This window comes from Caballeronia udeis (genome assembly GCF_001544555.2).
Classification (GTDB): Bacteria; Pseudomonadota; Gammaproteobacteria; order Burkholderiales; family Burkholderiaceae; genus Caballeronia; species Caballeronia udeis.
Window position 1 is genome coordinate 1 of sequence record NZ_FCOK02000001.1, and the last position, 55,105, is coordinate 55,105.

Genomic DNA, 55,105 nt, shown 5'->3' on the forward strand with positions numbered 1-55,105 from the left:
AGCCGAACCGTTGAAATGGAAGTACGCCAACCCCAAGCGCCGCATCCGGTGCGATTCATCCGGTTCAATGGACTAGTTCGGTGGCATGGGTGGCAAGGTGCTGATCTTCGCCGGCCGGTCGTGCCATGAGGGTTGATCGGTTTGACTCGGTACGGCAGTTTCTAGCGCTAACCAGAAGAATAACTCGGAGATCAAGCTGCTATGCCGCACCAACAAAACGACGCTAGCCTTTCGGTAACTGTCTCGTTCGCGATTGCAGTCCTGATCTATGCACTTATGCCCACTACAACAATGCGGGTAGTCGAATACAACTGCCCCGGTACATGGGATAGCTCGATGACTTGCTCCGTGAGGACCGTACGAAGTAGCGCTCTTCGCTTCATCGTTAATGACCATACCGGCGACGTAGCGTGGTACGTGGATCAGAACGCTGGGGATTGGTTCGTGAACGGTGGAATTTATAAGAAGTGCGCAGTCGTCGATGCCGACAATTGGAAGTGCGGGGAAGAAGGAAGGGAAGCTTCAGGCATGACAGAAGGCGAGTACTTCCGACGCTCTGACGGAGTCGGCGGCTACGCTATTGCCGGGTATACGGGCTGGCGGTATTACCGTGAACGCGTGCTCATGCTACTTAGCAGACTCTTCGGGTCGGCGAGAGCAACTGGATGAACGGTTGCAATGACATTGCAACCCGAGGATTCCCGCCTGGTGTGCAGAAAGTTCGACAGGACAAGCCGCGGACGTACAGCGAGAACATCCATCGTGAACCATCAATAAACCTCGTCGTTCGCTGCTGCTTGGTTCACAAATCGCCGCAGTTGCCAGTCGCGGATATGCACCAGCGCCTCGGCCCACTCCTTCGGTGACAGCGTGCGCCACTCGGGCTCCGGTTTCGGCCAGACGCGCTTCACCCGGAATGCGTCGATATCGTTCCAGGCCCGAGCAGTCGGATTGGCGGTAGCCGCTGGCGTGTACAGCGCGACGAAGGCGGGGATGTTCGCCATCCTCGCCAGCTCACGGATCACGCCAACGGGCTTCTCCTGCCCGATGTCCATCGCCACCTCAACCAGCGCGAGCGGCAGCTTCCCTGAGTGGCCGTATTCGACGAACAGAACGCTGTCGAGGTCGGCCATTGTCAAGGTTCGCGCCTGGCGATGATCGAGAAACCGACTGATCGATTTCTCTCGATGCCAGACGCCATAGGCCCGATCGCGGATTAGGTAGCGCTCGGGTGTCATCGAGTGTCTCCCTGCTCACGGATGATTCGGCTTATTTGCAAGATGTGGTACGCAATGTTGTCGAGCGCCTTATCTAGCTTCACGACCTTTTCCTCGGGAGTTTCCACGCGCTGCTCGCGCATCTTTCCCAGACGCTCGATCAGGCTTCGGACATCCGCCAGCGGGGCGTCAGGCAGCGGCCGCTCACGGCGCCGACCGGTCTTGCGCGGAGTGCCAATGAAGTGAACGTTAGACACGGTTCGCCTCGGCAAAGAAGGCGTCACCATCTTTTCCCGCAAGCTCACCCCGCATGTGCGCCAGATCGATGCCGATTTGAACGAGTGAGGTGACGCGCCTTTGATCGATGGTGCCGCATCCTTCGGTCTCCCCTCTAAGGATGCGAAGCAACTGCTCGATATCTAGAAACGCGTTGCTTGCCAGATACAAGGTGTCAGCTGCGCGTTCGCAAGCCGCCTTATGTTCGGCACCCAAACCCGCGGCGGTTTCCTCGGCATTGCTAAGGTACTGCTCCACTCCCTCATCGAAAGCGGCTTGCGCCTTTCCCAGCAACTCGCCGAAGGCATCGTCGTCCATTACACCGAGACTGCTCGGCATGACGCTGTTGATCCAATCCATAGAAACAGCATCGCAGTGGTTCTCGATCACCGCCCTTGTGATGAATGCGTCACGGCCGGCGGCACGCGCGGCGGCAAGTATGACGTCGACCGGCTGCTTGACCAGCGGCACCATTTCTGCCTTGATGGACTTACCCATGGCTCACCCCCCGCAGGGCAATAAGTTCGGCCTCGACTCTCCCGCACAGGTCACTCATCAGGCAGAGCATTGCGGATTGGTGATGATCGTGCAGTTCGTTAAGAGTCGCGGGGTCCGCGCTGAAATTCAACAGAAGCGCGTTCAACTGGTGAAGCGCTTGCATCGTTTCGTCCTTAACCATGATTAATCTCCTTCGCATACTGTTGCAGTTCGTCGCACAACGCGTCGCACATACGGCGCAATTCGGCTTTGCAGTTATCGGATAAGAGCGCCAACACACCCTTGCCGTCGACGAACATGAACGTGGTGAGCGCGCTGAATTGGCCTAGCGTCTCCTTGAAGTCTGCGGCCGTAGGAAAGGCTTCATCCATGATTCACCTCCGCCTTCGCAAGGTAAGCGACCGCAATCAGCGCAGCTCCGGTGATGTCGAGCGCTTCCATGTACGTCGGCGCCATTGAGGCACGTCGCAGGGCGTCACGGGTGATTTGATCGATAAGGTTGCCGGGTACAGCGCTGGCGACCTGCACAGCGGCGGCAGTTCTCATGATTTGCTCCTTTCGAAGGGTTGGTCTTACTCATAGGATAAATATAGCACCGTGCTTTATTGCGCGCAAGCACCGTGCTGCATTAATATTAGCCATGGCTAGAGACGACCCACAAATCAATTTACGAATCCCCTCTGATCTGAAAGATCGGCTTGACCGGGCGTCAGAGAAGCACAAGCGCTCGCTTACCGCCGAGGTAGTGGCGCGATTAGAGGAAACTTTTGCGCTCGGGGGTGACGGCACTGCGGCAGCGCCGATCGACACCAAAACGATGGATCTCTTCGCGGACAACGTAGCCGACAGGGTCGTCAAGGCTCTGGACGAGCGGGAAAAGAAGCGCGCGAAGCGCTAACAGCGAGGTGTCGTATGCAGCTTGACCGTACCTATCAACGTGAACTGTTGAATACGCTTGCCGCCGTCTATCCTGACCGACTGGATCACCGCGCTATGTTGCAGCGGTTATCTCCCGACGAGGTCAAGCGTTACTGCGCCAATATGGTTTATCTAGACGAGCACAGCCTCGTTGATAGCGCCCTCGAATACGGGGATAAGAGTCCGCGCGCAGCCCTTCCCCGAATTACGGGAAAAGGGATGGACTTTCTCGCCGATGACGGCGGTTTGTCATCAATTCTGGGAGTGGTGACCATCAAGCTCCACGAGGACACCCTGAAGGAACTGATCGGCCAACGGATCACAGAATCGGATCTTCCGGCATCCGAGAAAAGCAAGCTGCTCGATCAATTGAAATCACTGCCAGGAGAGGCAATCAAGCATCTCACGCTGAAGCTCGTCGACGCGGGCCTCGCGAACTGGCCAATCGCACTTCAAGCCATTGAGCACTTCGTTCATGCGCCGAAGTAGTGCTTAGCTGGCAGGCTCATGGCCGATAGCGCCTAACCGTCACGGGGCGAGCCGCGTGGGCAAACGCAGCGAGAGCGGCGAGGGATTGTTTCACAATGCGTTGGTCGCTGTTACGGCAGCGGCTATCGCATTGGATCACGACCAACGTTACGATGGCCCTCTCAGCGTCGATGCCCGACCCGCCCGTTAGAGGGCGGGATTTTTTGGCTTGGATGGCGGCTAAATGATGGGGAGTCTAACGTTGTGACTCCCTGGCCGCGCCGAGCGGTGCACTAAAGCAGAAGCAGGTTCCGCTACAGCACCAACCGTGGGAAAAGACGATCGTCTTTTGGTGGCGCCGATTAACCGCTTAGATTGGCAACGCCACTATGTTTTTGGGAGTGGAATTCGACTTTCTCAATCCCACCAATATCTGCTGCACGATGACGGATCCAAAGTTCGGTGGCTTCGGGGAGTAGATGCCCTTGGCTACCATGGTTTCTATGTCCTTCGCAAACTCCTCACGCGCCCTTCCGTAGTAAACATAGCTGTCTGCTTGCAGAAACGTATGCACTGCCGCAGAAGCCGGGAATATGCATGTTTTGTCGTATGGCACATTCGGGTTCGTGGGCACGGACGAGAAATTTACGATGCAGACGCAGGGCTGACTTCCGCGGTTGGGAAATTGGATGGGGTCGTTGAGAACCACATAGAGGTGGTTAAATTTGCTTGGGCCGGACGGTGCCAGAAAAGCGGCACCGGCATGGGCGGTCCACGCAGCCCCATTGGTCGTCGTCACGCAGAGGCGACAGGGAAGTTGGCGTTGATAGCCTCGATCTCTTCAAGCCGATCCAGCAAAGCCGCCGTAACGTCGTCCGGAAAGTCGAGCGCACGAAACAGCTTTTCGTGCGTAACCGACGATGGCATGGCATTGCTATCGGTCCACTCGGGACATTTCATGTGGATATGATCGGCGAGTGCGGACTCCGTCATTTTGCCAAACGTCGCCCAAACGAAATCTAACACCTCAATGTCAGCATTGCTCAGTCGCGTTGACCGGTCAAAGTACACTTCCGGAGACTCGGTGAATATCGGCGTTCTCACCTCAACCTCGCGATTTGCCAGGCTGTTGATGCGATTCTCCCAACCGAGCACATCGCCGCCCAACCGCTGATAGGTGCCGTACAGAACTGGGCTTGTTTCCAGAACAAGCAACTGATCGCCCGTCAACGGCTCGCCATGCTGCTTGAACGACTCCCGCTCGGCCAAATAAAGCAGACGATTCAGCTTCACCGCGCTCATTGCACCTTGGTTACGAACGAGCAGATACATTGCCGCATCTAGGGCTTTCCGTTCGTCGAACAAGTGGGAAAACATTGCGACGCCTCCGCGGTGGTTTTTCTCAACTCTCAACAGACTAAACGCGACATAAGAGGCTGTCCATAGGGATAACGGCTCCGATCTCGCTTAGTTGACCCCACGTGATCGCAATCCAACAAAATCTCAAGTAAACAACGGTTTAGCATATTTCGTGCCAGTTTGCTGCACCGCACCGATGGCACGTAATCTAGTCTCCCACGAACTCACAATTTACGTACGAACCCCAAATGCTGAGGTGTAGCGGAGCCTGTCTCTCCCCCTCAGACGGCCGCGGAACAAGAGCGGGACGCCGTCCCCTCTCTGCGAGCCCGCCATGCGGCCGCCAACTGGGCTAGATTCGCAGCGCGCTACACTTCACAATCTCCGTGACTGCGAGGCCTGTCGATGACCGCTGCCCAGCTTCTCTCAATCATCCTGACGTTCGTGGTCGCCGGCGGCGGTGCCTACTTCGGCTCTTACTTTCGAGAGAAAGGCAAAAACCGCGCGACCTCGGAAGACATCCGCGGCTTGACGCGAGCGGTGGAAGACATAAAGAGTGAGAGCGCCCGTCAATTGGCAGAGCTGGCTCACCAGAATAGCGTCCTCATCGAGCATTTGAAGTCAAGGCAGCAGTTGCGAATCGCGGCTCTCGATAAGCGGCTGCAGGCGCACCAAGAGGCATTCACACTTTGGCGTCGACTTATGGCTGCTGTACACAGCGATAACGTTGGGGAGATGGTGGCGGAGTGTCAGACCTGGTGGGAACGAAACTCGTTGTATCTCGAACCGGAAGTACGGGAAGCCTTCAATCGCGCCTATTTTGCCGCTGCTGGACATAAGGGGCTGCTTGAGGTCGGACGACGCAGTGACGCTAACCTCAAAGCGGTGCAAGATAATTGGCAACTGATTTTGTCGACCGGCAACGTGATCATGAACGCCGTCGAGTTGCCACCATTGAACGAGCAAGAGCAATCGACGACTCTGTAATCGCCGATAGGTCGGCAGACGGTAGGGCAAAGCCTACCGAAATATCACGGGCGCGAGCTCGCTCGGAGCTTTCGTGCGGTGGTCTTCCCAAATTCACCGGTCGTTGCATCGTCTACCCGCATGTCAGGCAAACATCGACGATTCGGGCAAACGCTTGAACGGCCGGCTCCAGCGTAGGTTGCTCGATGGAGTCCACGGCGACTCGCTATTTCTTGCCCGCGAGCGTGTCCTCTCGCTGCCCGACAACGAACCCGTGTGCCGTGGCTTCGTGCTCGATGCTGGAGGTTGATTGCGCCACTTGCTGCAAGCCGCTCAATCGTGCGTTTAACACTGTCCTGCCACTTCTCTCAACCGGATGCACGAAGTACGTCGTCTACCGAGTCAAGCGGTAGCTTCAGTGCTAATCTGAAGGTCGAATCCCCTAGCCGTTGGGAGACCGTAGTGTCATCAGACCCTACCGCAAACCCTACCGCAAACCCTGCCGCGCCATCCGCGACACCAGCAAAGCCGGTCCCTGCTTCGGCGCCACCGACCGCACCTCCTGGTCCGGACGCAGATAAAGACGAGCCGCACCGCGTGAACGCCCGCCAGTCCGGTCAGACGACAACTGACCTTCCGCTGCTTGTCGGGGTGGCGCTAGCCTGTTTGTGCCTCAGGCGACTGACCTAAAGGGAAATGCGTCCCGCCTCCTTTCGAATCAGGCCGTCAATAAAAAGCGCGAGCGCGCCGCCGACCTACTCTGCCGCTGCTTCGTGGCTACTGCCGGCGTATCGGGTATTCGAATGTCCGCTCAACGGACGTCTGGGCCGGCGTTTCAACGCTCCGTCGCTAAGTCATTGCTTTTTTGGCGATCCCTATTGACGACGCCCGTAGTAACAGCGGAGCACATACCTCGCTCGACCTCGCGCTGGTTTCTCCCGATCGAGCAAACCGCATCGAGTGCCGTTAACGCGTAGGTCTCCACTCGGGGATAAAAACAATACATCGAGGGAATCCATAATGAAGTTGTTGATCGCACTACTGCTTTGCGCGTCTGTCACCACTCCTGTTATTGCTGAAGCAAGCGGCGGTCACTACGCAGGCGGCCATGGCTCGTCTCATAAGGGAGGTCATTACAAGAACGCGCGTACGCACGACCATTACGAGAGTCGCAGATAAAAAGGCTGTCGCTCTGCAAATCCACGTGCCCGACACGCGCAAAAAAGCCCAGACAGCGACGCTGGGCAAGTCCACCGGGAGCAATCCCGTGGGAGGAGGTGCTATCCGATTTTGAAAGTCAAAAGCGCACAGGCTCGCTGCGCGCTGATGGGTATCACTTGGTAGTTTAATGCTTACCGTACATCGAACTCAGATCGTCGCCGAACGCTGAGTGGAGCGGAGCGCCGGACGCCGACGTGCCGTCATTTACACCGCCGTAACTTGTCGCAGCGCCATTTTGGGCAGCCACGCGTGCTTCTGCCGCTTGAATATCGGCCGGGTAAGTCGGGTCATCACGGCCAGGTTGATAGCCGGCCTTTTCAAGCTGAACCAGTTGCGCTTTCACTTCGGCGCGGGTAACAGGCGCGTTTGATTGAGCGAAAGACGAGACGGCCGGAACGGCGAGCACAGCGGCAACGATAAGCGATTGAACGAGTTTCATGACCTACCTCCGAATCTTTGTTTTGTCGCGAACAACCCTGTTCGCGTTTCAGTGCTTCCAGTGTAGGTAAGTGCACGCTTAAGATTAAGAGCAGAGTGCGCAAGTGATTATTGTCGAATTAGGTGTAAACCCTATAAAATACTGAAATTGCTCACCTATCAAATCTGCGCAGCGGTCAGCCACCGTCCGCCGGTGGCCTGGCCGCTCCGTCGGCATGTAATTTCGCGATACCAGTTTGTCTCGATCGACACATTGGAGCGCTAAAACGGTAACGCGTGGCACGCGAACTGCGCGCACACTTACCCCTATCGAGAGCTAGCCGATGAAAAAAATCGCCATGATCCTCGCCGTCGCTGTGGCGACGTTGTCCACAGCGGCCCCCGCCTTCGCCTATTACGACGATCACCATCACCATTGGCATCATTGCCATCGAGTTTGGCACCACCACCATTGGGAACGGTTTTGCCGGTAGGCCTACGAAACCGGCGGTGGACCGACCGACGCCCTCGCTTATGTGCCGTTGACACGCGAGCAAGCCGTCACGGCTGCTCGGGTCGCTAGCTCCCAATATGCAGCGATTCCGGTCGTTTCGCATTGGGGGAGCCGCGTGCGACAGCCTGGTCCGGCTTGCCGAGCCGCACGGCAGTGGCCTTGGCAAAACCCGATGGGTCGTTGAACGCACAATCGCTTGGCTGCATAACTTCAGGCGCCTGCGCGTCCGCTTCGAACGCCTCGCCCTCATTCACGAAGCGTTCATGAAGATCGCCACCTGCATCATTTGTTGGCGGCAACTTCAACCTTCATTGTGTTAGCGCTTCTTAGACATCGAGGGTGCCGCCCCGGGCGTCGTCGCACAACTGAATGCCCACATCGTGCCTGCCAATTCCTCGCCGCTACTGCAGTTCGCGGATATTGCCGCCTACGTTTGTAGCCACGCAATGAGCAAGGAGCCCGGCACGGATTTTTGGCGAGCAGAGCGCGATCGAATAAAGAACTGGTTCAAGGTTGGGTAGCGTGGCCAAGCACTCAGTCGAAACAGTTCGACTTTTTGTCGTCCGCAATACCGTTGCCAGCGCCACACCCATATGCTTGCGCCTGCAACGCCTCGAATGTGACCGACCATGACCGGGCACTCGTTCGCCGATCACGCCGGCTCGCTGCACGACGGAACTGGGCGAGCGTCCTGAACTGCCTGCGTCATGCCTATAACGTTCGCACCAATCAGTTGCGTCATTGGCATGGCTAACCCTGTGACACCCACTTGAGACTCGCACTGCTCGTTAGCTTTCGTACCGCAACAATATTTGCTAGGCTCCGCTGGGTTCAACAAAACTATAAGCTGCGAAGGGGAATTCATGAATACGTTGGTGCATCAAGCAAAAGAAATAAAATCTGCCTTTTCCCGATATTCCAAAGCCTTTAAAACACATCCACGATGGATTGGGTTCAAGCCGTACGTTCCCCTTGTCACCGGACTTTTTACTTGGGTAATGCTCGCGCGTCTTCTGTATCGCGTGCATGACGGTAGCCAGACACTTACGGTCGGTTCGGTTGTTGTTGCCGGCCTCCTGCTAGATGCATTTGCGATGTACGGCGCGTTTAAGTTGCTGGTCAAACGAAAATTCAAGTTTAAAGGGAAGCCCTTTTGGAGAGATCGAGCGACGCGCCTATTCACCCTTTTTATGATTCGGTTAGTGGCGCTAGCGCTTGCGGCGCTTGCTTGCACTACCGCACTGCATTGGGTCACCCCCGGGCAGTCAGCATGGGGGTTGATCATTTGGCGTTTCCTCGATGCCTTGGCAAGAATTCTGTGGCCGTTCGGATTGCAACGGCGGGTAGACAACGCAACGAAATACCTAAATCTGCGGCCTTGATCCAAGTTTCGAGCGCCCGTTCACGCACCGCCACTCTGTTCCGTATGTGCCGGGCACGCCTGAAGGTTCGCCAACCTGTTTAAGCTTTCCGTAGAACAGCCGATAACCCGAAGACCGCCAGCACAATCAAAAGGGAAAATATATGCGCTGTCTTTCACTGTTCGTTGTGGCCGCAATTTTGACAATACTTTCGGCCTGCGCGTCAGTCAGTGAAGTGACTCAGTTGGGCAAAGATACATACATGGTCGATGCGACAACCCGCGGTGGCTTCCAGTCTCATGGCGAAACTACTGCTCTCGCGGTGAATAAAGCGCGAGAATTCTGCAGCAGCAAGGGTAAGGAATTGATGACCGGCCCGGCAAGAACGTCGGGAGCGCGCGGCTGGACCCCGGTCGAGTCAACCCTGACGTTCCAGTGCCTGGACGCTAGCGATCCAGAGTATGTAAGGCCAAACTTGGTTGACATCGCTCCAAACGGGAAATCAGCACCGAACTAGGGTGCCATCGTCGATATCTACCGCACATTCCGGCGCCAGACGCTCGATGCTAATCACTTGCCCCTGCTTCAGGCCAGCGAATCTTCGCCAAAAGGTCGGCGGCTGAGAAATCAAAGAGCGATTTCTTGAGAGGCACGTAGTCATCATGTAGTTCGCGTTCCTCAGCATTAAGTTCGGCGTAACTACGACCCGTCCTGATCATGTTTCGAATCAGATCTGTCCGGGGGAAATTTATTCCGCCCGTATCGGGCTGGACGAGCCGCCCCTCCAACAAGCGAACCCGCTCTTTAAGTGCTACCGCCATTTCCCGCCTCCAATGCGGCAACGCGCCGCGCCAATTCGTCCGTCTCGAAAATCTTTGCCTGGCCCTGTATGACGCCCATCACGGAATTGGCTTGGTCCGTCGTAAGTTTGCCCACCGCCAGCGCGTCGAGCACGGCCTGTCCCTGATCCACAAGTGATCCGGCAGGCAGGCTAATGGAGATCGGGCCGTCAGTAGGCCGCAGGCTCGGGACAATCCTGTCCACGCACAGGCGCAGCATCGTGGTGTCGCCGGCCAAGGCAAGTTCGAGCACTTTCTTCACCAGATCCGGCGCCTTCTCAAGAAACAACGCCCGCGTGTCTGCCCGACGATCAGTGCGCTTATCGCTTCCTGTTCTCGGTCTCCCCTTGGGATTGCCAGATTGTCCCTTCTTGAAAGTCATTGTTTTGTCGCTTGTAAATATCAGATAACAGCGATTCGCCTACACTCCGAAAGCCCGTTTATACTGCTTTCCATGAGCGCACCAAAACCACCTAACGACACGTTTTCCGCTTGGGACGACATCAAATACGGCGTCGGCTTTGTGCTGTCTGTCGGCCTGTGGATAGGCGGCCTGGGATACGCTGTCATCTCGCTGCTGATGTAGGTTGGAACGAATTAGCAGCAGCATCTGCATACCTCTGCGCATCCTCCTGCACATCATCTGGTTCTCCCTGCATCGTCTTTCCGAGCGACAGCACCGCCTGTCTAGCCAATTCCGGGTTCTGGATTTTTGTCGCGCGCGCGAGCCAACTCACAAAGCGCGGGTTGGTCATCATGCGTGCGGTCAGATTCGCGCCGGCCGCCGAACTCAGTAGGCCTGCTGCAAGCTTGAAATTGCCGGTGCCGAGCGCCGTTCCTACCGACGTCACCAACCCCGTGGCTGCGATGACAGGACCGGAACCAGAGGGATTTGCGAGTACCTTGCTGCCTTGCTTGATCCGGTCGGCCGTTTGCGCGATCGAATCAAGCGACTTGCGCAGATTCCCGTCTGCACTGGCAAACATGACGCTCTTCGCCTGAGGCGACATCTTTCCCCAGTTCGTCAGGAAGGTCTGTGAGGAAAACTTGCCTCCTTCTGCACCCTGTTGGCCGGCGGACGCCGTACCCATGCGGCGAATGAAGGCGGATTTCACCACGTCACGTTCGTCGGGCTGAAGACTCTTCATGATGCTGCCGATCTTCGTTGCACCAGCTTCCATGTCAGCCGGGTTCACCGCCGATTTGAAGATTTTCTCGGGGATGTCCTGCTTGGCGACCTTGTCCAGCACGTCGTCGATCCGAGCATGCCCCGCGCGCGTGAACTGGTTCGCCCGGTCCATCGCCTTTACGGCGTCAGGATTGCCTGTCGCCTTGGCCGCGGCGTCGAGATCGCTCGACAACGCACCGTAGAGCGCCTTCCACTTGCTGCGCGGCACACTGCTCGACATGTTCGAATCGGATATCTCGTTGCCGACCAGCGTGCGAAGCTTCTTTAGCGCCTCATATGGAAGTTGGTTCGTTGGCGAGCCTCCGGGGATCGGGACGCGCTGGCCACCCGCATATGACGGAATAGCGCTTGTTCCGGGCTGTATGGAGACCGTCGGCGGAGTTCCAGCGGTGGACACCGGTTCGCGCGTCGCACCGGTGTATGGATTGCGTGTCGCGGAGATCTTCCCAGCCAGTGGCGCCTGTCCTTCCCGCACTTCGGGAGCCTGACGACGCAGCAAGCCGTGAGACGCCGCGGCGCGCTGCTCGGCTGTCGTGGCATTCGGCGGCACGATCAGGACACCCGCCTGAGTGCCAGCCGTGTCTGACTTTAGAGCCGACTCGATGTCCTGAATCTTCCCGTTCTTGAAAAATTTCGAGAGCGCTTCGGCGCCGTCGATATCTTCGTTCATCGAAGCCAGAGCCTTGGAGGTGTTGCTTACGGCGACCGGGGCCTGTGGCTTGATGTACTGGTCGAGCTTGGCATATAGCGCTTTCTGGCCTTGCTTGAATCTGTCGACGAAGCCGCCCGGACCCGTCAATCCCTTCTCGATCGCACGACCAGCCACCGACGGCGTAGCGTTCGGAGACAGACTGTCCGCAATCTTCTCGGCCTGCTGGCCTATTTCAGACGCTTGCGAGTCGGCTTTTTTCGCCATCACTCCGGCGCCGCCAGGATATTTTCCGAGCAGGCTTTCCGTGGCCTGTGCGACGCGGCCGCCAGTTGCCTGCCCGACGCTCGGCGAAGTGCCAGCCTTGCCGAACGTGTCGATCGCCTTTGCGATCGCTGGCGCATTGCTGTCGCCGCCGCGCAGCAGGTACTTGACCGGAGCGACCGCCGCGCTGGCTAGATCCTTAAGCGTACTGGGAGCGACCGGCAACACGTCAGGAAACGGTGTATCCGCGTTCGCGACCTTCTCGAATTCGGGATTCTTGCCGACGGCGGGCGCACCGAAGCCGCGGCGAATCGTATTCTCGATGGAGTTCGGGTCTTCATTCGGCAAGCGCAGCCGATCAAGGAACCCGGGCGCGGCCGCCGCAGGTGCGCCAGCGGGCTGCTGACCTTGGGGGGTGACTGGCACCGCCGAAGCAAGATCAAAGCCGCCCTGCGCCGGTTGCGGTGCGGCCGCGCTCGGGGGAACTGCTGTCGGTGCCGAGCCCGCCGGCGCAGCGACAGGAACAGCAACGGGAGTCGCTCCAGAAACTGGCGCCGCACCCTGGTTCGGATCGATCGGTACCGCGCTCGCAAGATCGAACTCCATCAATGCACCTCTTCGAACTGCCGACGGTCTGGAGAGACGTAGGCAAGGTTCCCGTCCTTGTCCCTGTGCAGTATCCATCCCTGCGCGTTCTTAGTCGGATTGTCCGAGTGGGTATCAGACGTCAGCGTCGGGCCCGGATTCGTCGTGCTCTGCGACTTGAACAGATTCTTGAATCCATTAACCGCTGCCATGACAGAGGAACACTTCGCCATGAGAATAATCCCTGGTACTGCCTTGAGCTTAGACATCTGCCCTTCTCCGTGAACTACGTGTCGCGTCAGAAAACTCCTCGCCGCAGTGTTCGGCGAGGGCTGCGTAATACGCTTTCTCGGCAGCTTCCGCCGTATCGAAGCGCCCTAAATAGATTTTCTTGCCCGCGAAACCGATGTCAGCCTCAACCTTTCTTTTATTTTCCGAAAACCGCGTAGCTCGCGGCAGATCTCGCTGGGCCAGCCGCTTGCGATAGGAGACCTGCGACTTCGTTCCCGCGTATAAATTTTCCTTGCGATTGTCGAGACCATCGCAGTTCGAGTGCGCCGTAATCAGGCCCGGCATCGGGACAAGAACCTCGTTATGCATATAAACTTGCTTGGGGGAGGCTTGCCCTTTCACTCGATAACCCCGCCCGGCGTACCAGTACTCTCGCTCACCGCTGCGATTCTTTACGCGCACGGCGTACCATTTAAACTGCGACAAGTACACGTAATCCTCGTCATCGACGATAGCGATCTTGCCTTGAGTAAGCGGGATCTCTTTCATAAGATTGGGAAATCACGGCACTCGGTGGATCGAGACATAGCTATACGGCGTCGCTGTCTGCAATGCGACCGCCGAACCGGTGCTTTGTAACGCCTGGATCACGAGCGTTTGACCGGAAGTCATTGATACATCGGCTGCAGCGCAGACTTGCTGACCCGCACTAGTCGTCGTCTGCCGTAGGTTTATCCCGTGGGCTATAGTGACGCTGTTTGCGGCGATCAGCACGTCAACGCTGGTGTTCGCAGCCCCTGTGTTCGCTGCGTAAAGCAGGCATGCAGACACGGCGTAGAACCCGGTTGCGGGGGCTGTGAACACGCCGGTGCTCGGCACGAAGTTCGTGTTGAGCCTATCAAACGTCTTAGTCCATCCCGTGACGACCGTAACCGTGCTGTTCGGGATGCTCTGGCCGCTCGTATTCGAGTAGGTCAACGCATCGTTTCCACTTGCGCCGAGCGTTGTGAATGCGCCCGTGGATGGCGTCGTCGCTCCCACGGTGACGCCATTGATCGTCCCACCGGTTGCGGCCAGCGCCGTAGTCGCCTGCGCGATCGTGGCATACGTTGAGGCAGCCGTTGAAACCGGCAAGTAGGCGCCGCTCGGGCCGGACACTACCCCGCCAGCGTTGATCGCTCCGCCAAGACCAAGACCGCCGCCAACTACCAGTGCACCGGTCGTTGTCGAGGTCGATGCCACTACGCCCGGAATCGATACCTCTGACGTGCCACCAACCAGATCCGCCAAGCGAAGATCGTTGGAACCGTCCAGATTTATGCCCCAGACGTTCGCGCCCGTTGAATCTGACAGGCGCAACTGGTCGCTTGATCCGTTGGCGATGCGCAGAGTTTCGTTGGCAACTTGGCCTTGGGCCATGAGCGACATCGATTGCGTTTGGCCGAGCGCTGACTGGTCGCCCGCTTGGCCGCCCGACCAGCCGTTCGAATAGCGGTAACGAAGTTGCGCGCCCGGTTCGATAGTCGGCAAAGGCATGCTGTTGCTGGCGTCAGCGTTTTCGATCACGTTACCGAACGTGCAAGATGTAGCGCCGTAAGGAAGGGTAAAGCCTGACACGCAAGCGGGCGTCGTCGTCTGACCACGCGCTATCGCTGCATGGTTGCCGCCCAATCCGATGAACGTATTGCTGCTAGACGCCATCGCGTTTCCGGCTACGTCCAGAGTGCTGAAGTCCACCGAAGGCGCAGAGCCGCCGAAGGAATTCACGCTCGTCATGATGAAGGTGTTGTTGTCAGCGCCGTTCAGCACTATGCCGGTTGCGTTACCGTTCACCCCGATCGAGAGATCTTTGAAGACGCTATAGCTGACATTCACTTCATTGGCTGTGCCGCCGCCGGCCCACCCGCCAAGGCGGATCGGCGTGCTCGCTGTAGACGCATAATCGGCAAACGACAAATTGGTGAATAAGTCGCCTTGATCGTCAGCCGCGCCGCCAGAGGCGAAATTACTACCGTTATAGTGGACGGTGCTGATGTCGAAAATATAGCCGCTCGAGAATCCCCAAAAACCGTCATCGCTAAACGTCGAACCCCACACCGAGTTGATTACGACGCCGTTCGCGGCCAGGCCCCCGTTACCGTTAAAATCAACGCCTTTCAGGAAAACCCCCTGCAGAGGCATGTTTGATGTAGATCCGCTCGGCGCAATGAAGCTCATCATCGTGCCAGCAGATGCACCGGTCCACTTCAACCAACAACCGGTAGTCGGCTGCACGCTAGGATTTATGACATATACATTCAGCCCACCACCGGGGCAGTAAAAGCCAACGTTGCTTGCGGTCACAGCAAGTGTCGACGAGATAGCGCACGTCTTGCCAGTCGGCAAATTGATGACGCCGCCACCTGCTGTTTGTGCTGCGGTTATAGCGCTCTGGATTGCCGTCGAATCATTTGTCGTACCGTCGCACTTAGCGCCATACGCCATGACCGAGTATTGCGGCAAGCCAAGGCCGCTCGACCAAGCTGGAGCCGTGGACGCGCCAGTCGATATGATCGAATCTCCTGGCAGTGAGCCAACCGGGTTAAGCAACTGGATCGGATTGAGAGTTGTCGCCAAGGCAGCGACAGACAATAGCGCGGCAACGACACCGACGAACAGACGTTTCATTTTGTTTTCCTAACTAGGAAGTGGTTACTGAGATGTCGGAGTGGTCGTCGGTTAACTGATTCGCTCGACGGTCATATAAAGGCTGAAGACTGGTGAACCTGTTATCCCAGATGCAGCGACTCCGAAATCGAACGTCACGTTTCCGGTATAGAAAACGATGCTTCCTTCGGAGTACCCACCAGCGGTCGCGTTCGCAGCACCACCCGAGACGGTTTTTGGTCCGCTGCCGTCGTTGAAGCTGAAGTTGGGTGTGAAAGTTCCTCCCGTCCCGGCCGTGGTAATGGTCAGGTAGAAGTTGATGCGGAACATTCCGGCTATAAGGGGAGCAATAAGCGGTGTAGTGGCGGGTATTTGCGCGGTCTGACCGGTCAATGCGACCCTGGTGACCGTCTGTGGCAAAGAGATGGTCAAATTTATCCAACACCCGACTCCACCAGCCGCGGCGATGATCGACGCGCCGTTGGCTTGGCTTTGTGGGGTGGATGCGCTGTAGTAGTAGAAGCCTCCGAAGCCATCGTTCACCGTTGTATCGCCCGTCGAAAAAGCACGGGTGTAGATAGACGGATCTAGCGCTGCCAATGCGGACACGGAGTCGACGCAGCGAACGAGAGCATTGCCCCAAGAAAGTTGAGCATCGCCCACAGAATCATTCGCAGGCGTGCCAAGAGTCAAAGACGTTCCACCTTTTACATAGACCTTGCCGATGCCGACAGGGATGGGTGAGATGAATGTGAGGGTGAACCCACTCAGTGTGAAATCGTGTTGTTCAATGCCGTCGAAGTCGACCCACAAATTCGCCGCGGTCCCGTAGGGATTCGTCAGCGTCAGCGATGTTGTCGTCCCAGGCGTGAAGTCAACACCGGCTGAGAATGTCTGGTTGGACATGTTGCCGACCGTGACCGACGAAGCAGCTTGGATGTTGTCCTGGGTCCAGATCGCGGCTGACGGGGGATCGGTATCAGTCGATGGCGCTAGAACAAACTTGTACGACTGCGTTGGGATCAGCCAAATAGAAGCTTCGCCGCGTTGGTTCAAGACGATCGGGTTGGTGTTTTGAGTATCGCCCGTGCTATCTGTATATGTCGCGAACTTGGTTGTCGTCCCAGCTTGGTACGTAAAAAGCAGGCCGCCGACAAGCGCATTCCCATTGGAATCGACGAACCGCTGCATGGGTGTCGGGCTGATGTTGACCATCGTCGTCATTCGCAAGGCCTCCCATTACGAGATGCGGCGATGCGTTCGTCGATCCAACTCTGAACGAGCTCGGACGGCCACGCAATAGACCGGCCGACGTGGACCGGCTTCGGAAACAGGCCTTTTGCTACGTCCTTGCGGATGGTTGAACCGGCGCGGCCGACGATTGCGGTGACCTCCGGCAAGCGCAGCAAGCGACGCTGGACTTCTGCCATGTTTTCTCCAGAGCGCTGCTAAGCGCTATCAATATGGCACGATCATCCGATTCATTTCCAAAACAAGCACTCCCAACTAATTCTAGAATTCGTTGGCACCGGCCGATGCCTTGAATGGAAGCTGCCGGCGCGCCGCGCTAACGGTTTCTTGCGGCGGCGCGAATGACGAACGCCTCCGAGACGCTCAAGAATTCCGACGCCCTATTTATTGCCTCGACGTCGTCGCCCCCCCATTTGGACACGGTCTCCATATAACCGGCGACCTTTTCGCGAAGCTCTCTGTAGCATTGGGCCGCCGTATTTCGGGAGACCCCAGCTTCCGCACGAGCCTGGTCGACCGCATCCTCATGACTCGCGCCGCTGTCCATGAGATCGGAAATTCGACGCGCGAGTTCTATTCGCCCACTTGACGTCAATCTCCGCTTTCCCGAAACGCTGCCCGGATTGCCTGCCTTCTTTCGCTTCAGCCCAAGGGCCTTCTCAATCTCGCTTTGTGTTCCATCAAGGTAGACCTCGAACACACCCGCAAGATAGTCCAAGACATCCTGACTAATTTGTTTACCGCCGCGCACCGTCAAGCAAAAGTATTTCAGAATCGCTTGGGCTTGATTCTTTTCCATCGTGCCCTCGCGTGCCCTTTCAGTGAATGCGACCATATCGAATTCAAGACGTGCCGACAGGCCCTGCACGAGTGGGACATTGTTTCGTTTTGCTTTCACAGCACTTCCTTTTGGTATTTGGAGAAACACGGCTATCCCGTAAACGAGCCATGATGTCGCTCCGCGGGGCCTCGCCGCGACAACCTACGACAGCTCGCTCTGTAGCATCGACCGGAGGATTGAAACCGGGACGGCACAAAGGTATGCACTGCAGCCAGCTTCGGCATTTGGGTCTTCGCGACAACCCTAAACAACCAACTTCGCGCCCTTCATAATCTGCATCCGCACACGCACCAGCCCGCGATCGCCCCACTCGTGGAGCGCGTCGGCCCAATCCGACCCAGTTATCCCATCCGGATAGGCGAGACCGCAGCGCATCTGATCCGCCGCGCGCTTACCGCACTCAATGCCTTTGTTCACACCGCCCGCCCGTTGCGTTTCCCAATCGTTGTCAGCGCAGACCACGGCGAGTCCGCGGACTTTCGCTTCCTTCGCAACGGCGACCAGGTTGTTCGCATCGAAACACACCACCACCGATGCAGTCGGAACAGCTTGGAACACCGCAAGGCCGGTTGCGAAGCCCTCCACGAAACAGGTGATCGCGCTTTTGTTCCTGGACATGACGAACGTTGCTCCGCTTACCGGACACCCCCGACGATATTTTTTGTCACCTTCCATCGTGATGTGCTGGAGGCTCACCAAGCCGCCGGCGCGATACATTGGAATCACCATGTCGTCACCGTCGACTCGCAAACCATTGCACCCAACGAGCGAGAGTCCTTTGCGCTCCAAATAGGGATGCCAGTCATAGAGCGGCGTAAGCGATGCCCAATGGGCGCGCATGGTGGCAATGGCCCGGATGCGATCCTGAGCTTCCTTAGCCCTCAGTGCACGGATGCGCTCATCCATCTGGCGCTGGTCAGAGAGACTGACCGGCATGTCTGATCGCCACTCGCAATATTCGCCATCAGTAGCAAAGTTCTTGAAGAAACCCCGTTGGCCGCCAATCCAAAGCAAATAGGCCCCATTGCGCTTCTTCGGCTTATCCGCGGTCGGGCAGCGATACCACTTGCCGTCTGCCTCAATGCGCCTGGGCAACAGTCCGTGATCGATTAGTGCGCGCTCGAACGTCATGCCGTCTTCCTCTGCTGCGCGCGGCGCTTGATCCAGTACTGCTTATCCAGGTTCTCGAGTCGCTTGCGCAGTTCGGGCGACACCGGTTTCGTCTCGGTCGACCAGAAGTCAGCCTTTGCCATCACGCCGGTGAGTTGCTTGTACATCGCATACGCCTTGCCCCGAGCGCGATTCGGGTCATTCGGATTCAAGGATCGCGCATAGCAGCAGACCTGCGGCCAGACGTCGGCTACCAGTTTTCGTTGGTTGCCACTGGCAAGCATTTCCTGGAGCGTCCCGGGGATATGCTCGACGGTCGCCCGGCGCGGATATTCAAACCCGCAGCTCGGGCAAGACGGCGTTGCCTTATGGAGCGTTTTGCAACTCGGGCACTTCACCATCACGTCTTCGGCCTTGGGCTTCTTCTTCGCAGCTTTGGGCTTCTTTGTGCCGTCGTCGAGTTCGGTTGCACCGGTTTCGAAAAACTCGTTCATCTCGTCCCAAAACCGCTCACAATTGCCGGAGTGGTCCAGTACGATGCACTCTGTCTTACCCGTCTCAGGGCTTGTGCGCAGCCCGCGGCCGAGCAACTGGAGGTGGTCCGACAATGATTTGCGCAGCGGCCGAGCCATGATGACCACGCCTACATCACTGACGTCAAAACCTTTCGATGCCTTGCTGACCGTGATCAGGCCGCGGATGTATGAATCCGGCTTCCTGAACTCCGTGACGATGTCCTCGCACTCCACAGCCTCTTCCGCCAATGTGAAAACTTCACACTGCACTCCAGCAGCGGTGAATTGGCGATGCAGTTCTTTGGCGTGATTGATCGTGATGGCGCTGCAGATAAATTTCTTACCTTCGCCGTGCTTCAAATACTCAGCAACGCAGTCGCCAACAAGCTGGAGCGCTCGACTCGTCGCTTCCTCCCCGTTCCATTCCCCTCCCGTCACCTTCACGCCTTTCATGTCAGGCTGCGACGGAGAGAAAATGCGATATGGCACGAGCGCGCCCTGCTCGATCAGTCGGTTCGTTGTCTCGACGTTTATCAACGCGTCGTAGGTCTGCCCGAGGCCCTTCGCGAACGGTGTCGCCGTCAATCCAAGACCACGCGTATCGCGTCGTTCGAGCCGCTGCTTGGTGATCTGGTAGCTGGTATGGCACTCGTCAACGACAATTAGGTCGGGCTCCGGGTCGCACGGCCAGCCGCGGCGCATGAGCGTCTGAACGCTCAGGATCTGGACGCGCTCGTACGGGCGAAAGCGCCAGTGCTTCTGCTTGACGATCCCGTGATCTAACCGAAACTCATCGAATCGTTCACTGGTCTGTTTCGTCAATGGGTCGCGATCGACAACGAAGTGTGAGCGCCGGCCCGCCGATCTCTCCAGGTGCAAGAGACATGCGGCGATTCGAGTCTTCCCCGCGGCCGTCGGCGCGCAGAGCAGCACGTTGTGCTTACCCTCCTCAAAGAGTTCGCGCACGCGCAGCACCGCGTTGCTCTGGTAGGTCCGCAACTTGAAGTAGTCGAACGCGGCCTGTTCCTCCTGCGTGGCGTCCCTCATTTCGCCACCTTGAGCTGGTTAACCGCCGTCACGACGTCACGGTCGTACTTCACGTTCAGCAGCTTGCGTAGATCCGCGAACCGGCTGCCGAACCACTTAAGTTGCTTCTCCTGCTGCTTCAGTTTTTCCGATGCGGCATGGTCGCGATTCTCAAGGTTGAGCACGAGCTGCGAGAGCCGATGGATTTCCGCGCCCCGGTCGGTTTCCTTCAACGAATCGATCTGTCGATTCAACGCGCTAACCCGGTCGCGCAGACTCGCATTCTCGGTCCAGACGTCATCGTCGCTTTGCGTATCCTCGCTGGCAGCCGCTGAGGAGTACTCATCTCTACTGACCCGCGAATTCGCGTAGGCAGCACCTGAGTCGATCTCAACCTGAGTGGAATGAGAGCCCACGCCCGCATTTTCGGATTTGACGCGCTGCTCTACGACCTGGGTAGTGGCGTCCGACTCCACGGAGGGCGGCGCGGGCTGAATTGCAGGACGCTTCCCGATGTTCGTCGTGTCCTGCAGGTAGGCCCTGCCGCCCCGCTCGACAGTCCTTGCGGGGGACGCATCTTCGGAAATTCCGAAGATAGCGGCGCGGCGCGTTGCGACCGTCTTGTCGCTGACGCCGACGTGCTTCGCGATGCGCTTGTCGCTCCAATCGGAGAAATCGGCAAGCATCCCATTGATGGCCTTCCGTTTGTCCTCGTTCGTGCGCCGTAACCCATGTGCTGCATTGGCGCCCAGGCTGTGCAGCAATGCTTCCCGCCGCGAGCCAGATCGGACATCGACCTCAACCTCGAAGCCACCGGCCAAGCGCGCCGCCGCAAGTCTGTGGAAACCGTCCGCGAGCCAATAGGTGGCCGTGTCAAAAAAAACGGTGAGCGCCGGTAGTTTTGCCCCTTCACTCAAGGCCTGGGCGTATTCCGCGACGATCGTTTCGTCAATTCGAACGCGAGACTGCAGCGCGGAGTCTGCGTTGATCTGGGCAAGTTTCAGAAGCTTATAAGGCATTGCTCACCTCCACATTTTCTCGTGGAGCGCGTGCCGTCAAAGGCGATGCGAACACCTGTGGAGATGGTATATCTAGAGGGTACACGCCCGGCGTGTTAGAGAGACCGTCGAAAATAGCCCCTATTGACACGATCGGCGTGTCAACGGATAGGGTCTCTAACACGGCCGGCGTGTCAATCAGGCGGCTAGTGACACGCCCGGCGTGATAAGCGATGCGTTTTTTAGCAGCAGTTTCGGCCGATCGGCAAACGCGAGATACGGGAACGATTGCAGCGACACATCGAAGTCGTCGTGCGGATCGATCGCAAAAAAAGTTAGCGCGTACCAGCTCGCACGGTTCGGCCGGCGCCCCTTCACAGTCTCGAACAAGAAGCCGGCCGTCATCAGTTCGGCCCGCGCCTTGTCCAGGGTATCGCGAGACTTCCAACCGCGCTTTTCGTGCATATGCGCCCACGTGCAAAGCATCCGGCCGTTGTCGTCCCCTCGATACTGTTCGAGCAGATCCAGCATCAACTTGATCGCGTGCGCGGACAGCGATATGAACGCGGCGCTTTGCAAGACGACCGCCGGCAGCGTATAGAACCGCCCGGACGGTCGCTTGTCCTTGGCGCCCTTGAACCGTCGCTTGGAGTTGCTCATACATTGCGCACTCCCATCTGCGCGGCACGCAGCAGGATGAGAAGTGTGGCCGTCAGATCTGCGACGCGAATCAGGAAAGGAGGCTTCGAATCTGCGTCGCCGCCTGGTGCACATGAACGCAGTGCGAGCACCTCAGAATCGTCAGTTGCGGTCAAAGTGAAGTGGATCATTGGGCGATCTCCCTTTTAATATGGTCGATACGCCGCTGAATGTCTGGTTCGGAGATGTGCTGTAACGTCATGCGACACCTCACGCGGCGGAAGACAACGCTTGGCGAAGATCGCCAACTCGCCATCTGGTTGTACCGCCGTGCTTTTCGGGTTTTGGGAGCAGTCCGGAGGCGGCGCGTCTCCAAATGGTTGGCACGCTGCAGCCGTAGAGTCCGGCCACCACCTTGACGTCGACGAGCGCCGACGCTGGCATAGAGTCAAAAGCAGCAAGTGCCTTGGGTATGGTGGGTTGAATGCCAGCGGAGGCCATGGCAGAACCGTCGTTCTTCATATCGAAATTCCCTTGAGGGAGCTGCACCGCACCGGGACGGCTTGATGCGCGTTGATTCCGATTGAGAATAATTTGGCAGGGTGGGTGTCCCGCAACGTGTCCACGTGCTCTATTTTTGAGATACGGCGAGAACTCCGATGGGCAAGGCTTTGCGGGGAGGTGTCCCGTAGAGGTGCCCCGTTGCGGGACACCTGTTGAGATCGCGCGAAGGCTTATCTTTTCTTGTACTTTTCCTTGTCTTCTACCGAGATCGAGTCGCTCTTGCTGGCCTCAACCCATGCCTTTTTAAACGTGGATTGCGTAAATCCCAGTTCCGCGTCTTTCATTTCTAGACACGCGCTTTCGACCTTCTTCTTTCCGCCGCGCTCTATCGACTTCAGATCGAATCCGAGAGCGGATGCCGCATTGACAATCGCTTTGATTCGGCGGTTCATGAGATCAGCGTCCGCGTCGGCTGACCCTGTCTTCACAGCTTCTGCATGAGGCTTGGAGGTATCAGGCCAAGGCACCGCGAAGTCTTTCGAGCGCGCCCACTGAGCGTAGTACGAAGGCGGGTTGCGGCCTGGATGCTCGCCGCTCTGCCAGAGCGACATCATTTCCCGATATCGCTGGCTGGTATCCCGGACCACCATGCGAACCTTGCGTGCCAAATCGCGCGGAGCAAAGCCCCTCTCGATCAGACTGGTCCAGATCTCGGCGTGAATGCAGCGCCCATCAAGATATTTGATCCTGGCGAACTCCAACAACGGTTTCAACCCGCCCACAAAGCGCGTCGATTCGCCGACCGACGACTCTTCCGGATCAATATTTAGAAGCAACATGAATGCTTCCTCGGGCGCCCATAGATCTCGTCGGAACCATTGTTCAATGACTATAGAGGCGTCGCGAGACACTTCGAGCTGGCGCTCCAGAAACTCGGCTAGCCGATCCGGCGGCAACGTATATACCGTGTCACCGATGACTGTGAAGTTAGGCTTCTCACTCTCGCCCATGTGCTCGACGCCCCTGTACGTGGGCCCTGAACGGGAGCCGTGCCAACGGGTCAGGGAACCCGGTTTCGCCCCGTCGGGCTAGGCGCGGCACACTAATTATGCCTTTCGTAGTAGCGTGGTGATCGAACCTTTGGGAAGCGGCTTGGCAATGAATTTCGCCCAGTCGGTCATAAGTCGCCGCCGGCGCTCCAGGACGTCGCTGCGCCAATAAGCAGCCTCGGTAGAGTCCGCTTTAACGTGCGCAAGTGCGACTTCAGCCAACTCGCGCGGATAGTTCGTGACCTCACCGGCCCAGTCTCGGAAGGTACTTCGGAAGCCATGAGGAACGGCGTCCACGTCCATACGACGGACGAGCATCAGTAAGGTCATATCCGACAACATCTTGCCCCGTGGGCTAGGAAATATCAGGTCGTTATCGTCGTTACAAGGCATCCGTTCGATCAAAGAAAACGCTGCTTGGGACAGCGGCACGCGATGTTCTTTTTTCGCTTTCATGCGCTCGCCTGGTACACGCCACACCTTGGTTTCCCGATCAATTTCATTGAAACGCGCGCCACGCGCCTCCCCAGACCGAGCTACCGTGAGAATCGCAAACTCCAGGCAACGGGCACCCACGGCATCGATCTTTCGAAGATCCGTCATGAAAGTTCCCATCTCAGTGAACGGCAGCGCAGGATGGTTACGGACCTTCTGCACCTTGGATGGCGTGGCAAGGAGGGTCTCAAGATTGCCGCGCCAGGCCGCCGGATTCTCTCCCGAACGATAGCCTTTCACCTTGCTCCAGTTAAGGATCGCCTCGATGCGCCCACGCAGGCGAGAAGCCGTTTCGTTCTTCGTAAGCCAGATCGGGTCGAGGATCTGCATCACATGATCGCGGCCGATGTGGCGCACGTAGAGACGTCCGATGAACGGGTATGCGTAGGTTTCCAGCGTATTGCGCCATTGGTCGCCGTGCTTCGGATTTTTCCATTCCGAAGACTTGACCTCCATGAACTTCTTGGCGGCAGCCTCGAACGTCAGTTCCAGATCCTGGCTTGCTTTAAGACGACTCGCAGCTTCACGGCGCTCAAGGATAGGGTCGACGCCACTTCGGATCTTGTCGCGCTCAAGTTGAGCTTTTATGCGCGCATCGGCAAGAGATATTGCTGGGAAGGCGCCGAGCCCGATCTCGCGCCGGTGGTCGCCGACTTTAACGCGCAAGATCCACGAGCGGGACTTCTCACCGGCCACCTGCAGGTACAGCCCGGCCACCTTGCCGACGGGGTGCATACCGACTTGTGTCAACCGCGAGACTGCCAGCGCTCCCAATTCCTTCGCCACCTTTGGCATACCAGCCTCAATCGAGTGAACCCATCATCGTACCCGCCATCTCTATTGCAATTAGATGATATTGGTTGAACTCGCGTAACACAACAATCTTTGTTGATCCCTTTAAACAAAGGATTCTGTGATTCTTCATGATATTGAGTGATATCGAAAAATGGCGGACACCGCTTCCGCCAAAAACAGCACCCCTGCTTGTCTGCAACCCTCTGTTCAAATTCCCCGCCACGCAAATAGTTCACACAGCCAGTTCGTCCGGCGAGTGGGTTTTCAGCCAATCGGCCAGAACCACGTCAATTCGCGTCTGCCATCCCTCGCCCGACGCGCGAAACGCCTCCACGACCTGCGGCGAAAGCCGAAGCGACAGCGGAATCTTCGTCGGCGCTTTCTGAGGACCGCGAACGCCCGTCTTCGCCCGCAACGATGCGGGTAGCGCAGCGGCACCGCGCTTGAACGTCTTGACGTCCGCAGCCGTCAGCTCGCGTACTTCGCCGCTCTCGTCAATCATGGGCTTACGTGCTGCCATAGCGATTCACCTCTCTCGGATTAGCTTTACGAAAACTGATCACGCGAATTCCATCATGGGTTTCAGTGAAGCAGAGAACATGCAAGCGTTCGTCGAGATACCCCAGCGCGACGTACCTTACTTCGCTGTAAAAACTTACTTCGCTGTAAAAACGCCGATCATCAGAGCCGCTCAACGCTGTCTCGAAATTGAATTCTGCGGCCCGTTCGAACGACAAACTTCGTTCAGCGATGTTGCGGGCGCTTTTATTCACATCGAAGGAGACTTGCATCGATCAGATTGTATATACAAAATTGACTCGGGGCCAGGCTTTTTGTATATACAAAGATCGAAGAGAGGTGCGTCACGCCCGCAATTGCACCCTCACCCCACGTCAGGCTCACCCTCTCCCGGTTTCTTTCCCGGTTTATCGCTTGGGGCCTGCTTGCGGTCCTCGTCGGCGCGCTCGGGCATCTTGCTTGCCTCGTTGTCGCTATGCTCAACGGGCTTCGGTTTCTTCAGGTCAGTGGAATCGTTGGTCATGGTCTTCTCCTTGCGCATCAAAATGCAGTGGATATGCAAAAAGGGTCAGCAAGACCCGGGCCCGCCGCGTATTGTTAAGCATGAGTGCAACGAATTCGTGGAGCCTCGCCCGTCATGACCTCCTGTCTGAAAATCGCACGTCTTGCGCTGACCTTATCGATCGCGACAACCATCGCCGCCTGCACGATCACCCCGCCGCCCAGCGCGCTCGAATCAAAGCCGGCCGCGGCCGTGAGCGGCGCGACGCTCGATCAGTACAAGGTGCGCGTGGCGCAACATATCTTCGAGCGCAATCCATCGCAGGTGCTCAAAGGCACGCCGCAAGCCATGCTGCGCTCGCTCGTCGTGGTCGCGTTCACCGTGGACCGCAACGGCCGTGTGATCCGGTCGTCTGTCTACCGGACCAATGGCGACGACGAAGCCGAAGCCACCGCCCTCGCGTCGCTGCGACGCGCGTCACCATTACCCATACCGCCCGCGCGCCTGCTCGACGGCAACGGCCAGCTCGATCTGTTCGAAGACTGGCTCTTCAACGACAACGGCCAGTTCCAGCTCCGCAGCGTCCATTCGCCGCAGGCGACGACTATCGATTAAATGGAACCTTCGGCGCATTCGTCAATACGGTTTCCTTGCCGGCCGCGGCGCACGGTCGTTATAATTTTCGATACCCGGCGCCGGCCATGCCGGCAAAGCCGTCGCCGTCGCCCATCCAGCGCTTGAGCCGGAACCTGACCGGTCGACTCCGCGACACAATCGCGCAGTCCAACGCCGTTCGTTTTTACCGCCGTACTCCGCCTCGAGCGCCCGACGCCCGTTGCACGTTGCGCATTCAATACAAAGTGTCCCGACGCGCGTTCCCGGACGCGTTCAAGGGGCGAACCGGAGACACCATGTCATCAGCCTCACCATCGGGCTCACCGTTGGGTTCGTTGCCCGCATCGTCCGCAAGCGACGCGAAGATGAGCAGTTCCCGCGTCATCTTCGCGAGTTTTATCGGCACGGCGATCGAGTTCTACGATTTCTATGTCTATGCCACGGCCGCAGCGCTGGTCATCGGCCCGGTCTTTTTCCCGCACAGTTCGCCCGCCGCGCAAGCGTTGTCGGCGTTCGTCACGTTTGGCATCGCGTTCATCGCGCGGCCGATCGGCTCGTTCATCTTCGGCCATTTCGGCGACCGTATCGGGCGGAAATCGACGCTCGTTGCGTCGCTGCTCGTCATGGGCGTGTCGACCACGCTGATCGGCTTCGTTCCCGGCTACGCGTCCATCGGCAGCCTCGCGCCGGTGCTGCTCTGCATCCTGCGCTTCGGCCAGGGCATCGGGCTTGGCGGCGAATGGGGCGGCGCAGCGCTCCTCGCGACCGAATACGCGCCGCAAAACAAGCGCGGCTGGTTCGGCATGTTCCCGCAACTCGGGCCGTCGGTGGGGTTCCTGGCATCGAATGGATTGTTCTTCGGGCTGGCGCTCTCGCTCACCGACGAACAATTCCGCAGTTGGGGCTGGCGTGTCCCGTTCATCGTCAGCGCGGTGCTGGTGGCGCTCGGACTTTATGTGCGCCTGAAAATCGCGGAAACGCCGGCGTTCCGAGAGGCTATCGAGAAAAAAGAACGCGTGCGCGTGCCTATCGCGACGCTGTTCGGCCAATACCTGAAACCCACGCTGCTCGGCGCGATCGCGATGATCGTCTGCTACACGCTGTTCTATATCTCGACAGTCTTCTCACTCTCTTACGGCGTCTCGACGCTGCATTTCACGCGCGAGAAATTCCTCGGCCTGCTGTGCTTCGCGGTGCTTTTCATGGCTATCGCGACACCGATTTCCGCATTGGCCAGCGATAAATTCGGCCGCCGGCCGGTGCTGATCGTGGGTTGTATCGCGGCTATCCTGTCCGGCTTCACCATGGCCCCGCTGCTCGGCAGCGGCAACACGTACGCGGTCGCGCTGTTTCTCACCATCGAACTGTTCCTGATGGGTGTGACTTTCGCCCCGATGGGCGCGCTGTTGCCCGAATTGTTCCCGACCAACGTCCGCTATACCGGTGCGGGTGTCGCATATAACGTGGGTGGCATTCTGGGGGCGTCAGTGGCGCCGTACATCGCCCAATTGCTGGCGAATCGCGGCGGTTTGGCGTGGGTCGGCGCGTACGTGTCGGTCGCCGCGGCAATCAGCCTGCTTGGCGTGCTGTGCATGCGGGAAACGCGGGACATCAAGCTTTCGTAAAGCGCGTAGAGCTATTGCGTGCGGGCGAGGTCTCAGGAGATCGCCTGCACGCGTTGCTTACGGGTTGTTCAAACGGGTTGTTCAAACTCACGCTCTCATCTGTCGCGCCGGTTGGTTGCATGCGCCGGCACTCCCTGGCGTTTCGGCAGCCGCGCCCGCTGCGCTTCCTTGCGGTCGCGCCAGAACGCCGCGAGCCCGATCAGGCTGCCGATCGCGATGGCGTCGCCGGTCAGCCCCGCCATCCACTGGTATTGCCCGAGCGATATGAGCCGCAAGGCGGTATCGATGACCAGCGACATGCAAGCGCCCGCAATGAAACACACCAGCCCCTGCTTGCCAATGTTGACCACGCTCGGCAAGCTCTTCGCCAGCGCCTTGATCCATCCGGCATGCACCGCCTGAGCAAACAGCCACGCGATCACCACAAAACTCACAATGCGCAGGCTGGCCAGGTTCTGCTTCATATATCCGGGCGGCGCCTGGGTCTCCAGGAACAGCTTCGCGAACGCGAAGGTCAGGAACACGACAATCGCCGCGCGCGTCATCCAGCGCGCTGTTTTCGAATCGTGGAATTCGGCGGGGATGGGCTGCACGCGCGCGAGGATGCCGAGCGCAAACATCAGTTGCCACGCGAACGGGTTGAACGACCACCCTTCCGCATAAGCCGACGGCAGCCACTGCGCGAGCGACGACGCGAAAAGCCATACGCCGAGACTGCCGAACAACACGACAACCGGCTTACGTTCGGCCAAAGGCACCACGAACGGTACGGCGAGCGCGTACATGGCGTACATGGGCAACACCGCCGACAAATACGGCTGATGCCGCAACGTCGCGACATCAAACGTCAGCCCCAGCGGCCGGGCCAGGAACGACGGCCATTCGGTGATCTGCATCATCGGGGTGTCGATTCGCAGCCACATCAGCAGCGCCCCGCCCAGCAGCATCATCACCGCCGTGAAGAGATATGCGCGATAGATCTCCCAGCTGCGCTTCAGGAAGCGCCGGCACGCGGCCCCGGGACTGCGGTTCGCTGCGAGCGTTGTATAAGCGGCCGCCGATGCATACCCACCCAGGAACACGAAAACCTCTGCGGAATCGCAGAACGCGTAACTATGGAGTGTAAATCTGGATAAGACGCTTCCCGAAATATGATCGACGGCAATCACCAGCAGCACGACTCCCCGGAAGAAATCCACTTCCAGAGAACGGCGATTCGGGGAATTCATAAATGCGGCTCCGTGGATAAAGCTTGCCCTGCACGGGAAAACACCAATTCGGGTTAGTACGGACAGCGCCCGGAAAATTCCCATCAGATCATTAGATAAATGCAACGACCGGGCCTTTGCGTATTTTTGTGCAAATTGCGTACCGGCACGTGCTGTCTATACTCAACAAACACTCAGCACAGACTGAACATTCGTGAGGCCGGCGTCATGCGCATTCATCTCCAAAGTGCTGATGTTGTTGCGATAATCGCCATCGCACTTTTTACCGCACTCATGCTGGCCGTGCGTTTCCGGACCACCAGCTGGCGCGGAATCGTGCTGCAGGCGCTGATTGCAAATGCCGGCGCCATTGCCGCCGTGGTTGCTTTCGAAGTAATGACAACCTGATCTTCAGTAAGCGCTTCACGTCCCGACTAATACAGTAATTGATAAAACTTTCAATTCCCCTGGACCCTCGCTGAAACGTTTGCGCGTCATTCAAAAACCTGAACAAAATATTACTTGTTAATTACGTCCTTCTCTCCGCTCTCGCCACCCCGACGAGAGTGTTTTCGGGGCGCCGGCTCATAGCTGCGCCCCGTTTTCTTTTTCAAAATGCATTACCCGGCACCAATCGGCTCGATTATTGAGACAGATCGGTATAATCACCGCTTTGCCGACAGCCGGTCGCATGGCTCACCGCACATGATTCGCGCGTTACGCTCTCTCCCCCGATTTACTTTTCGACGTGCGCGCAGCCTCTGGTACCGCTACGGCATCTTCTGGGTCGGCGCAGTCGCCGTCGGGCTGGTTGCGGTGCTGTACGCGAAGCTCATCGACTGGGGCTATAACGCGTTTCGCGCGGTTCAGCACGAGCATGTCTGGTTGCCGCTGATCCTGACGCCGGCGGTGGCTGCGTTATCCGTCTGGCTCACGCGAAAGTTCTTTCGCGGCTCGGAAGGCAGCGGCATTCCACAGGTCATCGCCGTATTGCACAGTCCGCCGGGACTGGGGACCCGGCTGCTGTCGCCAGCCATCCTGATCGCCAAGATGGGGATCTCGTTTATTGCGATCCTCGGAGGTTTCACGATTGGCCGTGAAGGTCCTACCGTGCAGGTCGGCGCGGCGCTGATGTACAACCTGCGGCGGCTGTTCCCGCGCTCGAACGCCCGCATTGAACGGCAGCTTGTGCTCGCGGGTGCGGCGGCGGGGTTATCGGCGGCGTTCAACACACCGCTTGCCGGTATTGTGTTCGCGATCGAAGAACTGACGCGCAGCTTTGAAGCGCGCACGAGCGGCGTGCTGATCACGGCCATCATCCTCGCCGGTATCGTCGCGCTCGGGCTTAACGGCAACTACACCTATTTCGGCACCATCGAGATCGGTGCGCATTTCCCTGACCTGTTGGCGGTCGCGGTGCTGCTCACGGCTATCGTGACGGGTATCGCGGGGGGCGTGTTCTGCTGGTTGCTGCTCAATACATCCAAATGGATTCCGGCACGTTTGCGCGAGATGCACGCGACTCGCCCCGTTGCATTCGCCACGCTCTGCGGATTGATCATCGCCGTGGTCGGGCTCGTGTCGGGCGGGACGACCTTCGGCAGCGGTTATGCAGAAGCGCGCGGCCTGCTCGAAGGCCATGAGCAGCTCTCGCTGTTCTATCCGCTGCTCAAGATGGCCTCGATGATCGGCTCGTATCTGCCGGGCATCCCGGGCGGGATCTTCGCACCGTCGCTGTCGATCGGCGCCGGGTTCGGCAACGTGCTGCACATGGTCTTCAGCCACATGCAGTTGTCGATGCTGATTGCGCTCGGCATGGTCGGTTATCTTGCGGCTGTCACGCAGTCGCCGATCATGTCGTTCGTGATCGTGATGGAAATGATCAACGGCCATGCGCTCGTGATTTCGCTCATGGCAACCGCCCTGATTGCGAGCCGCGTGTCGCGCTTCTTCTCACCGCCGCTGTACGAAGCGTTGGCTGAGCGCTATATGACGCCACTGCCCTTGCCTGTGCCCCGGGCATCGCCGGAAGTGCCGGAGACGCCTACCGAGGATGCCGAGGCCAGAGAGCCTGTCACCAAATAGAGCTCCGGCCGGCCTTAATAAACGTAGACGCGCGGCACCGGATGATAAGCATACGGATGCGCCGGCACGACGATACAGCCACCCAGCAAGCTTGCGAGCAAGCCGATAATCAACAGTTTGGTTTTCATGTGGAACTCCGGCAACGGGTTCATCGGTTTCGGGCGGCGCTTAAGCGGCCGCCCGTGAAGCTAACGGGGTGTCGCAGCTATCAAGCGCGGAGTGCGGGCGGGTCAGGCGTCAGGCGTCAGGCCCAGTGTCCGGGCATCCAGCGCCATGCACCTTCGCGTGCGATCCAGTGCCCCGGTACCCAGTGATACCCCACGCGTTCGACTTCCCAGTGCCCCGGATTCCACATGTATTGACCGTGTTCCCAGCGCCAGTGACCGCGATCCCACACATAACCGACACGAGCCGGCGGAACGGATTCCACGCGTACGGGCGGCGGCGCATTCGGCGCCACGATGATGACCTCAGCCGACGCACTTCCTGCGACAGCCGCGATGCCGGCCACAACAATAGCCGCCTGGGCAATGAACAAACGTATTTTCATGATCGGCCTCTTGAGTTGGTCGCCTCGTATCGGCGATACCCAATCAATGCGCGAGGACACGGATCAGCCGACAGCGCCCGTGTAACGGCGATGGCTAATCTGCAACGGAATATTGATGTAAGTCGCTTGTGCGGCTTAAAGGTGCGAACGCACTTGTGGAAATGAAAAAGCCGGAATCGAATGATTCCGGCCTTCGGATGCTGCGCGCCAGGGCAATACCTCAGCGCTGGTTCAAACCGTCATCCACCGTCAAACCGATGGAATTTCGATCTTCACTTCGAGTACTTCGAGATCGTCCTGACGTTCGAGGCTAACCCGGATATCGTCACTGGAAATCTTCACGTACTTGGAAATCACGGCAACGAGTTCTCGTTGCAACGCCGGCAGATAATCGGCGGGTGCATGTCCGCCCGCTCGCTCGTGCGCGATGATCAACTGCAAGCGTTCCTTCGCGACCGAAGCGGACTTCTTTTTCTCGCCCAGCAAAAACGAAAGAATCGACATTGCGTCCCCTTACTTGTTGCCGAAGATGCGTTGCAACAGACCTGGCTTCTGATAGTCGGTGAAGCGCAGGGACTTTTCTTCGCCGAGAAAGCGCGAAACGATGTCCTTGTAGGCTTCAGCCACATCAGTGCCATCGAGGTGCACGGCCGGCAGACCTTGATTGGACGCATGCAGCACGGCTTCCGATTCAGGGATCACGCCGATCAGTTCGATCCGCAGGATCTCCTGGATGTCGGTCAGCGACAGCATCTCGCCTTCGCTCACACGCTTCGGGTTGTAGCGCGTGATCAGCAGATGTTCCTTGATAGGCTCTTTACCTTCTATAGCCCGCTTCGTCTTCGACGAAAGAATGCCGAGAATGCGGTCCGAATCGCGCACGGACGACACTTCCGGGTTCGTCACGATCAGCGCTTCGTCGGCGAAATGCATGGCCAGCAACGCGCCCGATTCAATCCCCGCCGGCGAGTCGCAGACGATGTATTCGAAGTCCATCGCAATCAGGTCGTTGATGATCTTCTCAACGCCGTCTTGCGTGAGCGCGTCTTTATCGCGCGTCTGCGAGGCCGGCAGGATGAACAGGTTCTCGCACTTCTTGTCCTTGATCAGCGCCTGGTTGAGGTTCGCTTCACCCTGGATCACGTTGATGAGGTCGTACACCACGCGGCGTTCGCAGCCCATGATGAGATCGAGATTGCGCAGGCCGACATCGAAGTCGATAACAGCCGTTTTATGCCCGCGCAACGCGAGGGCCGATGCGAAGCTCGCGCTGGTGGTCGTCTTGCCGACGCCGCCCTTGCCCGAAGTCACCACAATGATTTTTGCCATTCCTGTACCTTGTGTTCGTCAATTAAATCCGCTTGCGTCCTGTCCGAGAGCGCGCCGTCCCCATCAGGCGCGCCTGGCTGATTCGTCTCAGGCCTCTCAGGTCAGCCGCAGCGGTTCGATCATCAGTTTTTCTTCGTCGAGCCAGATCTGCACCGACTTGCCCAGGACATCGGGGGCGAGCGGTGTTTCCATCGTCCTGTAGATGCCGGCAATAGAGATCAGTTCCGGCTCCAGACACGTGCAGAAAATGCGCGCGTCGAGGTTGCCGTGCACGCCCGCGAGCGCCCGGCCGCGCAACGGCGCATAGATATGAATGTTGCCTTCCGCGATCACTTCCGCGCCGTAGCTCACGAGCCCCAGCACGACCAGATCGCCCTTCGCATAGACCTGCTGGCCCGAACGCAACGGCCGGTCGATGATGGTCGTCTTCGGCACCGGCGCGCTGGGCGCAGGCGTTTGCGCCACGGCCGCTTCGATCACGGCAGCCGCCTCGGTGTTCTCGACGCCCGCATCCACCGACGGCTTTGGCGCACCGCGCCGGTCGCGCGCCTCGAGCAAGGGCAGCCCCCCGCCTTCGGACGCCCATGCCTGGTCCGCCGACGCGACTACACCGATCGGGCGCATGCGTACGCTGTCGAGCAACGCCGCGAGCTCGCCAATCGATATACGCTCGTCGGCAGCCATACGGCGCACGTCGATGGCGACGGTATCGTTCGCGAAAAACTCGGGAGTCGCTTCGAAGCGCCGCGTGAGTTCCGTACGCAGCGCGTCGAGGTCGGTAGTCTTGACGACAAACAGAAGCGTGTCGACAGAGCCGCTGCGCAATTCGAAAAAGGGCGTTTTTTTGAGCGACATAGGTAAAGCCAAAAAGTTTGCGTATTTTACAGGCGTGAGGCAAGCAAACGGAATATTTCAGATTGCCGCCCGAACGCGGGCAGCATGATGTGACACGAGATAGGCGAGACAGGGAACGGCAAGATGAGCCGGGACGGACAAGCCACGCGAGCCGTGACCAATCCAGCCGCGACGAAAGCTGGCGGATCGGATGCTCAGGTCATACGCTCAGGTCACGTGATCACTCACGCGGCGCACGAGCAGCGTTTCATATTCTTCGGGATGTGCCGGAATCCGGCGGCGTTCACCGGTCGGGCCGAAGCCCAGACGCTCGTAGAAACGCATGGCGTTGCGGTTTTCGTCAGCGACCCAGGCGAAGACGTCGTGCACACGCCGCTCCGCGAGCCACTGCGTGGCGGCATTCACGAGCAGCTCGCCGCCGCGCAGATGCCGCACTGCCGGCGCGACCCACAACGCATAGACGAATGCGCGCGGTGCCGGCGCTTCATCGATAAACGCGCCAACCAAGCCCGCTGGATGACCTTCGGTATAGAGGATAAACGACGCGGTGGCCGGAGAATTCGCGTGGCGGTCGGCCGTTTCGTCGAAGCTCGCGACATCGGCGGACAAGGCCTCCTCCAGCGTCTCACCAAACGCATAAGGCGCCTCGCGCAATGAGGCCGTGCGAAGCTCGCGCAGGACTGCACCTTGATGCGCGGTGATCCTGCGAACAGTTAGTGAAGGACTCATGCGGGTGTTTTTCTCTCAAGCTTTCACAAGCTTCTTAAGCTTTCTTAAGCCGGCTTGGTCTGTTTAATAGCTTCAACCGAACAGGCGAACGAGTCAAATCATTATTGCAGTCGATGCGCGAAGTGCCCTTCCCGTGGGTCTCTCAGCCCACCACCTCGCTTGGGTCTCATGGTGCTTCAGCACCTCCCCATGCAGCTTTATGGTGCCTCGTATTCGCCCGTGCCTTCCGGCCAGGGCGTGAGCAATTCAAAGCCGTTGTCGGTCACCACGACCATGTGTTCCCATTGCGCGGACAGTGACCGGTCCTTCGTCGTCACGGTCCAGCCGTCACGCGATTGCTGCGTTGCAGCGCGACCCGCATTGACCATGGGTTCGATCGTGAAAACCAGCCCGGGCTTCAAACGCAATCCGGCTCCCGGTTGCCCGTAATGCAGCACTTGCGGATCCTCGTGATACACCCGCCCAATGCCATGCCCGCAATACTCGCGCACGATCGAATAGCCTTCACGATTCGCCACGTTCTGGATCGCATAACCGACATCACCGAGCGTCGCGCCCGGACGCACTGCGCGAATGCCGGCGACCATGGCTTCATACGTCGTGTCGCACAGCCGCCGGGCTTCGCGGCTCGGAGTGCCCGCGTAGTACATGCGGCTGGTATCGCCGAAATAACCGTCCTTGATGACCGCGACGTCAATGTTGACGATGTCGCCGTCCTTCAGCGCCCGAGGGCTCGGAATCCCGTGACAGACCACGTGATTCACCGACGTGCAAATGGTCTTGGTGAAACCCATGTAGCCCACGTTCGCCGGAATCGCCTTCAGCTCTTCGACAATGAAGCGGTTGCAGATGGTGTCCAACTCTTCCGTGGTGATGCCGGGCTGCACATGCTCGCCGATCATCTTGAGCACTTCTGCGGCCAAACGCCCGGAAATACGCAGTTTTTCGATGTCGGCAGGCGACTTGAGTGTGATGGCCATGGAGCGTAGGTGTGTCGGCGCGCGATGTCGATAGTTCGCTGGCGCATTAATTCAGGATGCCGGCGATGATAGCATCGCGCGCTTTTCTCCTCTTTTTTCGGTCTTTTTCCGATGCCTGGTTCGATTGCCTTGCGGCCATGCGACGTCATGCTTTAGGCTTGATCCAGGTTGATTCGGTTTGCACGCGCGGGGCGTTTTGGCCCCTGATTTGCGGCCTGTTTCTCTTCTTTCGTTACCTGGTTTCTGCTGACTTCTACTGACGCCCATTGCTTATGCTTCCTCGCCGAGTTGTCCCGTTCACCTCCTTGCTCGTGTCCTTGGCCGGGTCTGTACTTGCCCTTGCCGCATGCAGTTCAGCGAGTGTCCCTGAACTTCGCGCTTCGAGTCCGGTGATCTACGTGTCGTCGCACCGCCAGCCCCCTGACGTGCTGAATTGCCTTGAGGACAAACTGCCCTCGGTATCCACGTCGAAGCTGGGCAGCGCCTCGGAATTGCTGGTTGGGCCGAACGCGTGGCTGGTTACGCTCACACCATCGCAATATGGGTCAACGGTGAAGGTGCAAAAGTCTTCGGAAGATTACGGCGGATTGTCCGAACCCGAAATGCGCTTCGATATAGCGCGCTGCACGACTTGAATTCGATTCACATCAACCAAATAAAATCCCCGAAAGATAAATAATCTTCCGGGGATTTTTAAAATTGACTCTGAATTTATAAAACTATCAAAAGTAGTAGTGAACACCGACTGTCATGCTGTCATTGCGGCGTTTGGTTCCGTCATGGCTGCTTGAATCAGCGGTCCATTCGGCTGCGACGCTGAATTGCTTCAGGAATTTATATTCAACGCCCAAACCGCCATGAAGCCGCGCATTAGGCCAGGTTCCCGTCATGCCTAAACGTGCGTAGGGCATGATCATATTGAATGGCATGCCGACCTTGAGGTCCACGCCGCCGTCCTTGTAGGTGGTCGAACCGTGGTGGAAGTCGGCGAACACTTCTGCGCCGATCATGAACTGCTTTACATCGAACCCGTAGCCCGCAGTCAGACCCGGGAAAGCCGTGGCGTGGGACTTGACATTGACGACGCCGGACGCGTCAGACCAGTTCTCTCCCACCTTGACGCCGGCGTAGGGGCCTGCGAACTCGCTTGCTTGAGAACACGAAATGCCGGTCAGGACGATGACCAGTGCGGCAAAAAATTTCTTTAAGTTGGACATGGGAATTGATACGTAAAATTAAATCAAGAAGCAACGTTAATTGCCACAGTCGTGCACATTCATCGTGAATATGACTTCACGAATTCTTTCATCGATCTGAATCTCGCAACGATGCGAAAGATTAAATTACAAGGATGCGCAACACCAATCGGAGCGCTCCTAATTACCTTTTTGGCGGTATTATTTATAAGCTTTTCTTCAAAACAGCTCAAAAGCAAGAATGCTTCGATGTTTTTGTTATTTATTTGCAACAACGATTAATGACATGTCTGCGTGGTTAATTTAATGAAATGCAACGAATTAACGATTTGAATCGCATATTGATATAACGGCGAACAGCGCAAGGATCAATAAGTGAAATCGCATTTTCGTTTCACGGAACGCTTCGCGTTTGCCTGGACGTTCACGTCGCGCCCGCCATCGGGTTCTCACAACGGAAGTACATGCATGAACCGCCTCGCTCTCAATGCCCGCGGAAGCTTGCTGGCGACAGCCGTGGCCTCTGGATCGCTTTACTTCATGGTAGAAGCACACGCTGCTGACCCGGCCACCCCTCCGCCCGCGGACAAGCCGGTCTCGCTGTCCGTGGCGCCTGTCCATGTGTATCGGCCGCCCTCTGTTATCGGGACGTCGCAGCCGGCGTCCGACCCGAAGCCCGCATCCGGTGCCGATGACTGGTCGAGCCGGCAGACACCGAGTATTGAGAAGCCGGACAACTGGGCCTGCCGGACATCGAACAATCTGGCGCGAAGTTCAGCCGGCAGGAATCCGGACGGCAAGTCGACCTTCGACATAGAGCGTTTGCTGCCGAAGTGCTGAGATGGGAACGCGTGCGGCGCTGTACATGAGCGTGGCGCCTAAGCCGCAGACCTTGAGAGACTTTCCAGTCTGCGCCAGAACGGCAAAACCCCCGCTGATCTTCCGATCAGCGGGGGTTTTTGTATTTGGCGGAAAGGGTGAGATTCGAACTCACGGTACCCCTAAAGGTACACTGGATTTCGAGTCCAGCGCATTCGACCACTCTGCCACCTTTCCATTTACTGCAACCGCTTTGCTGCTTGTAACCAGCTCTTTGCGGCCTTCGCTGAGCGGGTCGGTGCTCAGCGAAGAGAAAGATTATAGACGACTCGGAATCGATTTCCAACCCCTTTTCGTGAGCCTGTTACAACACAGCGACTCAATCCGCCGCTTACTCCGATTCCCGTACTTCCAGTTTTTCTACACCACGCATGTACGGCCGCAATACCGCTGGTACCGTCACCGATCCATCCGCGTTCTGGAAGTTTTCGAGCACCGCAACGAGCGTGCGCCCGACCGCCAGCCCCGACCCGTTCAACGTATGAACAAATTCGGGCTTGCCCTGCGCATTGCGGAACCGCGCCTGCATCCGGCGAGCCTGGAACGCTTCCGTGTTCGAACAGCTCGAGATCTCGCGATAGGTGTTCTGCGCCGGCAGCCAGACTTCAAGATCGAATGTCTTCGACGCCGAAAACCCCATGTCGCCCGTGCACAGCGTAATCACGCGATACGGCAGTTCAAGCTTTTGCAGGATTGCTTCGGCGTGTCCGACCATTTCGTCGAGCGTGTCGTAGGATTTCTCCGGCGACACGACCTGCACCATTTCCACTTTATCGAACTGATGCTGGCGGATCAGGCCACGTGTATCGCGGCCATACGAGCCTGCTTCCGAGCGGAAGCAGGGTGAATGCGCAGTGAGCTTCACCGGCAGCGCAGCGGCTTCGAGAATGCTTTCCCGGACCGTGTTCGTCAGCGAGATCTCAGACGTTGAAATCAGGTATTGCGTGACCGTGTTTTCTTCACCGCCCTTCTCCACCCGAAACATGTCGTCCGCGAATTTGGGTAGCTGCCCCGTGCCGACCAGAATCTCCGGATTCACGATATACGGCGTGTACGCTTCCGTGTAGCCGTGCTGCTCGGTGTGGGTGTCGATCATGAACTGGGCAAGCGCGCGGTGCAGCCGCGCGATCTGACCGCGCAGCAGGGTGAAACGCGCACCGGAAAGCTTGGCGCCGGTCTCGAAGTCGAGGCCGAGCGGCGCGCCAACGTCGACGTGATCCTTTACTTCGAAATCGAACGAACGCGGCGTGCCCCAGCGGCGCAACTCCACGTTTTCCGTCTCGTCGCGGCCAACCGGCACGCTTTCGTGCGGCAGGTTCGGCACGCCGAGCATCAGGTCGGCGAGGCGCTTCTGGATGTCGTCGAGCTGTGCCGACGACGCCTTCATGGTGTCGCCAATACCGCCCACTTCCGCCATCACGGCAGCGGTGTCTTCGCCGCGGCCTTTCATTGCACCGATCTGCTTCGACAACGTATTGCGCCGCATCTGCAGTTCTTCGGTCCGCGTCTGGATCTCGCGACGTTCTGTTTCCAGTGCCGCAAACGCAGCGACGTCGAGGGTGTAGCCGCGTTGGGCCAGGCGCTGGGCAACAGCGTCGGGGTCTTTGCGCAGAAGTTGAATATCGAGCATGGCAGGGCCGGTTCTTAGTAGGTGCGAATCCGCGATTTTAGCTCAGCACCGGAGGGTTATTGGCGCGCGGTGGCCGCGTTAGCCGTTCGGACTGACGTTCGGGGCGTTTTCCGTTACAGAAAACCCTGTCTTGAAATTAGTCGCCACTCCATTCATCAACGATGCCGCTATACGCGGCCGCGATCACTTCTTCGCGCCTTTGTTTTCGCGCCGCCATTGCGCGTCCATCTCGGCCAGCCTCGCCATCTTCTCGCCGATCTTGCCTTCCAACCCGCGCGGCGTCGGCTCGTACCAGTGCGGATCGCGCATGCCGTCCGGCAGGTACGTTTCGCCCGCCGCGTACGCGTCGGGTTCATCGTGGGCGTAACGGTATTCATGCCCGTAGCCCAACTCCTTCATCAGCTTCGTCGGCGCGTTGCGCAAATGCACGGGCACTCCGCGCGACTGATCCTTGCCGACAAACTGCCGTGCCTCGTTGTAGGCCCTATATCCCGCATTCGATTTCGGCGCGACCGCCAGGTAAATCAGCGCCTGCGCCAGCGCCAGTTCGCCCTCCGGCGTACCCAGCCGTTCATAGGTTTCAGCGGCGTCGAGCGCAATGCGCCCGGCGCGCGGATCGGCAAGACCGATGTCTTCCCATGCCATCCGCACGATGCGCCGGGCCAGATAGCGTGGATCAGCACCGCCGTCCAGCATTCGACAAAACCAGTAAAGCGTCGCGTCCGGATTACTGCCGCGGACCGACTTGTGCAAAGCGCTGATCTGATCGTAGAACGCGTCGCCGCCCTTATCGAAGCGACGTAAATTCTCGGCGAGCGCGCTGCCCAGCAACGGCCCGTCGATATTCGTCGACTTCTGCTGCGCCGCCGCCCGCGCAACGATCTCGAGATTGTTGAGCAGCTTGCGGCCGTCACCGTCGGCGGAACCGATCAGCGCATCACGGGCATCGTCGGTAAAAGTCAGGCCGCCCAGTTCGCCCTGCGCCCGGTCCAGCAACTCGGTGAGTTCGCTTGCGTCGAGGCTTTTCAGCACATAAACGGCCGCCCGCGACAGCAACGCGCTGTTCACCTCGAACGATGGATTCTCGGTCGTCGCGCCCACGAATACGAACAAGCCCGACTCCACGTGCGGCAAGAACGCGTCTTGCTGGCTTTTGTTGAAGCGATGCACTTCGTCGACAAACACCAGCGTCTGATGCCCGTTCGCCCGATGAATCTGCGCCAGTTCGACCGCCTCGCGAATGTCCTTCACGCCCGACAGCACCGCTGACAACGAGATGAATTCAGCGTGAAACGCCGCCGCCATCAGCCGCGCGAGCGTGGTCTTGCCCACGCCCGGCGGCCCCCAGAGGATCATGGAATGCGCTTCGCCGGACTCGAACGCGACACGCAGCGGCTTGCTGGCGCCAAGCAGGTGTTTCTGGCCGATAACCTCGTCGATAGTGCGAGGACGCAGACGCTCGGCAAGCGGAACATTGGCACGGTTTTCTTCGAACATGGCGCTCTGGAGGGTTTCCGAATAAGTCTGGGTAAAACTGGATAGTGCGCAGCAAGAGCCAAGACGGCGATAATCGTGCGCTTTTCGAGACAGACGCCGTCACTGCTTCAAAATCGACGTTTCGCTTCGACAAAACGCAGATCGAGCCGTAGCACTAGACGCAATGGGTGATTATGACAGCCGCGGCACACTCGAAGAAGCGTGCATGAACCGGGCCAAGCCCTACAGATAAGGACGAAACGCGAATGGGACAAGGGAACACAGCGGGGAACACTCCGGAGAATACTGCGGGCACGGCCGGCGAAACCGGCGCATCGACCTATGCGCCGCTCCTGCCGGTCCCCGCCGCGCGCCGTGCGTTCGGCACGTCGGACGCCTTCGCATTGTGGTTTTCACTCGGCATCGGCTTGCTGGTGGCGCAGGCCGGCGCGCTGCTCGTACCGGGCATGTCGCTGCCGCATGCACTCGCGGCCATCGTGATCGGCACGGTGATCGGTGTGGTCTTGCTGGCGCTCGCGGGCGTGGTCGGCACGGACACCGGCCTGGCGGCCATGTCGTCGCTGCGCCCCACACTCGGGTTGCGCGGCGCGTCCGTGCCCGCTGTGATCAACGCGGTGCAGCTGGTCGGCTGGGGTTCGTTCGAAATCATCGTGATGCGCGATTCCGCCGATGCCCTCGCCAAACAGTCATTCGGCCTCTCCATGCCGCTGATCTGGACCCTGATCTTCGGCGTGCTGGCAACCACGCTCGCAATCACCGGCCCCTTGTCCTTCGTCCGGCGCTTCTTGCGTACGTGGGGAATCTGGCTTCTGCTCGGCGGCGCGGGCTGGCTGACCTGGAACCTGCTGGCGAAACAAGACTTTGGCGCGCTGATGAACCGGCCCGGCACGGGCGACATGCCGTTCGGCGCGGGTATCGACCTCGTGGTTGCCATGCCGCTCTCGTGGTTGCCGCTGATCGCGGATTACACGCGTTTCGGCCGCAGCGCGGGCGGTACGTTCCGCGGCACGCTGTTGGGCTACGGAATCGCAAATATCTGGTTTTATGCGCTGGGTGCGTTCTACGGCCTGGCGGCCGGCGGCGGCGATGCGCTGCTGACCGTTGCACTGGCTCAGGCGGCGGGCGGGATTGCGCTGCTGCTCATTCTCATGGATGAGATCGACAACGCTTTCGCCGATATCCATTCCGCCGCCGTTTCCACCGGTACGTTCTGGGCACGCGCGAGCGTGCCGTTGCTGTCGGCGGCATTCGGCGCGTTATGCACGCTGGTCGCGCTGCTCGTGCAGATGGGCAAGTACCAGAACTTCCTGCTGCTGATCGGCTCTGTGTTCGCGCCGCTATTTGGCGTGGTGCTGGTGGATCACTTTATCGTGAGAAAACGCCGTGTTGAAATCTCCGCGCTCACCGATCCGCGCGGTCCGTACAGCTTCTCGGGCGGTTGGCACGTGAGCGGGTTTATTGCGTGGGCGTTGGGAATCGCGGCGTATCACGCGATCAATCAGTGGCTGCCGAATCTGGGTGCAACGCTGCCGGCGCTCGTGGTGGGCGCGCTGGCTTATCTCGCGTTAGTCGGGGGTCGCCGGGAGCAGAGACAGTCGTCGGCGACTTAAGCGGCGCTCGAGCGAGCGTCTGGGCGTGAGGGCCGTCAGATCCTCACGCCTGCATCAGCAGTCGGTACTGCGTCAGCCGTTGATGACATCCGCGCCCTTCGGCACGATGAACTTGAACTGATCGGGTTTCAGCGGCGGATTCTTCTCGATATTCGAGAACGTCAGCAAGGTGACGTTGCCGAATACGTCATGCAATTCCATCGCTTCGAGATTGCCGTTCTTGAAGCCGATACCGACCTGCTGGAATTGCGTGTCCTGCGCTTTCGGCGTCAGTTCCAGCCAGTCGATGCCATCCTTCACGCCCGCGTCGCGCGACGTGAAATTCTTGTCGAGGTCGTTGCTGCCGAAGAGGATCGCGGCCGGACTCGCGCCCAGCGCGTTGCCCAACGGCCGGATGGTGACCTGGTTCAGGTCTTTGTCGTAGACGTAGAGCTTGTCGCCGTCTGCCTGCAATACCTGCGAATAGGGTTTGTCGTACGACCAGATGAACTTGCCCGGCCGCGCGAACGTAAACGTGCCGCTCGACGTGCCGCCAAGCCGCGCGGCCATGCCCTGCGTAGCCGATGCCGCCTTGCTCGGCGCCTTCACCTCACGCTGGACGAAGTCGCCATGCGCTGAGTGAACCTGCGCAATAAACGCCTTCAACTGCTCGGTGCCGCTCGCGAAAACCTGCGATGCCAACAACAAGGAAGCGCCGAAAACGACGGCTTTAACGCTGCGCACTGTGTGGTTACCCGACCTCAACGTTGCTCTCAACGCCGACCTCAAAACTGACTGCATATAAAAAACTCTCCAGATAACCTTATTCAGCTTCACGCGCCGGCGTGAGGATTTCGCGATTGCCGTTCGATGACATCGCCGAAACGAGCCCCGAATTTTCCATTTGTTCGAGCAGCCGTGCTGCCCGGTTATAACCGATCCGCAGATGCCGCTGCACAAGCGAGATCGACGCGCGCCGGTTCTTGATAACGATTTCGACAGCCTGGTCGTAGAGCGGATCGGCTTCGCCTTCTCCACCGCCCGCACCTGCACCACCTGGCGCGCCGTCCTCACCATCGCCCAGCACGCCGCCTTCAAGAATGCCTTCAATGTAGTTCGGCTCGCCGTGCTCCTTCAGCTTGGCCACCACGCGGTGCACTTCTTCATCCGAGACAAAGGCGCCATGCACGCGCACGGGCAACCCTGAGCCCGGCGGCAGATAAAGCATGTCACCCATGCCCAGCAGCGATTCCGCGCCTTGCTGGTCGAGGATGGTCCGCGAATCGATCTTCGACGACACCTGGAACGCCATCCGCGTGGGCACGTTGGCCTTGATCAGACCGGTGATCACGTCCACCGACGGCCGCTGCGTGGCAAGAATCAGGTGAATGCCGGCCGCACGCGCTTTCTGCGCAATCCGCGCGATCAGCTCTTCAACCTTCTTGCCGACCACCATCATCAGGTCGGCGAGTTCGTCGATCACGACCACGATGGTCGGCAAGCGGTTGAGCGGTTCCGGTTCGTCCGGCGTCAGGCTGAACGGATTGGGGATCTTCTCGTCGCGCTTGGTGGCTTCGTCAATCTTGTTGTTGAAGCCCGCAAGATTACGCACGCCCATCTTGCTCATGAGCTTGTAGCGGCGTTCCATCTCGGCCACCGCCCAGTTGAGCGCGTTGCCGGCCTGCCGCATGTCGGTGACGACCGGACAGAGCAGATGCGGAATGCCTTCGTAGACACTCATTTCGAGCATCTTCGGGTCGATGAGGATCATGCGGACTTCGTCGGCGGTGGCTTTGTACAACAGCGACAGGATCATCGCGTTGATACCCACCGACTTGCCCGAGCCCGTGGTGCCCGCCACCAGCAAGTGGGGCATCTTCGCGAGATCGGCGCATATGGGCTTACCGCCAATATCCTTGCCGAGACCCATGGTCAGGGGCGAAGCGGCATCGGCATAAACCTGCGAACCGAGGATCTCGGACAGACGCACCGTCTGGCGGCGCTGGTTGGGCAACTCCAGCGCCATGTAATTCTTGCCCGGAATGGTCTCGACCACACGAATGGAGACCAGCGACAGCGAGCGCGCCAGATCCTTCGCCAGCCCGACAATCTGCGAGCCCTTCACACCCGTGGCCGGCTCGATTTCGTAGCGCGTCACGACCGGCCCGGGATACGCGGCCACCACCGCCACTTCCACGCCGAAGTCCTTCAGCTTTTTCTCGATCAGACGAGACGTGTATTCGAGCGTATCGGCGGAAATGGTTTCCTTCACTTCCGGTGCGGCGTCGAGCAAAGCCAGCGGCGGCAGCGTGGAATCGCCGGGGAGATCGGTGAAAAGCGGCACCTGCTTTTCCTTCTCCACACGAGCCGATTTGGCCGGCGCGACCGGCGGCACGATCATGACCGGCTCCTGCTCCTCGATCTTCACGCGCCCGCGCACCACCTTGCCTTCGCGCTTCTCCGCCGCGGCTTCACCCAGCTTGCGGTCACGGCCGGCCTCACGGCGCATTCTCGCGCCGGTGATGGTGGCCATGATGGCGTCGCCGGTTTTTTCGCAGACCGACAGCCAGGAGAAATTGAAATACAGCGACAAACCGATCGCCAGCGCAACCAGCAGGAACAGCGTCGCGCCGGTGAAACCGAGCGCGTGGGACACCCCGTGCGCGACCGCCTCGCCAACCACGCCGCCCGATGCATATTGACGCGGCATCTGCACCTTGAGCGACCACATGCGCAACGCCTCGAGACCGTCGCTCGCGGCCAGCACCAGCACGAACGCGAACGCCTCGGCGAGCCAGGTGCGGTCTTTCGACGGCGCCTCGTCAGAGTCAGCCGCCTCATGATTCGTAATACGTCGATAGTTCGCGATGATCTGCCGCACCAGCAGCACGACCCACCAATAAGCCGAGAGCCCGAACAAAAGCAACAGGATGTCTGCTGTCCACGCGCCCACGCGGCCCGCCCAGTTGGCGATCTGGTCGACTTGCGCGGCGTGGGTCCAGCTTGGGTCGTGGCGGCTGTAGCTCACCAGCGCCATGAGCAGGAACACGCCGAGCGCGACCTGCAAGATCCATCGAATCTCGGTAAAAAGGCGCGACATGCGGTGCGGCAATGCCTGCGCGCTTGGAGAATAGGTAGCTTTTGCCATTGATCCGTAAGGCTTTCTGACCCGCCACATGGGGTGCGCCGGGTCAACAGGTTTAATGACGCATTGTAAACGCTGCGTTGCGATGATCGGGCAAAATTGGTCTGCGGTTTCACCCTGTAACACTCGTGTTACAGGGTGCAGGCCCCGGAGCGTGCTATGGCGGCCATTGAAAGGATCACTCGGCGAGCCTTCTTCACGGCCTTTATAATGGCGAACTCGCACCTAACTACAGGTCACCGGCAGCAGTGCGTGGCATGCGGTTCGCCGCCACAAGCGACTTTCACCCGTCCGCGCGCTCAAGCCGATATGAATCGTTAACAGATCAAAGCAGATCAAAGCGGATCAAAGCGGATCAACGGTTCGGCCCTAACCACAACGGATTGCTCTCATGTCTTCGCCCAAACACGCAAAAGTGCTGATTCTCGGTTCCGGCCCCGCCGGCTACACCGCCGCTGTCTACGCGGCGCGTGCCAACCTGTCGCCGTTGCTAATCACCGGGCTGGCGCAGGGCGGTCAACTCATGACCACCACCGACGTCGAAAACTGGCCCGGCGACCCATTGGGCGTACAAGGTCCCGAGCTGATGCAGCGCTTGCTGGAGCATGCCGAGCGCTTCAACACTGAAGTTGTCTTCGATCACATCCACACCGCCAAGCTGACCGAACGGCCTATCCGCCTGATCGGCGATTCGGGCGAGTACACCTGCGACTCGCTGGTCATTGCGACGGGTGCATCGGCGCAATATCTGGGTGTGCCTTCGGAAGAAGCGTTCATGGGCAAAGGCGTGTCCGCTTGCGCCACGTGCGACGGATTCTTCTACAAGAACGGCGAAGTTGCGGTGATCGGCGGCGGCAACACGGCCGTGGAAGAGGCGCTGTACCTGGCGGGTATCGCCAAGAAGGTGACCGTGGTTCATCGGCGCGACAAGTTCCGCGCGGAGCCGATCCTGATCGACCGCTTGCTCGCGAAGGAAAAGGAAGGCCTGGTCGACATCAAGTGGAACCACGTGCTGGACGAAGTCACGGGTGACGCTTCCGGCGTGACCGGCTTGCGCATCAAATGCACCGAAACAGGCACGACCAGCGACGTGCCGCTGCAAGGCGTGTTTGTCGCGATCGGCCACAAGCCGAATACGGACCTGTTCGTTGGCCAGCTCGAGATGAAAAACGGCTACATCATCACGAACGGCGGCCTGCAAGGCAACGCAACCGGCACGAGTATTCCGGGCGTGTTCGCCGCCGGCGACGTGCAGGATCACATCTATCGCCAGGCTGTGACCAGCGCTGGCACGGGCTGCATGGCCGCACTCGATGCCCAGCGTTATCTTGAAAGCATCAACGAAAACCCCGCCGTGCGCTCGATGAGCGCCGAAGCGGAACGGTAAGCGGCTGGACGCGCGGCGCGGCCGGGTCGACACAACGACACGAAGTTCCGCGCCTGCTGAATACGCCTCAGTTCACGGGGACAAAGAAACGCCGGCCGCGATCCTCTGGATCGGCCGGCGTTTTCGTTTTGAGGGCGGGCGAAAACGGCTACGAAAATATCCTCGGCGCCGATTTTTCCTCTTCCCATGTTAAAAAGGGTTTCCGGAGCGGCGTAACTCGTATGTCGCCGCCGTGCATCTTCTTCTGCCGTGCAATGCCAAAGAACCTGCCCCATCCGAACGAACCCAAGCTGAAACGCCAGCGCGACGCCGCGTCGGCGTCGAATACCGCTGCCGCCGCGCCAAAGGTCGCAGCGCCAACGGCGGAGGACGTGTCGGCGGCCTTGAAACGCGACGGTCTTGCCGGGCTCGGTGTGTTGCGCAGCTCACTCGAGACCGCTGCGGTCAAACGCAAAATACAACGTGCCGCCGCCGTGATGGCCGAGCGCGAAGCCGTGGCGGACGCGGATGTGTTCCGTCGTTCCATCGGTGAGGTGGAACCGCTGAAAGTCCCGCCCCGCATGCCGCTGCCGCGCGTGCCGCCATCGCCGCTGCCGCTACAGACGCGCCTCGACGAAGAAGCCGTGCTGCACGAAGCGCTCTCCGACGAATACGACCCCGAAAGCCTGCTCGATACCGACGACACCCTCTCCTATTGCCGCCACGGCGTGCGTCAGGAAGTGGTCCGCAAGCTCCGGCGCGGCGCGTGGATCGTACAGGCGCAACTCGATCTGCACGGCATGCGGCGCGAGGAAGCACGCGAGGCGCTGTCGGAATTTATCCGCGAATCGGTGAAACGCGGGCTGCGCTGCCTGCGCGTGATCCATGGCAAGGGACTGGGGTCGATCGGACGCGAACCGGTGCTCAAGGGCAAGGTGCGCGCGTGGCTTGTGCAGAAAGAGGAAGTGATCGCGTTCTGTCAGGCACGGCCGCATGACGGCGGCGCGGGCGCCGTGCTCGTGCTGCTGCAGCCGGGCAGTTCGCCGCAGTATCACGGTCATCCGCAGGACCGGGGTCCCCGGCCCCATGGCGATCAAGATTCGGACCACCGGCGCGACCAGCGAAAGGGGTCGTAACCGTGCATCCCAGGCTCACGCTGGCCATCTCCATCATGGAGGCGTTCGCGATCTTCGCGTATGCGATCTCCGGGTTGATCGAAGCGAGAAAGCGCCGGCTGGATGCCGTGGGAGCCTTCCTGGTGGCGCTCGCCACCGCTTTTGGCGGCGGCACGATGCGCGATGTGCTGCTGTCGCGCCGGCCGTTTTACTGGGTCCTGCATCAGGACTACGTGATCGTCATCTTCATCATGGCGATTTTTGCGCCGTTCCTGCTGCGCACGACCACGCGCCTGTTCGACCAGCGCGCGCTGCTGATTGCCGACGCCATCGGACTGGGCCTTTTCAGCATTTCCGGGACCTCGATTGCGCTTGATGCGGACATGCCCGCGTTCACGGCGGCCATGATGGGCGTGGTGACGGGGGTGTTCGGCGGCATCATGCGCGACGTGCTGTGCAACGAGGTGCCGTTGATCCTGCGCGATTCGCGCCCCTACGCGGTATGCGCGTTCGCGGGTTGCTGGCTGTATCTCGGACTCGACTGGCTGGGGCTGCAAGGGGTGTACAACGTGCTGATATCGACCGCATTTGTCTTGATCGCACGGCTGGTCACGCTCAAGCTGAACGTCCGCTTGCCGCACTGATCCGTGCTCGCCGCGGGATCGGGCGGGAGCGCGGCCACGGCCTCGCCAACACGCGCCAGCGAAAGCCGCCGGCTATTTGCTACAATCTCTCCTCGATTTTCGCCTTATTTCCGGCATTGCATTTACGTCAACTCGTTACGTCAACTCCACCCCAACGGTCGATCGACCCGCAGACTGAACATGAACATCGAGCAAGCGCGTTTCAACATGATCGAACAGCAGATCCGCCCCTGGGATGTGCTGGACCAGGACGTCCTGAACCTGCTGTCGATCGTCAAGCGTGAAAACTTCGTTCCGGCCGCGTATCGCAACATCGCGTTCGCGGATCTCGAAATTCCGCTGCCCGCCGGCCAACACATGCTGTTTCCGCGAGTCGAAGCGCGGGTGCTGCAGGAGCTGGCCGTGAAAAAGCACGAAGTCGTGCTCGAGATCGGCGCCGGCTCGGGTTACATGGCGGCGTTGCTCGCCGCACGCGGCCGTTCGGTCACCAGCGTGGAAATCGAGCCCGAACTCGCGAAGCTGGCCGAAGAAAACCTGGCGGCGAACGGCGTGTCGAACGCGCAGGTCGTGCTCGGTGACGGCGCACTCGGCTGGAAAGAAAGCGAACCCTACGACGTGATCTGCGTCTCGGGCGGCCTGCCGGTCATGCCCCAGGAATTCCTCGATCAGTTGAAGATCGGCGGCCGGCTGGCGGCGTTTGTTGGCAATGCGCCGGTCATGAAAGCGCAGATCATTACGCGCGTGGATGAAAAGCAATTCCGCGTCGCCGATATTTTCGAAACGCTGATCCCGCCGCTCAAGAACGCCGTGCAGCCGTCGCGCTTCAAATTCTGACGCGACCCTGGTTTCAGGTTCGGACTCGCGCTCCTTTTTAGCAGTGAGTCCGAAGCCGCATGCTTCATCAGGTTTCATCACGTTGCAAGCTGCACGTTTGTTTGTGCGGGTAGCACCAGCGGGCCACCTGCTCGCTGTCGCTAACCACTTTCACCGGAATCCCATGCAAAATCTGTCCGCACCCGAACTGGCCGAATGGCTCGCCGATACATCGCGTCCCGCCCCTGTCCTGCTCGACGTCCGCGAACCGTGGGAAATCGAAACCGCCAAGCTCGCCAACATTGTCGCCATCCCGATGCGCGATATCCCGGCGCGCAGTGAAGAACTGGACGACGAAGCGCAGATCGTCTGCATCTGCCACCACGGCGCCCGTAGCGCGCAAGTCGGCATGTTCCTGGAGTCCCGCGGCTTTACGCACGTGTTCAACCTGTTCGGCGGTATTGACGCATGGTCGCGTCAGGTCGATCCGGCCGTGCCCACGTACTGATCCGTCCGCGTTCGCATTCCCGTTTTGCCCGCACTCTGCCGGTCCTGGACGAATCCCATGCACCCGATGTACACACTCGCGCTATGCAGCATAGGTGCCGGGTTTGCATGCTCGCCCGCCTCGGCGGTGAGTCTCGATCAGCTCTACGACGAAGCGCTTGAAACCGACGCGCAGCTCCAGAGCGCGCGTTCCGGTCTCACCGCCGACAGCGAGCAACTGCCTCAAGCGCGCGCGAAACTGTTGCCGTAGCTCTCGGCCTCGGTGACCGCCACCGAGCAGCGAACGGAACTCGGCGGCGGTTTCCCCGCGTCGTCCGGAAACAGCAACGGTTACACCGTTTCGCTGACGCAACCCCTCATCAACGTCGCGAGCTGGCAAGGTTATCAACAAGGCCAGATCGCCCTGACATCCGCTCAGGCGCAATTCGCGGCGGCCCGTCAGGACCTGATCGTGCGGCTCGGACAGGCGTACTTCGACGCTCTTTCGGCGCAGGATAGCGTCGCGATCGTGCGCTCGCAAAAGGCATCGATTGCCGAGCAGCTTGAATCGGCGAAACGCTCATTCGATGTCGGCCAGTCGACCATCACCGATACCAACGAAGCCCAGGCCAAATACGATTCTGCGATCTCGCAGGAAATTGCGGCGCAGAACGATCTCGAGGTGAAGCTGGCGGCGCTGGAGCAGATCGTCGGGCATCCGGTGACGCGGGTGGATGGCCTCGCGCGCGGCGTGACGCTGCCGCCGCCTGTTCCCGCCGACATGCAGCAATGGGTCGATCTGGCGCGCGACGCGAACTATCAGGTCGTGCTCAAGCAACTGGCGGTTGCGAATTCGCAGCGCGAGACATTGAAAGCGAAGGCCGGTCATTATCCGACGCTCGATCTGGTCGCGAGTTACGCGAAGAGCAGTCTGGGCGCAGCAGGCGCTGGCAACTTCGGCGGGAATTTCGGCGGCGGTTTTGGCAGTGGCACAAACACGCTTGTACCGGGCGTGCCGGCCGCTGCGGCCGAACTGGGCAATTACGGCGCGTATTACACCAATGCGACCGTCGGCGTACAGCTCACCATTCCGCTATACGAAGGCGGCGCGACGCAAAGCCGCGTGCGCCAGACACTGGCGCTGGAAGACAAGGCGCAAGCGGATCTGGACGCAGCGCGGCGTTCGGCGGCGTTATCGGCGCGACAGGCGTTCTTGGGGGTATCGAGTGGACTTGCACAGGTCCGCGCGCTCGAAACCGCTGAACAATCGGCGCGGACGTCGCTTGAATCGAATCTGCTGGGGTATCAGGTTGGTGTGCGGATCAACATCGACGTACTCACCGCGCAGGATCAGCTCTTTTCGGCACGGCGCGATCTCGCGAAGGCCCGCTATGACACGTTGATCAATTCGCTGAAGCTGAAGGCATCCACGGCCAGCCTGACCGACAGCGACGTGCTCTCGCTCAACATGCTGCTCTCGCCTGCCGACGATACCGCGCTGACCGCTTTACCCGTGGTGCCAAGCGTGCCGTATCCTGGCGCCGCGGCACGTAAAACCAATGCAGTTGGCCGCCGGTCGATGCCGCAATAAAAAACCGCGGGCTTCTTTCGCATCAGAAAGAAGCCCGCGGTTTATCCAAAGCCCGCAAAAAAAAAATCAAACCACGTTCATAGCCAGTGCGCTCTCTCGATAGTGCAGGCTTGCCTTTTCGCTATCGCCGAGTTGCTCATGCAAACGCGCCAGCGCCCGATGCGTGCGAATCTTCAACGGTTCGTTGTCCGCAAGCTTCAATGCCGATTCCAGGAACGCCTGCGCCTTGCCCCACAACTGCTGATGCAAGCACAACCGCCCAAGCGTGAACATCAGGTCCGCGTCTTCGGTGCGCTCCTTCTGCCATGCCTCGGCGCGCTGGATCAACGGCAATGCGTCGCCCGGCGATGCGCAATCCGGATACCGCCGCAGCAGCCGCGCGTCCCAGTTGTGATTCAACGCTTCTTCAACAATCTTGCGTGCGTCGTTCCTTCTGTCCAGCGCAATCAGCAATTCGGCGGCAAGATCGGCCAGCCGCGGCGACTGCCGTTCGGTCGCCGATAACGACTGCCAGAACTCCAGCAACGCGTCCGGGTTATGACGCCGGTCACGCAGCAGATTTTCCGATGCGACCTGACGCAAACGCACCGCGACCGCCGGATGCAGCGCCTCGCGTTTCTCCAGCGTCTTGACCAGCTTCAGCACTTCGCCCCAGTTCTTCAACTGCTGCTGCGCGCGCAACGCAATCTGCTGCGCATGCAGACGCCGCCCGCCTTGCGCCTGCATCTCGGTCAACGCGACCAGCGCGCCGTCCGCGTCGCGGCCATCGGCACGCATGTCGGCGGTGGCCATCAAACGCGCGTCCTGCCAGTCGCTGTCCTGCACCTTGGCGAGCCATTCGTCGCGACGCGCGTATTCGTGCATCTCGTGCGCCGCCTTCGCACCGATCAGCCCGGCGGCACCGGCGTTTTCATCGACGCTCAAGGAATCGCGTGCCGATTTCTCCGCTTTCGAAAAACGTCCCGCATACAAATGGCCGATAGCATCGCGCAACGCGGCATTCGCCTTCGCGAGCCGCGAGCGGGTCCGGTACGCCGACACCCGTTGCGGCATTTTCAGCACGCTGCGAATGGCGCGAAGCACGGTGTAGATCACGATGAACGACACGACCAGCGCCACCACGAACAGATTCAGCGATATATCCACCCGATAAGGCGGCATGACCAGCAGCACCTGTCCACCGTCGAAGACGCCGACGAGCGCCAGGCCCGCGGCTGCCGCGAACAGCAGCACAAACCAGATGAGTCCGCGCATCGTCATCATCCGCCTCGCTTGAACTGGTGGACCGCCGCGAGACTCGCATTCAGATCAGGTACGGTAACCGCAAGCGACGCCTGGTCGACTTGCTGCAGGAGCGTACGAACCGCCTTGACCTTGCCCGACGACTGATCGAAATACCGGCCAAGCGCGGTGTCGGCGGCATGAAGATCCGACTTGAGCGAGGGTTCGCTGCGCGACAACAGCGACAAGCGCGCCGACAACAAACGCAGCTTCACGTTTTCGCGCACGAAATAACCCTGATCCGGCGATGCAAGCATGGCGTCGGCGTTATCGATACGACGCACCGTCACCAGGCTCGACAACTGCTGCCCAATACCGCTGGCAAGCTGCTGCAGCCATACTTTCCAATACGGCTGGCCGGTCGCGGCTGCAATGGACGCGGTGTCGCGCGGGGTATCGGCATGGGCCGTTGGCTGCGCGATCGGCGCTTCGCCCGCCAGCGGCAGGGAGTCGATCTGATCGATTGCGGTATCCAGCTTGATGGCAAGGCCGGTGAGATCGGTGGACGGGGTTGCGCGCAGCTTCTCCATGTCCTGCGCGATGGCCTTGCGGATCGTCACGATCTGCGGACCCGTAGTCGCGGCCAAGCGCGTATCCGCGCTTTGCAGTGCGAACAACGCAAGCTGGACGTTACCGGTGAGCTGCAACTGCTGGCTTGCACTCGAGAGGATCTGTTCGACTTCAGCCAGCGTCCAGTCGTCGCGATTGCTCGCCAGATCCTGGTATTGCTGTTGCAGCGCCTGGCTTTGCGCCTGCGCGTCGGTGAGTTTGCCCTGGAACTGGATGATCTGCGTATTGAGCGCCTGCACGGAACTGGCGGCCTGATCGGCCTGGGCGCGCAAGGCGTCCGTTTGCGTGTCGTTCGCCTGCAGACGTTGCGCGAATTGCGCGTCGCGCTGATCGAATTTGCGGTTGAGCATGAAACCGCCCACACCCGCGACCACCACGACGATCAACAGCACCAGCCACAGCAGTGCAGTGCCCGCGCCGCCGCCACGCTGTTTCGGCTGCGACTCGTAGGGCGTGAACGGCGTGTTCGGCGGGATCGACGCCGGGGGCGGTGTCGACGTGGTGGACTGCGGGGCGGTTTTACTCGAATCGATCGAATCAGTCATGCGTGATTGAGCCGGTTGGTGAGCCGGCGTTGAGGCCGGCCTGGAACCCGTCGGCGCGGACTCCTGGTTGGTTTGACTGGATTGGCTGAACGGCGCTGCCGTCGAGGCCTTGTATCCATGTTCTTGCGCTTTTGCAACCTGCGCGTCCGGTTCTTGTTGTTTCGCTGTGTCTTCCGTTGCTTCCGTTGCTTCCGTTGCCGCGGCGAAGATGCCGGTGAGTGCCTGCACGATACGCTCGTCGCCGGCGCCGGACACCGTAATCCTATCAAAACCCGCTTGCCGCGCGGCTTCGGCAATACGCGGATGCGGGCTCACGAGCGGTGCAGCTTTGAGCGTCAGGGTTTCATCGACAGTGAGATGTTCCCGGGCAAGCTCTTCAAGATTGCGTACGCCTTCCGAGCTTGTCAGCAGCCACGCGTGCGGAACGCCCGCGAGCAGGGCGTGGATGCGCTCCCAGTCACGCATGGACGGTTCCGGCACGATCCGCCGGTACGCCGCCACTTTCTCGACCTTCGCCCCCGCTGCGCTCAACGCGTCCGCCAGCCACTCGCGGCCGCCGTCACCGCGCACGATCAATACGCGTTTGTCCTTGAGACCGTCGGGGCCGAAATGCGCTTCGATAGCGGCATACAGCGCTTCGGAATCGTAACGGGGGTCCGTGGGTGTTTCGGTCACCGTTGCGCCGGCCGCCGGGCTGACGATGGTATAGGCCGGTGGCGCCACGCCTTGCCGCGCGAGCGCAGCCACGCTGCCGGGTCCGACCACGCCAATCGCGACGTGCGAAGGCCACGCGGAACTGAGCGCGGTAAACGCGTGATCGATGGCATTCGGCGACACGAACACGACCAATGCAAACCCAAGCTCAACGGGCGCATAGAGCTCGTCGAGCGCCGCACGCAGCGGCGCGACGTCGGCTACCG

At 59.3% G+C, this 55,105-nt stretch carries 60 protein-coding genes, 1 tRNA gene and 2 pseudogenes (1 of these 63 cut by a window edge); 19 read left to right on the forward strand and 44 right to left on the reverse strand.

The annotated features are described in order from the left end of the window. Window positions 1-770 precede the first annotated feature (770 nt). From AWB69_RS00010 to AWB69_RS00035, 6 genes are read right to left on the reverse strand one after another with little or no spacing between them, the layout of a single operon-like run. Window positions 771-1,238, reverse strand: a complete 468-nt coding sequence (locus tag AWB69_RS00010; protein ID WP_062080780.1) for a hypothetical protein — start codon at window positions 1,236-1,238, stop codon at window positions 771-773. Beyond that, window positions 1,235-1,474 carry a hypothetical protein gene (locus AWB69_RS00015; RefSeq protein WP_062080783.1) on the reverse strand — a complete coding sequence of 80 codons (240 nt, stop codon included), beginning with the start codon at window positions 1,472-1,474 and terminating at the stop codon, window positions 1,235-1,237. The genes AWB69_RS00010 and AWB69_RS00015 overlap by 4 nt, the downstream gene beginning before the upstream one ends. Beyond that, entirely contained in the window at window positions 1,467-1,991 is a 525-nt protein-coding gene (locus AWB69_RS00020) for a hypothetical protein (RefSeq protein ID WP_062080792.1), read from the reverse strand. The genes AWB69_RS00015 and AWB69_RS00020 overlap by 8 nt, the downstream gene beginning before the upstream one ends. Beyond that, on the reverse strand, window positions 1,984-2,172 hold the full coding sequence (locus AWB69_RS00025; RefSeq protein WP_062080799.1) for a hypothetical protein: 189 nt from the start codon (window positions 2,170-2,172) through the stop codon (window positions 1,984-1,986). The genes AWB69_RS00020 and AWB69_RS00025 overlap by 8 nt, the downstream gene beginning before the upstream one ends. Then, entirely contained in the window at window positions 2,165-2,362 is a 198-nt protein-coding gene (locus AWB69_RS00030; protein ID WP_062080801.1) for a hypothetical protein, read from the reverse strand. Before AWB69_RS00030 ends, AWB69_RS00025 begins: the two co-directional genes overlap by 8 nt. Next, entirely contained in the window at window positions 2,355-2,537 is a 183-nt protein-coding gene (locus AWB69_RS00035; protein ID WP_062080803.1) for a hypothetical protein, read from the reverse strand. Before AWB69_RS00035 ends, AWB69_RS00030 begins: the two co-directional genes overlap by 8 nt. A 94-nt stretch (window positions 2,538-2,631) precedes the next feature. On the opposite strand from AWB69_RS00035, the gene AWB69_RS00040 reads away from it, so the two are divergent. Together AWB69_RS00040 and AWB69_RS00045 are read left to right on the forward strand one after the other, a co-directional pair. Beyond that, window positions 2,632-2,889 carry an Arc family DNA-binding protein gene (locus AWB69_RS00040; RefSeq protein WP_062080805.1) on the forward strand — a complete coding sequence of 86 codons (258 nt, stop codon included), beginning with the start codon at window positions 2,632-2,634 and terminating at the stop codon, window positions 2,887-2,889. A 14-nt stretch (window positions 2,890-2,903) separates the two neighbouring features. Then, entirely contained in the window at window positions 2,904-3,398 is a 495-nt protein-coding gene (locus tag AWB69_RS00045; RefSeq protein ID WP_062080807.1) for a hypothetical protein, read from the forward strand. A 349-nt stretch (window positions 3,399-3,747) separates the two neighbouring features. On the opposite strand, the gene AWB69_RS00050 is transcribed toward AWB69_RS00045, so the two are convergent. After that, complete coding sequence (locus AWB69_RS00050; protein WP_062080809.1) at window positions 3,748-4,176, reverse strand: hypothetical protein; 429 nt, start codon at window positions 4,174-4,176, stop codon at window positions 3,748-3,750. Then, window positions 4,173-4,754 carry a Panacea domain-containing protein gene (locus tag AWB69_RS00055; protein ID WP_062080811.1) on the reverse strand — a complete coding sequence of 194 codons (582 nt, stop codon included), beginning with the start codon at window positions 4,752-4,754 and terminating at the stop codon, window positions 4,173-4,175. The genes AWB69_RS00050 and AWB69_RS00055 overlap by 4 nt, the downstream gene beginning before the upstream one ends. A 387-nt stretch (window positions 4,755-5,141) precedes the next feature. Here AWB69_RS00055 and AWB69_RS00060 point away from each other — a divergent pair, with 387 nt between their 5' ends. Next, the gene (locus AWB69_RS00060; RefSeq protein ID WP_062080813.1) at window positions 5,142-5,723 is read left to right on the forward strand and encodes a hypothetical protein; all 582 of its coding nucleotides are present in this window, start codon (window positions 5,142-5,144) and stop codon (window positions 5,721-5,723) included. 1,324 nt (window positions 5,724-7,047) lie between these two features. On the opposite strand, the gene AWB69_RS00065 is transcribed toward AWB69_RS00060, so the two are convergent. Continuing rightward, window positions 7,048-7,362: a DUF4148 domain-containing protein gene (locus AWB69_RS00065; RefSeq protein ID WP_062080815.1), complete on the reverse strand. Its 315-nt coding sequence runs from the start codon at window positions 7,360-7,362 to the stop codon at window positions 7,048-7,050. A 638-nt stretch (window positions 7,363-8,000) separates the two neighbouring features. On the opposite strand from AWB69_RS00065, the pseudogene AWB69_RS45470 reads away from it, so the two are divergent. Together AWB69_RS45470 and AWB69_RS00075 are read left to right on the forward strand one after the other, a co-directional pair. Beyond that, window positions 8,001-8,174 (forward strand): annotated as a pseudogene (locus AWB69_RS45470) (transposase); the annotation flags it as partial. Between the two features lie 543 nt (window positions 8,175-8,717). Next, entirely contained in the window at window positions 8,718-9,236 is a 519-nt protein-coding gene (locus AWB69_RS00075) for a hypothetical protein (RefSeq protein ID WP_156528691.1), read from the forward strand. A gap of 545 nt (window positions 9,237-9,781) precedes the next feature. Here AWB69_RS00075 and AWB69_RS00080 read toward each other — a convergent pair. The 20 genes and pseudogenes from AWB69_RS00080 to AWB69_RS48540 form a co-directional block, all read right to left on the reverse strand. Beyond that, a complete protein-coding gene (locus tag AWB69_RS00080) occupies window positions 9,782-10,036 on the reverse strand; it encodes a hypothetical protein (protein ID WP_062080821.1) in 255 nt (84 codons plus the stop codon). Next, window positions 10,020-10,436, reverse strand: coding sequence for a DUF5681 domain-containing protein (locus AWB69_RS00085; RefSeq protein ID WP_063977727.1), 417 nt, complete (start codon window positions 10,434-10,436; stop codon window positions 10,020-10,022). Before AWB69_RS00085 ends, AWB69_RS00080 begins: the two co-directional genes overlap by 17 nt. Window positions 10,437-10,620: 184 nt before the next feature. After that, window positions 10,621-12,762: a hypothetical protein gene (locus AWB69_RS00090; RefSeq protein WP_062080825.1), complete on the reverse strand. Its 2,142-nt coding sequence runs from the start codon at window positions 12,760-12,762 to the stop codon at window positions 10,621-10,623. Continuing rightward, window positions 12,762-13,010, reverse strand: a complete 249-nt coding sequence (locus tag AWB69_RS00095) for a hypothetical protein (RefSeq protein ID WP_062080827.1) — start codon at window positions 13,008-13,010, stop codon at window positions 12,762-12,764. Before AWB69_RS00095 ends, AWB69_RS00090 begins: the two co-directional genes overlap by 1 nt. After that, entirely contained in the window at window positions 13,003-13,521 is a 519-nt protein-coding gene (locus AWB69_RS00100) for a hypothetical protein (RefSeq protein WP_062080829.1), read from the reverse strand. The genes AWB69_RS00095 and AWB69_RS00100 overlap by 8 nt, the downstream gene beginning before the upstream one ends. A 12-nt stretch (window positions 13,522-13,533) precedes the next feature. Then, window positions 13,534-15,153, reverse strand: coding sequence for an autotransporter outer membrane beta-barrel domain-containing protein (locus tag AWB69_RS00105; protein WP_231936936.1), 1,620 nt, complete (start codon window positions 15,151-15,153; stop codon window positions 13,534-13,536). Window positions 15,154-15,354: 201 nt separating this feature from the next. Further along, a pseudogene (locus AWB69_RS50665) lies at window positions 15,355-15,639 on the reverse strand (hypothetical protein); the annotation flags it as partial. 51 nt (window positions 15,640-15,690) lie between these two features. After that, window positions 15,691-16,842, reverse strand: coding sequence for a hypothetical protein (locus tag AWB69_RS00110; protein ID WP_062080833.1), 1,152 nt, complete (start codon window positions 16,840-16,842; stop codon window positions 15,691-15,693). Next, window positions 16,839-17,048, reverse strand: coding sequence for a helix-turn-helix transcriptional regulator (locus tag AWB69_RS00115; RefSeq protein ID WP_062080835.1), 210 nt, complete (start codon window positions 17,046-17,048; stop codon window positions 16,839-16,841). The genes AWB69_RS00110 and AWB69_RS00115 overlap by 4 nt, the downstream gene beginning before the upstream one ends. Before the next feature lie 137 nt (window positions 17,049-17,185). Then, window positions 17,186-17,767 carry a hypothetical protein gene (locus tag AWB69_RS00120; RefSeq protein ID WP_062080837.1) on the reverse strand — a complete coding sequence of 194 codons (582 nt, stop codon included), beginning with the start codon at window positions 17,765-17,767 and terminating at the stop codon, window positions 17,186-17,188. A gap of 186 nt (window positions 17,768-17,953) precedes the next feature. Then, complete coding sequence (locus AWB69_RS00125) at window positions 17,954-18,841, reverse strand: toprim domain-containing protein (RefSeq protein ID WP_062080839.1); 888 nt, start codon at window positions 18,839-18,841, stop codon at window positions 17,954-17,956. Continuing rightward, window positions 18,838-20,382 carry a DEAD/DEAH box helicase gene (locus tag AWB69_RS00130; protein ID WP_062080841.1) on the reverse strand — a complete coding sequence of 515 codons (1,545 nt, stop codon included), beginning with the start codon at window positions 20,380-20,382 and terminating at the stop codon, window positions 18,838-18,840. Before AWB69_RS00130 ends, AWB69_RS00125 begins: the two co-directional genes overlap by 4 nt. Continuing rightward, entirely contained in the window at window positions 20,379-21,278 is a 900-nt protein-coding gene (locus AWB69_RS00135) for a hypothetical protein (protein WP_156528692.1), read from the reverse strand. The genes AWB69_RS00130 and AWB69_RS00135 overlap by 4 nt, the downstream gene beginning before the upstream one ends. Window positions 21,279-21,557: 279 nt before the next feature. Next, the gene (locus tag AWB69_RS00140) at window positions 21,558-22,019 is read right to left on the reverse strand and encodes a hypothetical protein (protein WP_062080845.1); all 462 of its coding nucleotides are present in this window, start codon (window positions 22,017-22,019) and stop codon (window positions 21,558-21,560) included. Continuing rightward, complete coding sequence (locus tag AWB69_RS49120) at window positions 22,016-22,189, reverse strand: hypothetical protein (protein ID WP_231936937.1); 174 nt, start codon at window positions 22,187-22,189, stop codon at window positions 22,016-22,018. Before AWB69_RS49120 ends, AWB69_RS00140 begins: the two co-directional genes overlap by 4 nt. Window positions 22,190-22,732: 543 nt before the next feature. After that, window positions 22,733-23,512: a hypothetical protein gene (locus AWB69_RS00150; protein ID WP_062080847.1), complete on the reverse strand. Its 780-nt coding sequence runs from the start codon at window positions 23,510-23,512 to the stop codon at window positions 22,733-22,735. 96 nt (window positions 23,513-23,608) lie between these two features. Then, window positions 23,609-24,841, reverse strand: a complete 1,233-nt coding sequence (locus AWB69_RS00155; protein WP_062080849.1) for a tyrosine-type recombinase/integrase — start codon at window positions 24,839-24,841, stop codon at window positions 23,609-23,611. 232 nt (window positions 24,842-25,073) lie between these two features. Beyond that, a complete protein-coding gene (locus AWB69_RS00160) occupies window positions 25,074-25,361 on the reverse strand; it encodes a BrnA antitoxin family protein (RefSeq protein WP_062080851.1) in 288 nt (95 codons plus the stop codon). Further along, complete coding sequence (locus tag AWB69_RS00165; RefSeq protein WP_062080853.1) at window positions 25,348-25,632, reverse strand: BrnT family toxin; 285 nt, start codon at window positions 25,630-25,632, stop codon at window positions 25,348-25,350. Before AWB69_RS00165 ends, AWB69_RS00160 begins: the two co-directional genes overlap by 14 nt. A gap of 92 nt (window positions 25,633-25,724) precedes the next feature. Further along, a complete protein-coding gene (locus AWB69_RS48540) occupies window positions 25,725-25,883 on the reverse strand; it encodes a hypothetical protein (protein WP_197500150.1) in 159 nt (52 codons plus the stop codon). 114 nt (window positions 25,884-25,997) lie between these two features. Between AWB69_RS48540 and AWB69_RS00170 the strand changes: the two genes are divergently transcribed. After that, on the forward strand, window positions 25,998-26,477 hold the full coding sequence (locus tag AWB69_RS00170; protein WP_062080855.1) for an energy transducer TonB family protein: 480 nt from the start codon (window positions 25,998-26,000) through the stop codon (window positions 26,475-26,477). Between the two features lie 365 nt (window positions 26,478-26,842). After that, on the forward strand, window positions 26,843-28,102 hold the full coding sequence (locus AWB69_RS00175) for an MFS transporter (protein WP_231936942.1): 1,260 nt from the start codon (window positions 26,843-26,845) through the stop codon (window positions 28,100-28,102). Between the two features lie 95 nt (window positions 28,103-28,197). Here the strand turns inward: AWB69_RS00175 and AWB69_RS00180 are convergent, their stop codons facing one another. Continuing rightward, window positions 28,198-29,331, reverse strand: a complete 1,134-nt coding sequence (locus tag AWB69_RS00180; protein ID WP_062080857.1) for an OpgC domain-containing protein — start codon at window positions 29,329-29,331, stop codon at window positions 28,198-28,200. 207 nt (window positions 29,332-29,538) lie between these two features. On the opposite strand from AWB69_RS00180, the gene AWB69_RS00185 reads away from it, so the two are divergent. Next, entirely contained in the window at window positions 29,539-29,718 is a 180-nt protein-coding gene (locus AWB69_RS00185) for a hypothetical protein (RefSeq protein WP_062080859.1), read from the forward strand. Between the two features lie 297 nt (window positions 29,719-30,015). Next, window positions 30,016-31,395, forward strand: a complete 1,380-nt coding sequence (locus AWB69_RS00190; RefSeq protein ID WP_062080861.1) for a chloride channel protein — start codon at window positions 30,016-30,018, stop codon at window positions 31,393-31,395. 244 nt (window positions 31,396-31,639) lie between these two features. On the opposite strand, the gene AWB69_RS00195 is transcribed toward AWB69_RS00190, so the two are convergent. From AWB69_RS00195 to map, 6 genes are all read right to left on the reverse strand, one after another. Beyond that, the gene (locus AWB69_RS00195; RefSeq protein WP_062080863.1) at window positions 31,640-31,945 is read right to left on the reverse strand and encodes a YXWGXW repeat-containing protein; all 306 of its coding nucleotides are present in this window, start codon (window positions 31,943-31,945) and stop codon (window positions 31,640-31,642) included. A 249-nt stretch (window positions 31,946-32,194) separates the two neighbouring features. Beyond that, on the reverse strand, window positions 32,195-32,449 hold the full coding sequence (gene minE / locus AWB69_RS00200) for a cell division topological specificity factor MinE (RefSeq protein WP_031359136.1): 255 nt from the start codon (window positions 32,447-32,449) through the stop codon (window positions 32,195-32,197). A 9-nt stretch (window positions 32,450-32,458) separates the two neighbouring features. After that, window positions 32,459-33,274 (reverse strand): septum site-determining protein MinD, encoded by an 816-nt coding sequence (gene minD / locus AWB69_RS00205; RefSeq protein WP_031359135.1) that lies wholly within the window; start codon window positions 33,272-33,274, stop codon window positions 32,459-32,461. 96 nt (window positions 33,275-33,370) lie between these two features. Continuing rightward, complete coding sequence (minC, locus tag AWB69_RS00210) at window positions 33,371-34,129, reverse strand: septum site-determining protein MinC (protein ID WP_062080865.1); 759 nt, start codon at window positions 34,127-34,129, stop codon at window positions 33,371-33,373. Window positions 34,130-34,336: 207 nt separating this feature from the next. Next, entirely contained in the window at window positions 34,337-34,858 is a 522-nt protein-coding gene (locus tag AWB69_RS00215; RefSeq protein WP_062080868.1) for a GNAT family N-acetyltransferase, read from the reverse strand. Window positions 34,859-35,055: 197 nt separating this feature from the next. Beyond that, on the reverse strand, window positions 35,056-35,838 hold the full coding sequence (map, locus tag AWB69_RS00220; RefSeq protein WP_062080870.1) for a type I methionyl aminopeptidase: 783 nt from the start codon (window positions 35,836-35,838) through the stop codon (window positions 35,056-35,058). 398 nt (window positions 35,839-36,236) lie between these two features. Here map and AWB69_RS00230 point away from each other — a divergent pair, with 398 nt between their 5' ends. Further along, a complete protein-coding gene (locus AWB69_RS00230) occupies window positions 36,237-36,473 on the forward strand; it encodes a hypothetical protein (RefSeq protein WP_231936938.1) in 237 nt (78 codons plus the stop codon). Window positions 36,474-36,560: 87 nt separating this feature from the next. Here the strand turns inward: AWB69_RS00230 and AWB69_RS00235 are convergent, their stop codons facing one another. Beyond that, entirely contained in the window at window positions 36,561-37,055 is a 495-nt protein-coding gene (locus AWB69_RS00235) for an outer membrane beta-barrel protein (protein WP_062080876.1), read from the reverse strand. A gap of 447 nt (window positions 37,056-37,502) precedes the next feature. On the opposite strand from AWB69_RS00235, the gene AWB69_RS00240 reads away from it, so the two are divergent. Then, entirely contained in the window at window positions 37,503-37,874 is a 372-nt protein-coding gene (locus AWB69_RS00240; protein ID WP_156528693.1) for a hypothetical protein, read from the forward strand. A 126-nt stretch (window positions 37,875-38,000) separates the two neighbouring features. On the opposite strand, the gene AWB69_RS00245 is transcribed toward AWB69_RS00240, so the two are convergent. The 3 genes from AWB69_RS00245 to AWB69_RS00255 form a co-directional block, all read right to left on the reverse strand. Next, window positions 38,001-38,090 (reverse strand) — tRNA-Ser (locus AWB69_RS00245). A gap of 154 nt (window positions 38,091-38,244) precedes the next feature. After that, entirely contained in the window at window positions 38,245-39,543 is a 1,299-nt protein-coding gene (serS, locus tag AWB69_RS00250) for a serine--tRNA ligase (RefSeq protein WP_062080881.1), read from the reverse strand. A gap of 183 nt (window positions 39,544-39,726) precedes the next feature. Further along, the gene (locus AWB69_RS00255; RefSeq protein ID WP_062080883.1) at window positions 39,727-41,040 is read right to left on the reverse strand and encodes a replication-associated recombination protein A; all 1,314 of its coding nucleotides are present in this window, start codon (window positions 41,038-41,040) and stop codon (window positions 39,727-39,729) included. A gap of 245 nt (window positions 41,041-41,285) precedes the next feature. Here AWB69_RS00255 and cytX point away from each other — a divergent pair, with 245 nt between their 5' ends. Then, a complete protein-coding gene (cytX, locus tag AWB69_RS00260; protein WP_082913209.1) occupies window positions 41,286-42,650 on the forward strand; it encodes a putative hydroxymethylpyrimidine transporter CytX in 1,365 nt (454 codons plus the stop codon). 72 nt (window positions 42,651-42,722) lie between these two features. On the opposite strand, the gene lolA is transcribed toward cytX, so the two are convergent. Both lolA and AWB69_RS00270 read right to left on the reverse strand, forming a co-directional pair. Beyond that, the gene (gene lolA / locus AWB69_RS00265) at window positions 42,723-43,430 is read right to left on the reverse strand and encodes an outer membrane lipoprotein chaperone LolA (protein ID WP_062080885.1); all 708 of its coding nucleotides are present in this window, start codon (window positions 43,428-43,430) and stop codon (window positions 42,723-42,725) included. A 22-nt stretch (window positions 43,431-43,452) separates the two neighbouring features. Beyond that, window positions 43,453-45,777, reverse strand: coding sequence for a DNA translocase FtsK (locus AWB69_RS00270; protein WP_062080887.1), 2,325 nt, complete (start codon window positions 45,775-45,777; stop codon window positions 43,453-43,455). A 388-nt stretch (window positions 45,778-46,165) separates the two neighbouring features. On the opposite strand from AWB69_RS00270, the gene trxB reads away from it, so the two are divergent. From trxB to AWB69_RS00305, 7 genes are all read left to right on the forward strand, one after another. After that, window positions 46,166-47,161 carry a thioredoxin-disulfide reductase gene (trxB, locus tag AWB69_RS00275; protein ID WP_062080889.1) on the forward strand — a complete coding sequence of 332 codons (996 nt, stop codon included), beginning with the start codon at window positions 46,166-46,168 and terminating at the stop codon, window positions 47,159-47,161. 254 nt (window positions 47,162-47,415) lie between these two features. Next, window positions 47,416-48,276 carry a Smr/MutS family protein gene (locus AWB69_RS00280; protein WP_062081311.1) on the forward strand — a complete coding sequence of 287 codons (861 nt, stop codon included), beginning with the start codon at window positions 47,416-47,418 and terminating at the stop codon, window positions 48,274-48,276. Between the two features lie 2 nt (window positions 48,277-48,278). Beyond that, window positions 48,279-48,899, forward strand: a complete 621-nt coding sequence (locus tag AWB69_RS00285; protein ID WP_062080891.1) for a trimeric intracellular cation channel family protein — start codon at window positions 48,279-48,281, stop codon at window positions 48,897-48,899. A gap of 180 nt (window positions 48,900-49,079) precedes the next feature. Continuing rightward, the gene (locus AWB69_RS00290; RefSeq protein ID WP_062080893.1) at window positions 49,080-49,733 is read left to right on the forward strand and encodes a protein-L-isoaspartate O-methyltransferase family protein; all 654 of its coding nucleotides are present in this window, start codon (window positions 49,080-49,082) and stop codon (window positions 49,731-49,733) included. A gap of 163 nt (window positions 49,734-49,896) precedes the next feature. Next, on the forward strand, window positions 49,897-50,220 hold the full coding sequence (locus tag AWB69_RS00295) for a rhodanese-like domain-containing protein (RefSeq protein WP_062080895.1): 324 nt from the start codon (window positions 49,897-49,899) through the stop codon (window positions 50,218-50,220). A gap of 57 nt (window positions 50,221-50,277) precedes the next feature. Next, complete coding sequence (locus AWB69_RS49130) at window positions 50,278-50,469, forward strand: hypothetical protein (RefSeq protein WP_063977728.1); 192 nt, start codon at window positions 50,278-50,280, stop codon at window positions 50,467-50,469. A 12-nt stretch (window positions 50,470-50,481) separates the two neighbouring features. Further along, complete coding sequence (locus AWB69_RS00305; protein ID WP_063977729.1) at window positions 50,482-51,789, forward strand: TolC family outer membrane protein; 1,308 nt, start codon at window positions 50,482-50,484, stop codon at window positions 51,787-51,789. Window positions 51,790-51,855: 66 nt separating this feature from the next. Here the strand turns inward: AWB69_RS00305 and AWB69_RS00310 are convergent, their stop codons facing one another. Both AWB69_RS00310 and hemDX read right to left on the reverse strand, forming a co-directional pair. Next, window positions 51,856-53,049: a heme biosynthesis protein HemY gene (locus AWB69_RS00310; protein WP_062080897.1), complete on the reverse strand. Its 1,194-nt coding sequence runs from the start codon at window positions 53,047-53,049 to the stop codon at window positions 51,856-51,858. After that, window positions 53,049-55,105, reverse strand: the 3' portion of a protein-coding gene (gene hemDX / locus AWB69_RS00315) for a fused uroporphyrinogen-III synthase HemD/membrane protein HemX (RefSeq protein ID WP_062080899.1). The gene runs 157 nt beyond the window's last position; 2,057 of the gene's 2,214 nt are visible here — the last part of the coding sequence; its start codon lies off the right edge, out of view — the gene reads right to left on this strand; the stop codon is at window positions 53,049-53,051. The genes AWB69_RS00310 and hemDX overlap by 1 nt, the downstream gene beginning before the upstream one ends.

Bases quoted from the DNA above. Each gene is read 5' to 3' on its own strand.
- AWB69_RS00010 (WP_062080780.1), bottom strand. From the start codon at position 1,238: ATGACACCCGAGCGCTACCTAATCCGCGATCGGGCCTATGGCGTCTGG.
- AWB69_RS00020 (WP_062080792.1), bottom strand. From the start codon at position 1,991: ATGGGTAAGTCCATCAAGGCAGAAATGGTGCCGCTGGTCAAGCAGCCG.
- AWB69_RS00025 (WP_062080799.1), bottom strand. From the start codon at position 2,172: ATGGTTAAGGACGAAACGATGCAAGCGCTTCACCAGTTGAACGCGCTT.
- AWB69_RS00030 (WP_062080801.1), bottom strand. From the start codon at position 2,362: ATGGATGAAGCCTTTCCTACGGCCGCAGACTTCAAGGAGACGCTAGGC.
- AWB69_RS00035 (WP_062080803.1), bottom strand. From the start codon at position 2,537: ATGAGAACTGCCGCCGCTGTGCAGGTCGCCAGCGCTGTACCCGGCAAC.
- AWB69_RS00040 (WP_062080805.1), top strand. From the start codon at position 2,632: ATGGCTAGAGACGACCCACAAATCAATTTACGAATCCCCTCTGATCTG.
- AWB69_RS00045 (WP_062080807.1), top strand. From the start codon at position 2,904: ATGCAGCTTGACCGTACCTATCAACGTGAACTGTTGAATACGCTTGCC.
- AWB69_RS00055 (WP_062080811.1), bottom strand. From the start codon at position 4,754: ATGTTTTCCCACTTGTTCGACGAACGGAAAGCCCTAGATGCGGCAATG.
- AWB69_RS00060 (WP_062080813.1), top strand. From the start codon at position 5,142: ATGACCGCTGCCCAGCTTCTCTCAATCATCCTGACGTTCGTGGTCGCC.
- AWB69_RS00065 (WP_062080815.1), bottom strand. From the start codon at position 7,362: ATGAAACTCGTTCAATCGCTTATCGTTGCCGCTGTGCTCGCCGTTCCG.
- AWB69_RS00075 (WP_156528691.1), top strand. From the start codon at position 8,718: ATGAATACGTTGGTGCATCAAGCAAAAGAAATAAAATCTGCCTTTTCC.
- AWB69_RS00080 (WP_062080821.1), bottom strand. From the start codon at position 10,036: ATGGCGGTAGCACTTAAAGAGCGGGTTCGCTTGTTGGAGGGGCGGCTC.
- AWB69_RS00085 (WP_063977727.1), bottom strand. From the start codon at position 10,436: ATGACTTTCAAGAAGGGACAATCTGGCAATCCCAAGGGGAGACCGAGA.
- AWB69_RS00090 (WP_062080825.1), bottom strand. From the start codon at position 12,762: ATGGAGTTCGATCTTGCGAGCGCGGTACCGATCGATCCGAACCAGGGT.
- AWB69_RS00095 (WP_062080827.1), bottom strand. From the start codon at position 13,010: ATGTCTAAGCTCAAGGCAGTACCAGGGATTATTCTCATGGCGAAGTGT.
- AWB69_RS00100 (WP_062080829.1), bottom strand. From the start codon at position 13,521: ATGAAAGAGATCCCGCTTACTCAAGGCAAGATCGCTATCGTCGATGAC.
- AWB69_RS00105 (WP_231936936.1), bottom strand. From the start codon at position 15,153: ATGCCTCTGCAGGGGGTTTTCCTGAAAGGCGTTGATTTTAACGGTAAC.
- AWB69_RS00110 (WP_062080833.1), bottom strand. From the start codon at position 16,842: ATGACGACGATGGTCAACATCAGCCCGACACCCATGCAGCGGTTCGTC.
- AWB69_RS00115 (WP_062080835.1), bottom strand. From the start codon at position 17,048: ATGGCAGAAGTCCAGCGTCGCTTGCTGCGCTTGCCGGAGGTCACCGCA.
- AWB69_RS00125 (WP_062080839.1), bottom strand. From the start codon at position 18,841: ATGACGTTCGAGCGCGCACTAATCGATCACGGACTGTTGCCCAGGCGC.
- AWB69_RS00130 (WP_062080841.1), bottom strand. From the start codon at position 20,382: ATGAGGGACGCCACGCAGGAGGAACAGGCCGCGTTCGACTACTTCAAG.
- AWB69_RS00140 (WP_062080845.1), bottom strand. From the start codon at position 22,019: ATGAGCAACTCCAAGCGACGGTTCAAGGGCGCCAAGGACAAGCGACCG.
- AWB69_RS49120 (WP_231936937.1), bottom strand. From the start codon at position 22,189: ATGATCCACTTCACTTTGACCGCAACTGACGATTCTGAGGTGCTCGCA.
- AWB69_RS00150 (WP_062080847.1), bottom strand. From the start codon at position 23,512: ATGGGCGAGAGTGAGAAGCCTAACTTCACAGTCATCGGTGACACGGTA.
- AWB69_RS00155 (WP_062080849.1), bottom strand. From the start codon at position 24,841: ATGCCAAAGGTGGCGAAGGAATTGGGAGCGCTGGCAGTCTCGCGGTTG.
- AWB69_RS00160 (WP_062080851.1), bottom strand. From the start codon at position 25,361: ATGGCAGCACGTAAGCCCATGATTGACGAGAGCGGCGAAGTACGCGAG.
- AWB69_RS00165 (WP_062080853.1), bottom strand. From the start codon at position 25,632: ATGCAAGTCTCCTTCGATGTGAATAAAAGCGCCCGCAACATCGCTGAA.
- AWB69_RS48540 (WP_197500150.1), bottom strand. From the start codon at position 25,883: ATGACCAACGATTCCACTGACCTGAAGAAACCGAAGCCCGTTGAGCAT.
- AWB69_RS00170 (WP_062080855.1), top strand. From the start codon at position 25,998: ATGACCTCCTGTCTGAAAATCGCACGTCTTGCGCTGACCTTATCGATC.
- AWB69_RS00175 (WP_231936942.1), top strand. From the start codon at position 26,843: ATGAGCAGTTCCCGCGTCATCTTCGCGAGTTTTATCGGCACGGCGATC.
- AWB69_RS00180 (WP_062080857.1), bottom strand. From the start codon at position 29,331: ATGAATTCCCCGAATCGCCGTTCTCTGGAAGTGGATTTCTTCCGGGGA.
- AWB69_RS00185 (WP_062080859.1), top strand. From the start codon at position 29,539: ATGCGCATTCATCTCCAAAGTGCTGATGTTGTTGCGATAATCGCCATC.
- AWB69_RS00190 (WP_062080861.1), top strand. From the start codon at position 30,016: ATGATTCGCGCGTTACGCTCTCTCCCCCGATTTACTTTTCGACGTGCG.
- AWB69_RS00195 (WP_062080863.1), bottom strand. From the start codon at position 31,945: ATGAAAATACGTTTGTTCATTGCCCAGGCGGCTATTGTTGTGGCCGGC.
- minE (WP_031359136.1), bottom strand. From the start codon at position 32,449: ATGTCGATTCTTTCGTTTTTGCTGGGCGAGAAAAAGAAGTCCGCTTCG.
- minD (WP_031359135.1), bottom strand. From the start codon at position 33,274: ATGGCAAAAATCATTGTGGTGACTTCGGGCAAGGGCGGCGTCGGCAAG.
- minC (WP_062080865.1), bottom strand. From the start codon at position 34,129: ATGTCGCTCAAAAAAACGCCCTTTTTCGAATTGCGCAGCGGCTCTGTC.
- AWB69_RS00215 (WP_062080868.1), bottom strand. From the start codon at position 34,858: ATGAGTCCTTCACTAACTGTTCGCAGGATCACCGCGCATCAAGGTGCA.
- map (WP_062080870.1), bottom strand. From the start codon at position 35,838: ATGGCCATCACACTCAAGTCGCCTGCCGACATCGAAAAACTGCGTATT.
- AWB69_RS00235 (WP_062080876.1), bottom strand. From the start codon at position 37,055: ATGTCCAACTTAAAGAAATTTTTTGCCGCACTGGTCATCGTCCTGACC.
- AWB69_RS00240 (WP_156528693.1), top strand. From the start codon at position 37,503: ATGAACCGCCTCGCTCTCAATGCCCGCGGAAGCTTGCTGGCGACAGCC.
- serS (WP_062080881.1), bottom strand. From the start codon at position 39,543: ATGCTCGATATTCAACTTCTGCGCAAAGACCCCGACGCTGTTGCCCAG.
- AWB69_RS00255 (WP_062080883.1), bottom strand. From the start codon at position 41,040: ATGTTCGAAGAAAACCGTGCCAATGTTCCGCTTGCCGAGCGTCTGCGT.
- cytX (WP_082913209.1), top strand. From the start codon at position 41,286: ATGGGACAAGGGAACACAGCGGGGAACACTCCGGAGAATACTGCGGGC.
- lolA (WP_062080885.1), bottom strand. From the start codon at position 43,430: ATGCAGTCAGTTTTGAGGTCGGCGTTGAGAGCAACGTTGAGGTCGGGT.
- AWB69_RS00270 (WP_062080887.1), bottom strand. From the start codon at position 45,777: ATGGCAAAAGCTACCTATTCTCCAAGCGCGCAGGCATTGCCGCACCGC.
- trxB (WP_062080889.1), top strand. From the start codon at position 46,166: ATGTCTTCGCCCAAACACGCAAAAGTGCTGATTCTCGGTTCCGGCCCC.
- AWB69_RS00280 (WP_062081311.1), top strand. From the start codon at position 47,416: ATGCCAAAGAACCTGCCCCATCCGAACGAACCCAAGCTGAAACGCCAG.
- AWB69_RS00290 (WP_062080893.1), top strand. From the start codon at position 49,080: ATGAACATCGAGCAAGCGCGTTTCAACATGATCGAACAGCAGATCCGC.
- AWB69_RS00295 (WP_062080895.1), top strand. From the start codon at position 49,897: ATGCAAAATCTGTCCGCACCCGAACTGGCCGAATGGCTCGCCGATACA.
- AWB69_RS49130 (WP_063977728.1), top strand. From the start codon at position 50,278: ATGCACCCGATGTACACACTCGCGCTATGCAGCATAGGTGCCGGGTTT.
- AWB69_RS00310 (WP_062080897.1), bottom strand. From the start codon at position 53,049: ATGACGATGCGCGGACTCATCTGGTTTGTGCTGCTGTTCGCGGCAGCC.